At 46.4% G+C, this 57,671-nt stretch carries 36 protein-coding genes (1 of these 36 running past the window's edge); 15 read left to right on the top strand and 21 right to left on the bottom strand.

Going from position 1 to position 57,671, the window contains the following annotated elements; genetic code table 11:
- Positions 1–895, top strand: part of the annotated coding region (locus F0364_RS29030) for a DUF8202 domain-containing protein (RefSeq protein WP_207632812.1) (this coding region is incomplete at its 5' end). Its footprint begins 1,008 nt before the window's first position; 895 of its 1,903 annotated nt are in view.
- A 244-nt stretch (positions 896–1,139) separates the two neighbouring features.
- Here F0364_RS29030 and F0364_RS21060 read toward each other — a convergent pair.
- The 5 genes from F0364_RS21060 to F0364_RS21045 form a co-directional block, all read right to left on the bottom strand.
- The gene (locus F0364_RS21060; RefSeq protein ID WP_153799793.1) at positions 1,140–1,406 is read right to left on the bottom strand and encodes a hypothetical protein; all 267 of its coding nucleotides are present in this window, start codon (positions 1,404–1,406) and stop codon (positions 1,140–1,142) included.
- Between the two features lie 235 nt (positions 1,407–1,641).
- Complete coding sequence (locus tag F0364_RS29480) at positions 1,642–1,794, bottom strand: lmo0937 family membrane protein (RefSeq protein ID WP_370752423.1); 153 nt, start codon at positions 1,792–1,794, stop codon at positions 1,642–1,644.
- 128 nt (positions 1,795–1,922) lie between these two features.
- Positions 1,923–2,075, bottom strand: coding sequence for a hypothetical protein (locus F0364_RS21055; protein WP_153799792.1), 153 nt, complete (start codon positions 2,073–2,075; stop codon positions 1,923–1,925).
- Positions 2,047–2,595, bottom strand: coding sequence for a YciE/YciF ferroxidase family protein (locus tag F0364_RS21050; protein ID WP_153799791.1), 549 nt, complete (start codon positions 2,593–2,595; stop codon positions 2,047–2,049). Before F0364_RS21050 ends, F0364_RS21055 begins: the two co-directional genes overlap by 29 nt.
- Before the next feature lie 122 nt (positions 2,596–2,717).
- Positions 2,718–3,374 (bottom strand): DUF6766 family protein, encoded by a 657-nt coding sequence (locus tag F0364_RS21045; RefSeq protein WP_153799790.1) that lies wholly within the window; start codon positions 3,372–3,374, stop codon positions 2,718–2,720.
- 414 nt (positions 3,375–3,788) lie between these two features.
- Here F0364_RS21045 and F0364_RS21040 point away from each other — a divergent pair, with 414 nt between their 5' ends.
- On the top strand, positions 3,789–4,019 hold the full coding sequence (locus tag F0364_RS21040) for a hypothetical protein (RefSeq protein WP_153799789.1): 231 nt from the start codon (positions 3,789–3,791) through the stop codon (positions 4,017–4,019).
- Positions 4,020–4,335: 316 nt separating this feature from the next.
- Here the strand turns inward: F0364_RS21040 and F0364_RS21035 are convergent, their stop codons facing one another.
- The gene (locus F0364_RS21035; protein WP_153799788.1) at positions 4,336–8,013 is read right to left on the bottom strand and encodes a T9SS type A sorting domain-containing protein; all 3,678 of its coding nucleotides are present in this window, start codon (positions 8,011–8,013) and stop codon (positions 4,336–4,338) included.
- A gap of 1,679 nt (positions 8,014–9,692) precedes the next feature.
- Here F0364_RS21035 and F0364_RS29025 point away from each other — a divergent pair.
- The 4 genes from F0364_RS29025 to F0364_RS21015 all read left to right on the top strand — a co-directional run bounded on the left by F0364_RS29025 (position 9,693) and on the right by F0364_RS21015 (position 14,146).
- Positions 9,693–9,797, top strand: a complete 105-nt coding sequence (locus tag F0364_RS29025; RefSeq protein WP_207632811.1) for a KTSC domain-containing protein — start codon at positions 9,693–9,695, stop codon at positions 9,795–9,797.
- A 110-nt stretch (positions 9,798–9,907) separates the two neighbouring features.
- Positions 9,908–10,867: a TIGR03885 family FMN-dependent LLM class oxidoreductase gene (locus F0364_RS21025; protein ID WP_153799787.1), complete on the top strand. Its 960-nt coding sequence runs from the start codon at positions 9,908–9,910 to the stop codon at positions 10,865–10,867.
- A gap of 11 nt (positions 10,868–10,878) precedes the next feature.
- Positions 10,879–13,044, top strand: coding sequence for a catalase (locus tag F0364_RS21020; protein WP_153799786.1), 2,166 nt, complete (start codon positions 10,879–10,881; stop codon positions 13,042–13,044).
- Between the two features lie 238 nt (positions 13,045–13,282).
- Entirely contained in the window at positions 13,283–14,146 is an 864-nt protein-coding gene (locus tag F0364_RS21015) for an SDR family oxidoreductase (protein WP_153799785.1), read from the top strand.
- Between the two features lie 468 nt (positions 14,147–14,614).
- On the opposite strand, the gene F0364_RS21010 is transcribed toward F0364_RS21015, so the two are convergent.
- A complete protein-coding gene (locus F0364_RS21010; protein WP_153799784.1) occupies positions 14,615–20,095 on the bottom strand; it encodes a DUF7619 domain-containing protein in 5,481 nt (1,826 codons plus the stop codon).
- An 18-nt stretch (positions 20,096–20,113) separates the two neighbouring features.
- Between F0364_RS21010 and F0364_RS21005 the strand changes: the two genes are divergently transcribed.
- From F0364_RS21005 to F0364_RS20995, 3 genes are all read left to right on the top strand, one after another.
- Complete coding sequence (locus tag F0364_RS21005; RefSeq protein WP_153799783.1) at positions 20,114–20,422, top strand: hypothetical protein; 309 nt, start codon at positions 20,114–20,116, stop codon at positions 20,420–20,422.
- A gap of 239 nt (positions 20,423–20,661) precedes the next feature.
- On the top strand, positions 20,662–22,617 hold the full coding sequence (locus F0364_RS21000; RefSeq protein WP_153799782.1) for a tetratricopeptide repeat-containing sensor histidine kinase: 1,956 nt from the start codon (positions 20,662–20,664) through the stop codon (positions 22,615–22,617).
- A gap of 56 nt (positions 22,618–22,673) precedes the next feature.
- On the top strand, positions 22,674–23,342 hold the full coding sequence (locus F0364_RS20995; RefSeq protein ID WP_153799781.1) for a response regulator transcription factor: 669 nt from the start codon (positions 22,674–22,676) through the stop codon (positions 23,340–23,342).
- 153 nt (positions 23,343–23,495) lie between these two features.
- On the opposite strand, the gene F0364_RS20990 is transcribed toward F0364_RS20995, so the two are convergent.
- Positions 23,496–24,077: a TetR/AcrR family transcriptional regulator gene (locus F0364_RS20990; protein ID WP_153799780.1), complete on the bottom strand. Its 582-nt coding sequence runs from the start codon at positions 24,075–24,077 to the stop codon at positions 23,496–23,498.
- A 64-nt stretch (positions 24,078–24,141) separates the two neighbouring features.
- Entirely contained in the window at positions 24,142–24,891 is a 750-nt protein-coding gene (locus F0364_RS20985; RefSeq protein WP_153799779.1) for an SDR family NAD(P)-dependent oxidoreductase, read from the bottom strand.
- Positions 24,892–25,388: 497 nt separating this feature from the next.
- Between F0364_RS20985 and F0364_RS20980 the strand changes: the two genes are divergently transcribed.
- Together F0364_RS20980 and F0364_RS20975 are read left to right on the top strand one after the other, a co-directional pair.
- Complete coding sequence (locus F0364_RS20980; protein ID WP_153799778.1) at positions 25,389–27,848, top strand: glycoside hydrolase family 95 protein; 2,460 nt, start codon at positions 25,389–25,391, stop codon at positions 27,846–27,848.
- 517 nt (positions 27,849–28,365) lie between these two features.
- On the top strand, positions 28,366–29,913 hold the full coding sequence (locus F0364_RS20975; RefSeq protein WP_153799777.1) for a glycoside hydrolase family 43 protein: 1,548 nt from the start codon (positions 28,366–28,368) through the stop codon (positions 29,911–29,913).
- Between the two features lie 365 nt (positions 29,914–30,278).
- On the opposite strand, the gene F0364_RS20970 is transcribed toward F0364_RS20975, so the two are convergent.
- From F0364_RS20970 to F0364_RS20940, 7 genes are all read right to left on the bottom strand, one after another.
- Positions 30,279–32,639 (bottom strand): glycoside hydrolase family 127 protein, encoded by a 2,361-nt coding sequence (locus F0364_RS20970; protein WP_153799776.1) that lies wholly within the window; start codon positions 32,637–32,639, stop codon positions 30,279–30,281.
- A 369-nt stretch (positions 32,640–33,008) separates the two neighbouring features.
- Complete coding sequence (locus F0364_RS20965; protein WP_153799775.1) at positions 33,009–34,115, bottom strand: alpha/beta hydrolase; 1,107 nt, start codon at positions 34,113–34,115, stop codon at positions 33,009–33,011.
- Positions 34,116–34,146: 31 nt separating this feature from the next.
- The gene (locus tag F0364_RS20960) at positions 34,147–36,081 is read right to left on the bottom strand and encodes an alpha/beta hydrolase-fold protein (protein ID WP_153799774.1); all 1,935 of its coding nucleotides are present in this window, start codon (positions 36,079–36,081) and stop codon (positions 34,147–34,149) included.
- A 27-nt stretch (positions 36,082–36,108) separates the two neighbouring features.
- The gene (locus tag F0364_RS20955) at positions 36,109–37,239 is read right to left on the bottom strand and encodes a ThuA domain-containing protein (RefSeq protein WP_153799773.1); all 1,131 of its coding nucleotides are present in this window, start codon (positions 37,237–37,239) and stop codon (positions 36,109–36,111) included.
- 54 nt (positions 37,240–37,293) lie between these two features.
- Complete coding sequence (locus F0364_RS20950; protein WP_153799772.1) at positions 37,294–38,829, bottom strand: alpha-L-arabinofuranosidase family protein; 1,536 nt, start codon at positions 38,827–38,829, stop codon at positions 37,294–37,296.
- 93 nt (positions 38,830–38,922) lie between these two features.
- Positions 38,923–40,479 (bottom strand): SusD/RagB family nutrient-binding outer membrane lipoprotein, encoded by a 1,557-nt coding sequence (locus F0364_RS20945; RefSeq protein ID WP_153799771.1) that lies wholly within the window; start codon positions 40,477–40,479, stop codon positions 38,923–38,925.
- A 12-nt stretch (positions 40,480–40,491) separates the two neighbouring features.
- Complete coding sequence (locus F0364_RS20940) at positions 40,492–43,596, bottom strand: SusC/RagA family TonB-linked outer membrane protein (protein WP_207632810.1); 3,105 nt, start codon at positions 43,594–43,596, stop codon at positions 40,492–40,494.
- 533 nt (positions 43,597–44,129) lie between these two features.
- Between F0364_RS20940 and F0364_RS20935 the strand changes: the two genes are divergently transcribed.
- From F0364_RS20935 to F0364_RS20925, 3 genes are all read left to right on the top strand, one after another.
- Positions 44,130–45,227, top strand: coding sequence for a bile acid:sodium symporter family protein (locus F0364_RS20935; RefSeq protein WP_153799769.1), 1,098 nt, complete (start codon positions 44,130–44,132; stop codon positions 45,225–45,227).
- Positions 45,228–45,265: 38 nt separating this feature from the next.
- A complete protein-coding gene (locus tag F0364_RS20930; protein ID WP_235921186.1) occupies positions 45,266–46,210 on the top strand; it encodes an RraA family protein in 945 nt (314 codons plus the stop codon).
- A 74-nt stretch (positions 46,211–46,284) separates the two neighbouring features.
- Positions 46,285–47,559, top strand: a complete 1,275-nt coding sequence (locus F0364_RS20925; protein ID WP_153799768.1) for a mandelate racemase/muconate lactonizing enzyme family protein — start codon at positions 46,285–46,287, stop codon at positions 47,557–47,559.
- A gap of 246 nt (positions 47,560–47,805) precedes the next feature.
- On the opposite strand, the gene F0364_RS20920 is transcribed toward F0364_RS20925, so the two are convergent.
- The 4 genes from F0364_RS20920 to F0364_RS20905 all read right to left on the bottom strand — a co-directional run bounded on the left by F0364_RS20920 (position 47,806) and on the right by F0364_RS20905 (position 55,268).
- Positions 47,806–49,542, bottom strand: coding sequence for a family 43 glycosylhydrolase (locus F0364_RS20920; RefSeq protein ID WP_153799767.1), 1,737 nt, complete (start codon positions 49,540–49,542; stop codon positions 47,806–47,808).
- A 481-nt stretch (positions 49,543–50,023) separates the two neighbouring features.
- Complete coding sequence (locus F0364_RS20915) at positions 50,024–52,654, bottom strand: glycoside hydrolase family 3 C-terminal domain-containing protein (RefSeq protein ID WP_153799794.1); 2,631 nt, start codon at positions 52,652–52,654, stop codon at positions 50,024–50,026.
- A gap of 208 nt (positions 52,655–52,862) precedes the next feature.
- Positions 52,863–54,371, bottom strand: coding sequence for a gluconokinase (locus F0364_RS20910; protein WP_153799766.1), 1,509 nt, complete (start codon positions 54,369–54,371; stop codon positions 52,863–52,865).
- 9 nt (positions 54,372–54,380) lie between these two features.
- On the bottom strand, positions 54,381–55,268 hold the full coding sequence (locus F0364_RS20905; protein WP_153799765.1) for a helix-turn-helix transcriptional regulator: 888 nt from the start codon (positions 55,266–55,268) through the stop codon (positions 54,381–54,383).
- Between the two features lie 430 nt (positions 55,269–55,698).
- On the opposite strand from F0364_RS20905, the gene F0364_RS20900 reads away from it, so the two are divergent.
- Positions 55,699–57,420, top strand: coding sequence for an IlvD/Edd family dehydratase (locus F0364_RS20900; protein ID WP_153799764.1), 1,722 nt, complete (start codon positions 55,699–55,701; stop codon positions 57,418–57,420).
- 118 nt (positions 57,421–57,538) lie between these two features.
- Here F0364_RS20900 and F0364_RS29475 read toward each other — a convergent pair whose 3' ends face one another.
- Entirely contained in the window at positions 57,539–57,658 is a 120-nt protein-coding gene (locus tag F0364_RS29475) for an alpha-L-fucosidase C-terminal domain-containing protein (RefSeq protein WP_370752421.1), read from the bottom strand.
- Positions 57,659–57,671 lie beyond the last annotated feature (13 nt).

Raw genomic sequence — 57,671 nt, 5'->3', positions numbered from 1 at the left:
ACTCCCTGCTGTTCTCTTACCGCCTAATACGCCGGGTAGCCGTATTGACCGGGAATTTAAAATACAAAATACAGGGTTTACGATGGCATTTACCATTGAACTGGTCATGAACTGCAGTGTGGGGGACGATGATAACCTGCGCCTGCTGGTGGACCGCAACAGCGGAGGAAGTTATGATAATGCGGACGGCGATTTCACCAACGCTACCGTGGTTTCGCCGGGTTCAAATGGGTTTGCCGGTTATAGTTACAACAGAACCGGCAGGATACTTACCCTGCAGTTAGACCCTTTGGCCACTGCTTCTCTTTTTGCGCCCAATACAACCCGCCTTTTTACAGTGGCCGCCACTACATTTCCCGTACTGGCAACTGGGGTACCGCTGATAAAGGCAACCTGGTCCGGCAACGCAGTCATAATCACCTGGCAGGCGGCTGGCCTGCGCAGCGGCGCCCAATTTGTAGTGCAACGTTCTGCTGATGGGGCTACCTGGCGGCCTGTTGCTTCACTTCCTGCGTCACCGGTATCCAGCCTGCGTACTTACAGCGCCGCGGACAGCCATCCTTTACCAGGAATAAACCTTTACCGGCTGCGAGTGGAAGATAGCCAAGGGGGCATCAGCTATTCCAATGTGGTAAGCATGAATTCGCCACTGCTACCCTCACTCCCGTTTTTACGGCCCAACCCCTTTACCAACCAGGTTGAGGTAGCCTGGCCAGGGCCGGCGCCAGCTTTTTGCCGCATGATTGATCCCCTGGGAAGACCTGTGACTCTCACTGTAGAAAAGCGGGGTGGATACCTTTTCTTAACAGCCGGCGAAGGGATGCCTGGATTATATATTCTGGAGATAAGAGGGGCAGGTGGTATCCGTAATGCCTTTAAGCTGATCAGGCTGTGACCAAATCCTACAAATGAAAAGTACCTGGCAAACTTACATAACTGATCATATCAAGCCAGATTAGCCTGGCTACGATGATAAGTTGAAGTAAAATATGTTCTTCGGAAATCAATGTCTCCTAAGCATCCAATTAGACAGCATAGGAAACTATAACTCAAAATTTACACCAGTAGCATGCTGCTTTGTTAGAAGCACGCAGCCGCTGCGCCACAAGGGAGGGCCGTTCGTAAAGCTTGCATGAGAATTATTGCTCATTTCGCCAGTCTGATGCATCATCTTCCATGCTCTTGTTTTCCACAGGGCTTTGTTTCAACTGTTGTTTCTGCATTTCAATTGCTTTCCGGCCATTGTCAAGACTTTCCTCTGTCTCGTCTGAAGCCTTGTCGTCCTTATTCTCATTGTCTTCTGTTGTTTCTTTTGTTTGTTGGTTTTGGGGATGCTGTTGTTCAACACCTGGAAAAAAGGGATTACCATCGTCGGCCTTTCCATTCGTTTTTTTATTTGTGTTCATAAGTTGCTTATTAATTGTTTAAACCAATTGTTATTATTTGTTTTGATGCTGTCGCCCGATGTACATAAAGGAAATTTTCAGGTATTTTAATGTAAGCGATACTCCCAGAGCGGCAAGGGCTGCCAGCAGGTAAATTGTAGAAGGCGCTGTTGCAGAAAAATTTAATCAGCCCTGTAAAAGCATCTTCAGTTTTATTTTTTCACAACTGCCTTTAGTTTGTCAAGTTGGATACTTTTTAAACTTTCGCATTCTGCCTGAGGGCTATAATTAAAGCAATTACAGCTACAACGGGCATGAGATGGATTAGACCGGATGCATGATAATAATTAACTGCCGTCAACCACACCGTAATAAGTATGATCGATAATGTGAACAAAAAAGATTTCATCATATCTGGTTTAGCCTTCATTAAAATCAACACATAATTCAGGCCAATAGTTAGCGGAATAAAATGCAGGTGGGTATATCGTTGCACAATGATATCCTGATGAAGTGATTGCGACGCAAGGGACGATGCTATGAAAGATTGAAGCCGGTACCAGTAAAGCCTAAGTTAGGCCTTAAATTATCCTTTCTTTCGTCTGTATAACTAAAAAAAAATGCTGCGCCTTTCGGCGCAGCACTCATTTCATCAATCATTTTAAGCCTCTTCTTCTGTTGCTGCTTCATAGTTAATATTGTTTTCAGCAGCACCGGTCAATTTTTGGTCTGTTTGCTTTTCTTCTTCCAGTGTTTGCTGCAATATTTCAGCTATGTCATCCAGCCCCAGTGTTGTGGCCAGTTGTGCAAGACCGCCATAAGTTGCAATTTCGTAATGCTCTACTTTCTGGGCGGAGAGTATCAGCCCCACGTCACGTGTTGAAGTACCCGCTTCAGTGTCTTCAATAACGCTCTCCGCCTCCATAGTAATGCCTTCTATGGCATCGCATTTTTTTGCCTGTGGCTTTTTGCCGAGTAACTCAAACACCTGTTCCAGCCTTTCAACGTGTGTTTTTGTTTGTTCCAGGTGCTCTTCAAAACAGGCAACCAATTCTTCAGATGTAGCTGCTTTTTGCATTTTAGGCAGTGCCTTTGTAATGTGTTTCTCAGCCCAATAAATGTCTTTTAACTCTTCTGCAAAAAATTCTTTCAACAAGGAATTGTCGCCTGCCTGAGTGTTACTTTTTTGTTTGCTTGATTTTGTTTGCATATGTCAAGGTTTGTATTATGCAAACCAATCATTGTGCCATGGCCCACTACCCTATTCAAATGACCTGCACAGGAAAAACTTGAAGTAAAATATTCCTCCGTTGTGGAACAATTACGCAGCCATTATTCGCCTGTTTCGTCATCGGCAGCATCTACCGGCTTGGACTGAGGCGATCCCTGTTGCCGCAAAAAAATAGAAAGTACTACAATGGCGAAGACTGATAAAAATTCGCTTTGCCAATTCTGGAAAGACTCAAACCAGAAGCGTGAACCAGTAATGTAGTTACCGAAAGACTCTTGCGGCAAACCTTGCCGTAACAGCTTTGCATTTTCATCCTCAAGGCTGCCGTAAAAGTGCAACATAAACGAAAATGCAAATAACAAAAAAAAGGCTATGCTCAAAGAGCGCCTGTAAATCCATAATGCAAGGCCGCCTTTTCTCACAGGCCATGGAGTGTTTTTACGGAAGGGCGAGGGTTCCCGGTCAACTTCTTCGGGCTTATCCATTGCTTTGGATTCCGAAGAGCCTTTTTGCCTTAGCGAAATGGTTAGAATAACAAAAAGGCCCATCTGGAAAAATTCACTTTCCCAATTTTCAAATGTGGCCTGTAAAAAGTGTCCTGTTGATAAATATGAAATAAATGCTATAGTAGGTTGCCCATCTTCCAAAAGCTCTTGGTTATACTCGGCATGGCCTGTAAACGCCTGGGCAATCAGGCTAATTATAAATAAAGAAGCAAAGCAAATTGACAGGCTATTGTTTTTCCATGTCCTTTTCATTCGCGTTTAAAGTTTTCCTTCCTATTGCAATGAGTATTCCATTTAAGAAAGCTTTTCAAATCCGGGAATTTTTTATGGGCCCGTCAATAGAATAACTATGAAACTGCCGTTGCGTCGCACTCTTGTACTGTTGATAACACTATTCAGCACAGACCATGTGCATATAATTCTTTCTTTGAGATTTTATGATATTACACTAGCAGAGTAAATCCGGGGCAGGCAGAGTATCCAGAAACAAAACAAAACAAACCTTAGGTGCAGGCCAATATATAACACCAAACATTAGTGGCACTCACTTTGCGTTGTGATGCTTCTTAATAGATGTTACCAGAATTGCTGGAGTCTGTTTATTAGGATTATAAGACAAACCGGCCTGCACGCTTACGTGTGGGCCACTTTTAAAATTTAAAAATTATGAAACAGATACTTATTGCTTCGCTTTGCATAGCTGCTATAACCGGCTGTGGTGATGGAAAATTTCAGGATGAAAGAGCCAGGGAAGATAGCGCTGCCATGAATGCCACGCCTGATTCTGCGCTTAATGAAACAAATAACCAAAACGCTCACGCAGGAATTGGAACAGACAGTGCTGCAGCAGACTCTGGTATGGTTAACAAAGAAGACAGCAGCCTGAAAAATAAGTAGCAGGTTGTTTCCCGACCGTTGACTAAATACACATTAGTGAAACAATTTCCACGAAGGTGGTTCCATCGTTGTTAAATACGAAAGGATTTAACAGATCAAAAGAGAACAAGGCGTACAAGAGTGCGACGCAACGTAAGCTTAATGGATGCAATATTGCCCGGCTCATAAAATCCGATTAAAAAGGAGAGCCCCGGAAACCGGGGCCGTCATGGTTATCGACTGTTGTACGAAAATCAATACCCGGTTGACGCAATTGACATTGTGCCGGATGAAATTTTGTGATGGAAGAATCCGCGGATTATATCGTTACATATTTCTAATTTTTAATCAGCTTAATCGTCCTCGTCTCTTTGTTTTTCTTCGCGACCTGGATAAAATAAACTCCGGTTGCTAGCGAATTGATATCAATACTGTGTACTATGTTTGACAATCCTTCCGAATCATTAATGTTTTTGGCCAATATAATCCGGCCCGCAATATCCATAATTTTTATTATGCCTATAGATTCATTGCTCTTCAACATCACTTCTCCTCTTATAACCGGGTTGGGGTTCACTGACACTTTCCAGCTTTCTTCAAACTTTAGTAACTGTATTTTGCTGTAACTGTTGTTGCCGCTGCTGGTTTTCTGTTGTATGCGGTAGTAGTTGTTTCCATTGGAAGGACTGTTATCTGTGTAACTATAGTACTGCTTAACAGGTGTGTTACTTCTGCCGTTAATGGTGGTTAAAGTTTGCCAGTTGCTGCCATTGGCGCTTCTCTCTATTGTAAACTTATCATTCGCTGAACCGGTTGCAGTACTCCACTGCAATAAGGCCATTGCACCCTGTTTGATTACAGTAAAATTCAAAAGATTCTCTGCAAGTACAGCGCTGCCCCAACTTACATCGTAGCTAGGATCTATGGATTGTACACCTGCTGCATCTACCAGCACATAATAGAAGCTGAAGGAAGAGAAGCCACTTTGGTTGAAAGTTATCGTAAGCGAATCAGGTTTGTAGTTGGCGATGGTATAAGGAGGTGTTATCGTAACCCCGTTATACTTTAATACATTGCCATTCATATTACCAAATGATTTGATGATGACACCAAAACTATCAGGACAAACAGAGGAACAGTCTTCCGGGTCATTATAATCTAGCGGTAACATATTCCTGTAAGCACTGGTAAGTGCATGGGTACTGCCCCTTGTTGGCACAGGAGAGATAACATAACTAATATCAATACCTGAAGGTAACTGGTCTATACCAAAATTTGCATTACTTACACTGGCGTTTACTGGACCGATAGAAAGCTTGCCGTCTACTGTACCGTCATTGCCTGCCGCACTGCCAAGGTTTTCCCCCACATTGGCCCAGCCAGAAGGCATAGCTACAGCAGGTAATACTGCGCTGCCGACACTGGCAGTATTGGTTGTTATTTCAAGGCTATAGTTATGTCCGGGAAAAGCTGTGACACTGACAACTCCGCCGGAAGTTACTGCTGATACGGCCGCTACATTGCCGGTAGTATTATCGAACAATATTGCATTCAGCGTTCCTCCGGCGTTAGTCCCTATTCCATTTACAAGCCCTGCAGGTACATCTTTCAGCCCGTTTGCATCATTATACACGTTGCCACATACTGAAGCCAGGACGGTATCTTTGTGTGATGTGGCGCAACCGGTAGTGCCCGCATAAGTAACATAAGTTGTATAAATACCTGGTGTAAGGTTGCTGAACGTTGCACTACTTTGGTAAACAGTTCCGTCTTTGCTATATGTATAAGATGAACCGACAGGCGAAGTGTACTGCAGGTTACCCGTTGTAAAGCACGTTGTTGCCCCTGTATTATAGGTAACACTGGTAGTAAGAGAGGATGCGGGCACAGGAATCATCTGAAAACTGATATCGTCCAACGCAAGATCGTTGCCGTTGCCGCCAATAGCATTATTCAGTAAAACAAGGTCGAAAGTAGAAGCTGTGGCTGTAAAAGACAATGTGTATTGGCTCAAGGTGCCTGCTGTGGTTATGTTACCTGTTATTGTACTTGCAAGGGTGTCGTTATTGCCCGGGTCTATTACAAGAAAAGACACGTTAGGGTTAATTCCTGCGCTTGCTACACTTGCTATCCAGGCTGAGAAATTATAGGTGGCGCCCGGTATAACACCGGAAAGCCTGCGTCGGAAGAACTCGTTTACATCATACCCGGCATCCACTATCATCATATATCCTGTACCGGCATTTGTCGTATGGTCATTCAAAGAAACTGCACCGCTATAAAGAACGCTTGCATTGCCGGCCACCTTGTAATATCCATCCCTTGAACTTGAAGATGTGTTCATGTAATGATAAGAGGTTTGGCCGGTTAACGCTGCACCATAGCTTCCCGATGCCCCGCTGCCAAAATCTTCTTTATATGAATTTAAACAGCTATTAGTCATTGTAAAGGTATTTACCAGGCCGTTTTGAAAGATAGCATGTACCACTTCGCCTGCGGCAACCTTTAATGTGGCAGTATGTCCTGCTATATTGCCCGAAGAGTTGGAAGAAGGGTCATACACACTGATGTTCTGCAAGGCCCAACCGGAAGGCACCGTTTCTGTAACAGTGTAAGTTCCGGGCACCACAGCCATCATTTCCGCATTACCATTGGCGGGGCTTGTGCGTACACGCTCGTCATCTATCCACCATACATTACTTCCGTTCATGGAACGGGAGAATATGTTGCCAAACGGTGATACGGACTGAGACATAAGCATCCATACCTGCCCACCGATACCCGCCGTGGTAATCCCGGCATTACGGCTGGTGCTCTCTCCTGCACTCCATGTTGTACCGCTCTGCCATTTGTAAACCAAGGGTGACAAATTAGAAGCTTTGTTCCAGGAACTATATATATTGCCAGACTCATCAACAGCCACGTCTAAACCAATGCCTGATATGCCGCCGGGATAGCCAAGATTTGTGTATGCAGTCCCACTTTGAAAAGCAAACACATTTCCGCTACTGTTTACCGCAATTACGGTACCTGGAGTTGCAGGATCGCCATCAATACGAAAGATACTCGACGCCTGTGTATTAAACTGCGGCCAGGATGCACTGCCATAGCCTCCACTCCCACTACCGGTATAACGACAAATACGGCCGCTGTTTGCAACAACATACGGCTGGTTATCCCACGCCCTGCCCACGTCTGTTGCAGAATTACCGGTATATATGGTAGTGCCTGAAGCGCCATTATAATATACAACAGTGCCTGAGGTTGTTACATAGTAACAGGTATTGCCTGCCCCACCATCTACATTTCTGGCATTGGTTACTGCGGTAGCTACCCATCCTACACTGCCAAGGTCTCGATAGTACAATTTATTGTTGGTGCCAACGGCCCATAATCTACCGCTTTGAGAAGAGCCAATATCCTGTAACACTGTTTGGGTAGGGTTATCATTCAGGTTGAATGAAGGAACCGCTGTAACTCCACCTGATATAGAGAATGCAAAGTCTGTACTTGAAGATTCGTCCAGAGTTTTCTTGTGGATATAAATATACCCAGCCGGCGTTATGCCAAAGTTCTGTGCAGTTAAAGACGCTGAACCGAAGGATGTAGGCAATTCAATCTGCCCGAGGGTGTTAGACTGGGTTGCGGAATTTGAGCCAATATTTTCCCCTGTATTTATCCAGCTGACCGGCAGAGGGCCGGCAGCAATTGAAGTAGATGATGTACTTAATACTAACTTGTAATTGTCGCCACCCAGAGGAACAACAATCCCGCTATAAGCGCCATTGGAAACAACTACAACGGAGCTGACTAATGTGCTGGTAGTAGCATCCACCAGGTTTACATATAATGTGCTACCGGTATTGGTACCAGCTTCGCTTCCGTCAATAACAGCATTACCATTTATATCATTCCATACATTACCGCTAACGTTAATGTTAGCCGCCTTAGCTGCTGCAGTAAGTGAAAAGGCACCTATTACTATAACAAAAATTTTTAGCAAAGCCGTTTTCATAAGAATATTTTAAGGGATATCTAAAAAAGAAGCAGTATAGTTTATAGCCATAACATTGCAGGCTATGTTTATTTAAATCCGGATTGTGCTTTACAGGATGGCAGAAATTTTAACTCAGACGGGATAATTTTATTAAGCTACGTTGCGCTTACTAACTGTGTGAAATGCGACTGTTGTAATATTGCTTTTGATTGCCTGCCGTTGTATCTGGTTTAAAATTATTAGACACGTTTCGCCTGTTAATTTGGTTGAAAGCCGTTTGTTGCTTTCCTGGAAAAACAGGTACACCGTATTTTGTCTGGTTGAACATTTTAAATTATTCTCACAGAGAAATGGATTTTATACATAACAAATTTGATACAATAAATTTATTAGTCTCCTACCCAAACACATGGTGAACATCCCCCCTAAAAATAGCGGGGTGGTTAGATATCTTAATTCCTGTTCTTCTTTTGATAATACATGTATTCCATGTAATAAGCCTTTTTCCAGATAAGAGGCTGATGATTTACGGTCATGCAAATCCGTCTTTTTTTCTGTTTGTCAGGCCTGGATCCGATAAGAGGTGAAATCAGTTGGGCCGGCATTTCAGCAGCAGTAGCAGCACTTGAGCAGAGCTTTCCTGTATTGCCGCCCATTACGATAAATGTATTATTCGTAAATAGAGATGTGTGGCGAATAAACGCACCCTGAAGTCCCCGGCGGGATCACAGAAAAAGAAGAGGCTACTATAAATTAGTGGCCTCTTCTTTTTAGTTTATCAAACACCCTCTTACTTACTTTCCATACCCGACCTTGCTTCGATTAATATATCCGTATAAAGACAGACCAATTTACTTCGTGTAATGGTGTTAATATCTATAAAACGCAGCCCTCCCATTAATGAAGCAAGGTAAGAATGCTGCAGATCTACCCGGTAACCTGTCACTCAACTCCGGCAATAGGTTATCTTGATAACAGACTTGCATTTGACTATTAAAAGAATCTCTTATTATCTACCATATATCGCATCAAGCGCTGCATCAATTAACCTGAAACAATAACTACTCGGGGAACACTTTATCATAAGCATTCATTCTTTACTCATGTATTGGCAATACAGGCGCCATTAAATTTTAATCTTAAACAATTTATGTTTACGCGGAGAAACTAAGGTTGTATAATATTGGGGAAAAAATCAACGTTACGCGGTAAAAAATAATCAACCTTCGCTAACACGTGCCTGGTAGCTGCTAACCAGTGCGTATTCTTTTATTTCTTTCGTCGGATTTTTATAACGTAATGCCTAATCATTAGGCGCCCGGTTAAAATCTGTACCGCGCATCCCATAAAAGTACCAGGAAAAAATATTCGGGGCTTTCGGCTATAGTATTTCAGTGCAGCTATAGTCCCGGCTTTACACTGCAACTCCGCCACAGGGCCATTACACAAGGCCTTCAGCGGGGTTTTCGTTTCAATCCGGCAGCCAGTCAGGCGTTATACGGTTATTCGGCCATGGCTTTACGTTCACCCCTGGTACATAATCCTGGCAGTATAACCGGCCAGGTATGTATTTTTTATAATGGACCAATCGTTTTTTCGCTGCCGTCGTGTGCGTTTTATACAGATAACATCCCAAACTTTATAAAGATGGTGCGTTATTTGGAACTAAGGTCCTGTTTCCGGTAAAACATGTATCAATGCCATCTTCTGTTGTTGCATCTTACAAATACAACAAGGAGTTATCTATTCTCAGCATTACCTATAAGTCAGGTATGGTTTACGATTATCTCCATGTGCCTTAAGATGTATATGAGGCTTTCGTAAGATTCAGGGAGAAAGGCATTTTCCTTAACAGGCAGATAAAGGGAAAGTTTGCATTCAGAAAGGCAGGAAGGTCTAAATAATAAGAACAATGTCTGATAATAGAGAGATAGCATATCACGCATCACACGAACAGTTTGCGCCATCGGAATTGTTGGAGTTGGCAGTACTTGCTGAAAAAGCCGGGTTTGATGCCATACATTCGTCAGACCACTTTCACCCCTGGAGCGAAAGACAGGGACAGAGCGGTTTTTCTTTTGCATGGGTGGCCGCGGCAATGCAGGCAACATTTTTACCTTTTAGCCTGGTATGTGCACCGGGGCAGCGATACCACCCTGCAATTGTAGCACAGGCCATTTCTACCCTTTGCGAGATGTTTCCATCCCGCTTTACTGTGGAACTGGGAAGCGGAGAAGCCATTAATGAATACATGAGCCACGGCTACTGGCCACCGAAGCAAGTAAGAAATGCCAGGCTGGAACAAGCCGCCCAGGTTATCCGGCGCTTGCTTAATGGCGAGGAAGTTTCTCACAGCGGGCATTTTGAAGTACATGAAGCCAGGCTGTATACATTGCCTGCAAAGCCGCCAATGTTATTTGGTGCGGCTTTGTCTGAACAAACGGCTGCATGGTGCGCAAATTGGGCCGACGGCCTGCTAACCGCCGTGACCAATGCTGAGGATGCCGCAAAAAAGATAAAAGCGTTCCGCACTGTAGCAGGCAACGAAAAACCTGCCTTTGTACAATATGCGTTTTCCTATCATAAAGATTTCAATACGGCGCTTACAGAAGGCCACCAGCAGTGGCGGTCAAACATGGTAGGCATAAACGATCTTGCCGACCTGCACTCACCCAAGGAGTTTGATCAGCGCACAGAGAACATCACCATGGAAGAATTTGCAGAAAAGTTTCCGGTTTACACCTCGTTTTCGTCGTTGATGGATACAGCCAATTCTTTTCTTTCGGCCGGTGCAAACCGGGTCATCATGCATAACGTTAACCGCTGCCAAAAGCAGTTTATTTCTGGCTACCAGGAATACAAAAATTCATAAAAGCATTATTTATGGCAAAAATTAAAAAGCCCGGCCGCACGCCTGAGGCAACCGCAAAGGCCGCAGACTTAATGAAAAACACCGTGTCTGATGAAGGGACATTCCTTACCAGCAACCAGGGTGTAAAAGTTAATGATGACCAGAACTCGCTAAAGGCTGGTGAAAGAGGCGCAACGCTGATGGAGGACTTTTTATTTCGTGAAAAAATGACCCACTTTGACCACGAAAGAATACCTGAGCGTATCGTTCATGCCCGCGGAGCAGGCGCCCACGGCTTCTTCCAGGTGTACGAATCACTGGGGAATATCACAAAAGCCGGTTTTTTAACCGACCCTTCCCGCACAACGCCTGTATTTGTCCGATTTTCGACTGTTGCGGGATCCCGGGGTTCAACGGACCTAGCCCGTGACGTGAGGGGTTTTGCGGTAAAGTTTTATACAGAAGAGGGCAACTTTGACCTTGTGGGTAACAATATGCCCGTGTTTTTCATCCAGGACGCCATCAAATTTCCCGACCTGGTGCACGCCGTAAAGCCCGAACCCCATAACGAAATTCCGCAGGCAGCTTCTGCACATGATACTTTTTGGGATTTCATCTCACTAATGCCGGAATCTACCCATATGATCATGTGGCTGATGAGCGATAGGGCTATCCCCAGAAGCTACCGTATGATGGAAGGTTTTGGCGTACACACTTTCCGCCTGGTGAATGAGAAAGGACAATCCAGTTTTGTAAAATTTCACTGGAAGCCGCTTCTGGGCGTTCATTCGGTTGCGTGGGACGAAGCACAGAAGATATCAGGCAAAGACCCTGATTTTCACCGGCGGGATTTATGGCAGGCTATAGAAGCAGGGCAGTTTCCGGAGTGGGAGCTTGGCTTGCAGGTTGTACCGGAAAAAGACGAACATAAGTTTGAATTTGATCTTCTTGACCCCACTAAAATTATTCCTGAAGAATTGGTTCCGGTGCAGCGCATTGGCAAATTAACGCTAAACCGCAACCCGGATAATTTCTTCGCAGAAACCGAGCAGGTGGCATTTCACGTAGGCCATGTGGTGCCAGGCATAGACTTTACCAACGATCCGCTGATGCAGGGACGCCTATTCTCCTATACGGATACCCAGCTTATAAGGCTTGGCGGCCCGAACTTTCACGAGATACCTATTAACAGGCCAGTTGCTCCGGTGCACAATAACCAGCGGGATGGGTTTATGCGGCAAACCATCAACCCTGGCCGCGTAAGCTATCAGCCCAATTCATTGGGCGGTGGATGCCCGTTTCAGGCAAAGATGGCCGACGGTGGTTTTTCATCTTACAGCGAACGGATTGATGCAAAAAAAGTGAGAGAAAGAAGCCGCAGCTTTTTCGATCATTTCAGCCAGGCCACATTGTTTTACAACAGCCAGTCAGAACCAGAAAAGGCGCATATGGTGGATGCATTCAGTTTTGAGTTAGGCAAAGTACAAACGGTAGCTGTTCGTGAGCGTATGTTGCTGACCCTCTCCAAAGTGCAAAAAGATCTTGCTTCCAAGGTTGCTTATAAACTGGGCCTTAAAGTGCCAAAAGGAAAAGTGATTAATGAAGGCATACCAGCGGATGCAGATCCGCGAAAGTATGCTCCTATTGAAGCAAAGCCTTCGCTTGAACAGTCAGATGCATTGAGTATGGCCAATACGATAAAAGGAAATATTGCTACCCGCATGATTGCCATTCTTGCAGCAGATGGCGTAAATGAATCCAACATAACCAAAATGCAGGCTGCCCTTACCGCTGCTGGTGCTGTAACAAAGACGGTTGCGCCAAGACTGGGATTTTTGCAAGGCACCCAAGGTGGCCAGGTGGAAGTGCAGGAAAGCTTTCTTACAGCGGCATCAGTAATGTTTGATGCCGTGTATATACCCGGTGGCGACAACAGCGTAGCAACGCTTGCTGAAACACCTGATGCAGTACATTTTTTGAACGAAGCATACCGCCATTGTAAAGCTATTGCCATTGAAGGCGACTGTGAACAGGTTTTAGCAAAAACCTACTTCGGGCAAAAGCTGGAGATTAACGACGCGGCAACAGACGGCATTGTAACAGGTAAAAATTCAGCCTCGATAGTTAATGATTTTATAGCGGCTATCGGGCAGCATCGTTTTTGGGAAAGGGAAGTTGCACATAAAGTGCCCGCTTAGCGGTTAGCGCTATGGTGAGCTGTGGCTTTCCGCAACAGGCGTCACCACCGGGTGAGGGATTGCAGCGGTTACCCCGCTGAGCCCATCGCAGCCAAGCCCCGTGGCGGAGTATGAGCGGAAAGCCCGGCCCCTTGCGATAGCTTGGGGACACCCCCATAACTAAAACCAATATTGCAGTGCGTAAACAATATAACGAACTACGTATTTAGTGTGAAGTAAATGCGGCAAACAGAAAGACATGCAAAAAGCAAATAAACCTAAAAAATTAAGGCCAGAGCAGCAGGTAAAGCAGAAAAAGGGCCAGGAATCTGCGATGACACCGGAACCGAAATATCAACGTACCAAAACAAATAAAAAACTTGACGGGAAAGTGGCAGTGATAACAGGCGCGGATAGCGGCATAGGCAGGGCGGTGGCTATTTTATTTGCACAGGAAGGCGCTAAGGTTGTGATTGTGTATAAAGAAGATGACATTGAAGCAGACAAAACCAAAACGATTGTGGAAGCCGAAGGTGCTATTGCTGTATTGATAAAGAAAGATGTGAGTAAAAGAAAAAATTGCATAGCCATTATTGAGCGGGTGACAAAAATGTTTGGTCAGCTTGACATTCTGATAAACAACGCCGCCATACAAATACCCGAAAAGAAGCTATCTGAAATTACAGAGGAAAACCTGCGGGCCACGTTTGACGTTAATTTTTTCGCGCAGTTTTTTATGGTGCAGGCCGCAGAGCCTTATTTGAAACAGGGCGCTTCTATTATCAATACAACGTCTGTGACTGCTTACCGCGGCAGTAAAGGCTTATTAGACTATTCCGCTACCAAAGGGGCCATTGTTTCATTTACCCGCTCGTTAAGCGCCTACTTTGCTGACAAGGGTATAAGGGTTAATGCCGTGGCGCCGGGCCCCATCTGGACGCCACTTATACCAGAAACATTTCCGCCTGATAAAGTGTCGAAATTCGGTTCAGAAACGCCTATGGGAAGAGCCGGGGAACCAGTGGAAGTGGCCACGGCATTTCTATTTTTGGCAAGTGAGGATGGAAGCTATTACTCCGGGCAGGTGCTTCATCCTAATGGCGGTGAGATTATTAATGGTTAAAATGCCTATTGCCAGGGGATTAATTTTTAGACTTTGTAAAACTTTTTTATGAACAGGTATATTGCGGTATTTGAAAATAAGCAACTGGTTAGACTGTTGGAGTCAGCCGTGGAAAATGATTGCTATTAAGCTTTGCCCGCAGGGTGGTTTAGCCAGCAAGTGATAAGACCTGCAGGGTTTATGCGACTTTTCAGCGGCGCCAACTTAAGATGTTTCTGGCGCCAAAGGCGGCAGAAACCCTCCCCTACCCGGGCTAAAAAGCTGCGTAGCGAATCCAGCCGTTGAAGAGTGCGACGCAACGGAAGCCTCCTGGTAGTTCCTGCTGCCGGGCCCATAAAAAAATTACCAGTTACAACTTGTTCGGAGATTATCAACCTCGGAGAAGGCATTTGCCACGCTGGCTTTTTAACTAAAAAGCAAGAGGCTGCCCATATTAAGGCAACCTCTTTACTTTAGAACACCCCCGGATTAATAAACCACCAGCTTGACGGTTTGCTTTTCCGCCGGACTGGTAATTTCGAAAAAGTAGATACCACTTTTTAAAGCACTGATGTTATAGTTACCGGACATATTTACCGGGAACTGCGCTACCCACTTGCCGGTTATATCCGTTACTGTAATGCTGTTAACCCTTGCACTGTGTTGGATGTGCACAAAACCCCTGGCCGGATTAGGATAAACTTTTAGTACCGCGTTGCTGGCAGACGCCCTTGTTAAAACAACCACGTTACTGTAGGCAAAGCGGCCATCTTTATCAACCTGCTTTAGCCTGTACCAGGTACGCTCCAATGGTTTGGCATCTGCATATTCGTAAGTGATGGCCTGCTGGCTATTGCCGTTAACAGCTTTTGATGCCACAAAACCATCCTGCGTAAACTGCCTGCCATCAGTGCTTTTTTCAATGTAAAAGCCTTTGTTGTTATTCTCCATAACGGTTGACCAGTTGAGCCTGTTGACTTTGCCCTCGTTTACGCCGGCGAGTGGCAGCATGTTTACCGGCAGTGTTTTACCTGTTGTTAACGTAGCTTCTGACTGTGCTGCTTTAGCTTCAACATTGCCCACAGAATCTACCGCAACCACATAAAAATTATAGGTGGTGGAGGGTGCTGCCTTAAAGGTTACGGAATCCCGTATTTCACCTATTTCAAGATAGTCGCCACCATCTCTTGAAGCATACAGTTTATAGTGTTCTACGCCGCTTGCCGCATCGTTACCTTTTACTTTTATAACGATAGTGGTATCGTTGGCAAGCCTGGCATCATCAATGGATGAGCTGGGGTTGCGGTTGTCTAATATGTTCACCCAGGCATCTGTTGCTATTGGTTCATTGTTATCGAAGATGATGGTGGCTTTGTTGCTGATAGTTGTTCCATCGGCAAGGCCATCCTTCAGGTTAACGGAATAGTTTAGATAACCGTCACCTTCGGGCGCTGTTTTATTGGGTGGCAGGAAGCCGGTAAGCGGGTTATCCGGCACATCGCCTGTTTTCCTGTCAATGGTGGTAAATACGGCCCTCAATATGCCGGTGGCAGTATCTAACTTGATGATGGGGCGCACAGCGAGATCGTTACTGATATTAACGTCGGTTACAAACTCTTTTCTGTCAAGCGGCAGGCTGAATGATCTAAGGCCCACACCAAAGGAATTTATTTTAAAGCTGGAGAGGTCGAACAGCTTTTTGTCTAATGTGTCAATAATGGTTACTACTTGCGCGGCTGCGGTTGCTGTATCAACATTCTCGAAGAAGATATTGTAGTTGATGAGCTTTTCATTGCCATTAATGTAGCGCTTGCTGCCATAGCCGGTAGGGCCAACTTTGGCGTTGGGGTCCATTGAGCCGCCTGCGTCAGGTTTTTTACGGTCTTTATCTTTGCCATCAGGACATTTTTCGTAAGCGTATTGTTCCATCTGCACAATATCATATCCATCAAGCGGAATATCGGTCATCCATTCCACAGCCTCTAACTCAACCGCCAGCGGCGCCAATACGCCTGTTGCAGCCAATGCTTCCGGGCCGCAGTTTTTTACAAGCCCTGCAAAAGATTTTACTGTTGAACCCATAAAGGCGGCAACGTCCCAGCCATTGCTGATACCCCATATAGTTGAGGTGATGGGAAGTGACAGTGTTTTTAATACATTCCAGCCACAGTCAACAACCGGTATTTTGTTGAGCAGGATATTGCCGTATGTATAGCCTCTGCGTATTCTTGCTTTCCAGCAATCGGTAACCCAATCGAACATAGGAGAACCGCTGAAAGGCCCGTTTACCCATACATGCATCTGGCCTACCTGGTTATGCGGCAGGAAGCGGATTTTAAAATTAAGGTCCCTGTAGCCGCCATTGGGTATATTTGATACAAAGAAACCCCTTAAATAACCATCTGTAGGATAGCCGCCTTTAATGCTGGTATGGATTACCTCAGGCAGCGTATCCGGCGAAACGCCAGGCGTTGTTACCGGGTAAACAATACTGTCCAGCCTGGTTACTTCAATCCAGTCTGATGAAAGCATATACACTTCTGTAATACCGGCATTTACATTGCCATCGTTATGAACCCTTACTGTGTACAGGTAGTCAGTATTGTTTCTTACGCTTTGCCGGCCTATCAGCTCTATGCGCAGCTTGTCTCTTCTGCCTTCAAGTGTAAAGCCGCCGGGATAATGATAACTGCTGTCTTTGGTGACTATATCTACATCATAAGCGCCGGGCTCGGCATCATGCAGGTTGAAAATACTGCCATAGATATTAGCATACGGGCTTACACCGGAAGCGGAATCCGTATATACTTTGCCGCCCCTGGTCAGCGTAACCCTGAGCGATTTATCAAGCCCGCCGCCATATACATTGAACACAACATTGCCCTGGCCGCCTTTAAGCGGCGTATACTTTTCCAGGCCTTTTACAGTAAAGCCTGCTTTGGCTGTATCAGTAAAACTGCAACCGGCTACTGTGTTGTTATAGGCCACCAGTTTTACTTCGTAATAACCGGGGCCATACGTGGTAAGAGGTGCATACCTGTTGGTGTTGGTTGAGCCATTTGCCATATCCCACAGGTAGCTGTCTGCACGGGCGGAACTGTTGCTGAACCCAAATGTATTGCCCGTTCTTACATACTCAAAAGCGGCTTTGGGCTGGCGGCCAATTACCTGCTGTTGCATGGAGTAGCTGAAGGATTGGTTATCCGCATACACCAATATATACAAAGAATCTTTTGGCATGCAGTTAAACAGGAGCGTATCATTAATTGTTTCACCTGGCTTTACATCTGTCCTGTTCAATAACACTTTGTTCAGCAGTTCGCCCCTGCTGTAATTGAACACATACATGCGCAGGTAACCATTGCTTCCGCCCGTGTTTTTAGCCTGTACAAAAAACTTAACCGTACCGGATTCTGAAATGCCCATCCTGTAGTAATCATGGCTATCATAATTACCGTTAACGGTATAGCCTATATGGCCGTATAGCGTATCCTTTCTGCCAAAGGCAAAAGCTTCTTCGAAAGTATTGTTTGGCTCCCTGTCGTTAGGGCTTTGGTCGTTTAACACATAAGAAGCATTGTAGCTGAATGACTGGTTATCCGCATACATAAGCAGGTACAAAGTATCCGCGTCACGGGAGTAAATATTAAGCGTATCGTACACTGTTTGGGCCGGCGCTACATCTGTCTTGTTAGCCACAACCCTGTTAAGCAGTTCCCTGCCGGATTTATCAAATACATACACACGCAGGTAGCCATTCGAGCCACCGGTATTGGTGCCTGCCAGGCGCAAGTGGAAAGTGCCGTCAGCCGGCAACAGGGTTTTGTAATAATCACGGGAATCATATACGCCATTGGTAGTATAGCCAATATGCCCTTTCAGCACTGTTTTTTCATTAAACAAAGCGGCCTGGGCAAATGCATCATTAATGCCGTTATCATTTTCACTTCTGTCAATTAACTGGTATTGTAAACTGTAACTAAAAGACTGGTTGTCTGAATATACCTGGAAGTACATTGTATCCATACCCCGTGAAAAGATGCTGATGGTATCGTACACCGTTGCACCCGGCGCTACATCTGTTTTATTGTTCAGTACCCTGTTTAACAGTTCCCTGCCAGATTTATCAAATACATAGAGCCTTAAATAGCCATTAGAGCCGCCGGTATTGGTGCCTGCAACAGATATCTTCATCGTACCATCATCCGGCAGTAAGGATCTGTAATAATCCCGGAAATCGTAAACGCCATCAGTGGTATAGCCGCTATGCCCCAGCAATACGTCGCCTTCATTAAATAAAGTAGCCTGGGCCATGGTATTGTTCGGCTCCGCATCAACAGGGCTTTGTGTGGTAAGCTCGTACCGCAGGTGATAATTGAACGACTGGTTATCCGCATACACTAAAAAATACATGCTATCCGCACCACGGGAATAAATATGGAGGGTATCATAAACGGCAGCACCCGCGGCTACATCTGTTTTATTATTCAACACCCTGTTTAACAACTCCCTGCCAGATTTATCAAAGAAATACAAACGCAGGTAACCGTTGGCGGCGCCGGTGTTCTTTCCATCAACAATTATTTTTACAGTACCATCGGCGCTAAGGCCGGTTTTGTAATAATCACGGGAATCGTACACACCATTGGATGTATAGCCAATATTGCCGGTTAAAGTATCTGTTTCATTAAAAACACCAGCTTCGCCAAATGTGTTATTAGGCTCTTTGTCACTTTGTGTTATACCTGTTAACGAGTAGCTGAAATTGTAGCTGAAGGAACGGTTATCCGCATACACCAAAAAGTAAAATGTTTCACCAGAGCGGCTTGGAACATTGATAATTTCAGAAACTGTTGCCAGGTGCGCTACATTGGTGGTATTGCCTATAACACGGTTAACCAGTTCCCTGCCGCTTTTATCATATACATATAACCTAAGATACCCGCTGCTGCCACCCGTATTGGTGCCACTGATATTTACACGCAGGTTGCCATCCGCGGTAATGGCAGATTGATAATAGTCCCTTGCATCATATACGCCATTTGTTGTGTAACCAATATGCCCTTCGTTAACATCGCTTTCTGAAAAAGTTGTGGCTTCCGCTGTTGAATTATTAGGCTCCCTGTCATTCGTGCTTTTGTCAATAAGGCTGTACTGCAGGTTATAACTGAACGACTGGTTATCCGCATACAGCAGGAAGTACATGGTATCGGCGCCACGGGAATAAATATTCACCGTGTCGCTAACCGTTTGGCCCGGCGCCACATCTGTTTTATTGTTTACCACACGGTTTAACAACTCACGGCCGCTTTTGTCAAAAACATACAATCTTAAATAACCGTTGCTGCCGCCAGTATTAACACCGGATACGGCTATTTTAACCGTGCCATCCTCTGCCAGCGTGGTTTTATAGTAATCATGCGAGTCATACGCACCATCGGCAGTATAACCAACATGGCCCTTCTGCACCGCAGCTTCATTAAATTTTATGGCCTGGGCAAAGTTGTTGTTGGGTTCTTTGTCATTGGGGCTTTTGCTGGCAATATCATAGCGCAGCGTGTAGCCAAAGGGCTGGTTATCCGCGTACAGTAAAAAATACATACTGTCTGCCCCGCGGGAATAAATGTTAACCGTGTCATGCACGGTTGCACCGGCGCTAACATCTGTTCTGTTGGCAATAACACGGTTAAGCAATTCACGCCCGGACTTATCATAAAAATACAGGCGCAGGTAGCCATTGGCGGCCCCTGTGTTGGTAGCGCTCACAATTATTTTAACCGTACCGTCAGCGGCAAGTTTCGTTGAAAAATAGTCACGTTGGTCACTGAGGGATACATCGCCTTTTTTAACGGAGGCTTCGTTAAGCGTATCAGCCGTTTGAAAGCTGTTATTAGATTCCCGCTCCTGCACCTGGGCTTGCACAATGCCGCAAAGCAGAAGAAAAATCATAATGGGTAAGATTCTTTTCATAAGCGAAATTTTAAAGGCATGAATGATAAGGATGTTCGTTTGTTGATGTGGTTCATTTTTTTTGATAAAGGGGTTAGGGCCGAAAATATTTTTGGCCAGCAATTCAATTTCATTGGATTAAAGTGGAGTGTTGTTCCGGGATTGGACAAGATGTTTTTCCAGGATACCAACTGTGGGTTTTCATGGCATCGCCTGTTGCGTCGCAAGCACTTCATCGTTCAGTTGTTGTGGCGACTTTTAAGCGAAGGGTTTTACTACATTTACTACCCTGCCATTACGATACAAATGTGGGTAGTATTAAAAATTACAGCAATACTCAATTTGTAGTAGGCTGAAGTACACAACTGTTTTATCAGTTATTTTTATAAAGCGGTAAATAAACCAGGATAACTGATACAGCGCAAGCAGCACAATGCTATAAGGGCCTGCTACAAGGGGCTGAAAAGACGCCCAATGAACCAGGCGATGAACGGATTGCGACGCAACAGGCGATTCCACAAGGTACAACTGCCGGTATCCTGAAAATTTTCTCAGGCATTATCACCACCATTTAACCATAACCAGGTATGTGGCGTTTTATTGTTTTGTTTTATTTAGCTTTTACACTGTCATTAGCAGGCGCTGCCCAAACAAAACTGATTGACAGCCTGAGGCAGGATATTTACCGTGCCCGGACAGACAGTGAAAAACTAAAAGCCATGTTAGCCCTTTGCGAGGAACACCAAAGCATGAACAGGGATACGCTTGACCACTATGCCGTACAGGCGCAAGACCTTGCTTTGAAAAGCGGCAACAGCAGGAGCATAGGCATGGCTAAACTGGCCATGGCCTACGATTACATGCGCTGGGGCTGGATTGACAGCGCCCTTGCTGAGTTGGAACCAGAAATAAAAAAACATACTGTTGGCAATGATAACAGCCGCGACATTTACTTTAAGCTGGCGAGGCAACAGGCCATGTGTTATGGACAGCAATCCGTGTATAAGAACGCCCTGGCTATACTTTACGAAATAGTAAGCCAGGCAGAACGTTATAAAGATTCCGCAGTGCTCGGCGCCAATTACAACACCATTGGTTCTATCGCAATAGCCAGGGGCCAGGCAAACGAAGCCATGCAATGGTTTGAAAAAGCACTTGCGGTATCTCCCGACCGCCCCGTTTTCTGGCGCAACCGGGCTGCCATTTTTACCAATATGGCCAATGCTTACTATGCATCCGATAAAAAAGATTCTTCGCAGTATTGCCTAAACATTTCGTTACCGCTTGCCAGGCGGGTAGAAAACCTGAATACGCTGGCTACCGCGTTAAGAATTCAATCCAATGTATATATACACAGTAATAAACTTGCGCAGGCGGAACAAGCCCTTAAAGAAATGATTGAAGTACGCCAGAGTACCAACCTTAACACATCGCTTGTTGTGGACGACAACCTGCTGCTGGTTGATTTTTACAACAGTACCGGCCAAACAAAAAGGGCCATAGAAATGTTGAAGCAGTGGCTGCAAACGGGCGACCTGTATGCCAAGAATGGTGAGGGCAAAGTGTTTAACAACAAAACAAACATACGCCTGCTGTACTATGAAGCACTGGCTAACTGCTATAAACAAATTGGTAACAATGCACTTTACCAGCAGACCCTGGAAAACCTGGTTGCAGCCAAGGATTCATTTTATGAAGCCAATTCCGCCGAGGCGATTGCCGAACTGCAAACGAGGTATGAAGTACAAAAAAAGGAGAACACCATTATTCAGCAAAAGCTTGACCTGGTAAAGAAAAATAACCTGCTATACGGCACCCTGGGTTTTTTGTTCTTTATCTGCGTAATAGGCTGGCTGGTATTCAGCAATTATAAAAAACGCCAGCGGCTAAAGCTGGAATTATTGCAGGAAGAAGAAAAACTACGTTCGAAAGAGGCTGTAAAAGAAGCAGAAGAAAAAGAACGAAAACGCATTGCGGCAGACCTGCACGATAACCTGGGTGTTTACGCCGCTTCTGTAGTAAGCAACCTGGAATTTATACAGCAGGAGAGTATGGACAAACAGAGTGTGGTAGCCATGCAGGAGCTGCGCAACAACAGCCGGGCCATGGTGTCGCAACTGAGTGATACCATCTGGGTGCTGAAAAAAGATGAGCTATCATTAACGGGCATTAGCGACAGGGTTAAAGTATTTGTACAGCGGTTACAACCCAGCTACCCCAATGTAACAATAGAGGTATTGGAACAGTTGGATGAAGATGTATTGCTACCTTCAACCCATGCTTACCACCTGTTCCGCATTATACAGGAAGCGGCAAACAATGCGTTGAAACATAGCAAGTGCACCAGGATAAATATTATGATAGCTAACAACAGGATTGAGGTGACAGACAATGGTATTGGCATGCCGGAAACACACCACCGGACACCTGGAAATGGATTGGCAAATATGCAGGAACGTGCTGCCCTTGCAGGCTGGAACATAAGCTGGGAAAAAGCTGCAGGTGGCGGCACACAGGTAATAATAACCCAGCCGGAGCAGTAAAACATACTACAAATTGATTATTGCTTTACTCCTTTTCATTATTGAACTTTGTTATTATGCCTTTTAAAATAGCGCTGGCGGAAGATAACCCCATTAACAGGAACAGTTTTATGCAGAAAATTAAACTGCATGGCAACATGCAGTTGGTATTTTCCGCACATAACGGCAACCACTGTTTGGAAGAACTGGCAGGCCTGCCCCACAACAACCTGCCGCAGGTTTTGTTTATGGATATTGAAATGCCCGAACTGGATGGCATTGAAACGATACGTATGGCAAAATCCCTGTACCCGCAAATACATTACATAGTACTCACCGTATTTGATGATGATGAAAAAATTTTTGAAGCCATAAAAGCCGGGGCATCTGGCTACCTGCTTAAACACGATCCGGCAACGGTACTGGAAGAAGCCATTATTAATGTGCTGGAATATGGCGGCGCCCCGATGAGCCCGGCCATAGCAAGAAAAGCGCTGCAACTGCTAAGCGTATCCCCACAACCAGCGGAAAAACAGCAGGGTACAACGCTGCCATCAACACTTACCGAGCGTGAAAAAGAAGTGCTTCAGCACATGGTAAGCGGCTGGGATGCCAAACGCATCAGCAGCGAACTGAACATCAGTGTGCTCACCATCCGCAAGCATATTGCTAATGTGTATGATAAGCTTCATGTAAACTCCAAAGCGCAGGCCATTAGCCTTGCACATAAGCAAAAGTGGTTTTAGCAAAATGGCGGAAGAACTTCGGATATCCGCTAAATCAAGCCATTACGCTATTGCAGATTTTACACTCACGAGAAAAGTAGAAAGAACTGTACGCAAAATTTTGACATTGCTTCTACGTTGTTACAGTTTCACGCCGGCAGGTAAAGCGTATTGTCAATACAAAACAAGAAGTGTGGTATTAATGATATCGTTGAAATAGTTACGGTTTGCGGTTGATTTAACTGACACCTGCAAACCCTTAACAGTGTTCATCAGAAAACGCGTAAGCGCCTGTGGATCTGCAGAAGTGGTAAGCTCTCCGCTTTTCTGGCCATCTTTGATTACTTTAAGAAAAACTTTTTCGAGTTGTTGCTCATTTTGACATAGCATTCCACTGATCTCTTCGTCATGCGTAGCCAGCTCCACGCCTGCATTCACCGAAAAGCAACCTTTGCGCTGCTTATCTCCAAGCAAATCGCCTACAACCAGGTTAAGCAGTTCCCTTACGGCTTCTTTTGCTGTTGCAGACTCTTTGATGAGCGTGCAAAGCTGTCCACCATACTGCTGTTGGTACAGCTCAAGTGCTTTTATATAAAGCTGGCGCTTATCGCCAAAAGTATCATACAAGCTGGAGCGGCTGATGCCAAGGCCATCAATCAGATCCTGCATGGAAGTACCGTTATACCCTTTGTCCCAAAATAAATTCATGGCTTTTTTAAGTACTTCCTCCTCGTTGAATTCTTTGCTTCTTGCCATATTTAAAACAGCTTTGCCCTTTTTTGGGCAAAGCTACTCTTTTTACACCAAGACCCTTCACCGCTCAGCGGACGCCGCCGCTGGCAATAATTGTCTCCCCTGTAAGCCACCTGGAATCATCAGATGCCAGGAACACGGCAATGGGGGCAATATCATCCGGCTGCCCTATACGGCCCAGCGGAGTAGTCTTAACCAAATCGGTCTGAAAATCACTTCCGATAAAGCCCGCTGCATGGGTACCTTCTGTTTCTACCATGCCCGGGTTGATGGAGTTTACCCGGATATTTTTAGGGCCCAATTCTTTGGATAATACCTGTGTAATGGAATCAACAGCCCCTTTGGTGCCCGTATACACAGAACTTCCGGGAGGAGTTATCCTTGTAGCCGTTGACCCAATATTAATTACGCTGCCGCCATTATCCCCAAACCTTTTTACAGCACCCTGCGTGGCAAGCAGTAAACCAAGTACATTGATATTAAACTGGCGGTGAAATTCATCTTCTGTAATCTGCTCTAAAGTACCGAACTGGTAAACACCCGCATTGTTTACCAACACATTTACGTTGCCAAATGCAGCCTCTGTTTCGGCAAATAAACGTTCAACATCCACTGCCTTTGATACATCACCCTGCACGGCAAGGGCTTTGCCACCCGCAGACACTATTTCCTCTACCACTTTTTCAGCCCCTTCTTTCGCTGATGCATAATTAACCACTACGGCCGCGCCTTCCGCTGCCAGGCTTTTTGCGATACCTGCGCCTATTCCTTTGGAAGCGCCTGTTACAACCGCCACTTTGTTTTGCAATTTTTTCATGTTATAAACGTTCATTCTGTTTTAGGAATGAACAGTCCAAAATTATAACATTTTTTGGAACACTCGTTCCTATATTGAAAAAAAATTTTTCTCCCCCTTCCCACACCTAAACGGAATGGTATTTAAGAGACCTTAATTGGTTACAGTGCTGATCCGGCAATAATCTCCGCAAACAAGATAAAAATGGCATATAGAAAATTGCTTAAACCACATCAGTCCCAAAAAAATATCGCTACTTTCGAATTGTACAATTGACAAATATCCGGGTTGCCAGATGTTAAACTCAGCAACTTTAGGACAAGCTTGATTTATCTTCGGATAAATTCCTAAAAACACCCAATACATCAATGCAGCATACATGCTTGGCCATCATAACCTTAAAGGGCTCATATTATTATCCAGTAACCAGGACGCGGCCAGGCACAATGGACCTTATCAAAAAGTGCCTCTGTCGTTTAAAGAAAAATAACCGATAACTACGCATCAATATCAGCTACATGAAAAAAACAACGTTTGCCTTTTTATTGCTTGTTACAACAGTTTGCTTTTCACAATCAAAACCTGCCCTGAAATTGTGGTACAATCGTCCCTCTGGCCAAACTTGGGAAAATGCCTTGCCTATAGGAAATGGCAGGCTTGGGGCAATGGTTTATGGTAATGTCCAGAAAGAAGTCATCCAGTTAAATGAGCATACCCTATGGAGCGGCAGCCCCAACCGTAATGATAACCCGCTGGCGCTGGATTCTTTGGCTGTTTTAAGGCAACTTATATTTGATGGTAAACAAAAACAGGCGGAAGACATAGCTAACCGTGTAATTATCTCAAAAAAATCACATGGCCAGATGTTTCAACCGGCAGGTAGCCTGCTGCTGAAGTTTGAGGGCCATGAAACTTATGAAAACTACTACCGGGAACTGGATATTGAAAAAGCGGTAGCCAAAACCTCTTACTCCGTTGGGGGTGTTACCTATACCCGGGAGGTATTGGCTTCTTTTCCAGACCGGGTTATTGCTATGCGGCTAACTGCCGGCAAACCTGCCAGCATTTCATTTACAGCTTCTTTTGCAACCCCGCAGCCAAATGCCAAAGTACTAACCACTGAGGCAAAAGATTTAACCATTAGCGGCACCACTATGGATCATGAAGGGGTAAAAGGGATGATAAGGTTTAAAGGTATTGTACGCATTAAATTGGAAGGCGGCAGCCTTTATGCCAATGACACCTCCTTGCGGGTTGACAAAGCCAATGCCGCGACTGTCTATATTTCTATTGCCACCAACTTTAACAACTACCATGATATATCGGGCGATGAAAACACCCGTGCTGCATATTACCTGAACAAGGCTTACCCTAAAACTTTCGCATCCATCGCAGGGCCGCATGTAACGGCATATCAAAAATATTTCAACAGGGTTAAACTTAACCTGGGCAGCACAAATGCGGCAAACCTGCCAACGGATGAACGCTTGAAGAACTTTAACACGGTAAACGATCCCCAGCTTGTCACACTTTATTACCAATATGGCCGCTACCTGCTTATCTCTTCTTCGCAACCGGGTGGCCAGCCGGCCAACCTTCAGGGCATCTGGAATGGATTCATCCGCCCGCCGTGGGATAGCAAATACACCATTAACATCAATGCCGAAATGAATTACTGGCCCGCGGAAAAAACAAACCTTGCGGAACTGCACCAGCCCTTTTTGGATATGGTAAAAGACATGTCGGTTACAGGGCAGCAAACAGCCAGGGATATGTATGGCGCAAGGGGCTGGATGGCTCACCACAATACGGACATCTGGCGGGCTACAGGCGCTGTTGACGGGGCTTTGTGGGGCGTTTGGAGCGCTGCCGGGGGCTGGACAAGCCAACACCTTTGGGAGCACTATCTCTACAGCGGCGACAAAGATTTCCTTGCATCCATTTATCCTGTGCTTAAAGGCGCTGCCACCTTTTATGTTGATTTCCTGGTGCAGCACCCCAGTCATCCATGGCTTGTGATAAACCCCGATATGTCGCCCGAAAATGCACCAGGGGCTCACCAGGGTTCATCCCTTGACGCAGGCACAACCATGACGAACCAGATCATATTCGATATATTCTCTTCAACTATACGCACTGCTGAAATACTTAAAAAAGATTTAGCCTTTGCCGACACGCTTAGGCAAATGCGCAAAAAGCTGCCCCCCATGCACATAGGGCAGCATGGCCAATTGCAGGAATGGTTAGACGATATTGATGACCCTAAAGACAACCACAGGCATATCTCCCATCTTTATGGCCTCTTTCCTTCCAACCAAATTTCGCCCTACCGCACGCCGGAATTGTTCAGCGCTTCAAAAACAACGCTTACACACAGGGGTGACATTTCAACCGGCTGGAGCATGGGCTGGAAAGTAAACTGGTGGGCAAGAATGCTGGATGGCAACCACGCATATAAGCTTATCCAAAACCAGCTTACACCCGTTGGCACAAATGAAGCTGGCGGGGGCACTTACAACAACCTGTTCGACGCTCATCCCCCATTTCAGATAGACGGCAACTTTGGCTGTACATCCGGCATTACAGAAATGCTTATGCAAAGTGCCGGCGGCGATATACACCTGCTGCCTGCCCTGCCAGATGCATGGCCTTCGGGCAGCATCAGCGGGCTGCGTGCCATCGGGGGATTTGAAATAGTTAACATGGAATGGAAAGATGCACAACTGGTAAAAGTTACCATCAGGTCAACCCTTGGGGGCAACCTCCGCCTGCGTGTACCAAACGGTATAAAGTCAGCGGCAGGGGGCACATTAAAGCTTGCCGGTGGCATCAACAGCAATCCGTTTTTTGCGTTGGAAGATATTCCGGCGCCAATTATATCGGCAAGCGCTAACGTGTCAACGCTTCCCGTTAACCGTACAAAACTTTATGATATAGCAACCCGTAAGGGGCAGCTTTACACGTTTGTTAAAGATTAAAAGCACCTGGTGGGCGCATAAGCGGCTGTTGTAACCTGCAATAAGAAATTTTTCAGGGGGTGTCCCTCGTACCTCGGGTCGGGCTTTCCGCTGCTACTCCGGCACAAAAGCCCTGGCTGCGATGGCTTCACCGGGGTATCCGCTGCAATCCCTCACCCGGGTGCAGCACGCTGCTTTTTTTGCTGCCAGGTTTTGTGCAAAGTACAGCTATCGTGTGTACACAAATATTAAATAGAACACGTATTGAAAGGATAAGAAGGATTTTAATGCTGCAATGCAGCATTATCCGTGCTAATCCATACTTTTCTTAGCTTGTAAGCCTGACTTCTTAATGGAGGTCTTCGCATTTTGCGAAAAAAAACCTGAAAATCCATTGAACCCGTGTCATCCGTGTTCCTTTTCTTTCGGCGAAAAGGTGTGTATACACGATAGCAAAGTACAGGGCAACGCAACAACCTGCTTTGCATGCTTTATCGTAGTTGCAAATTATAACACCGCATACAAAACATAATTCCTTATGCCCACACAACGCGACAAAATATGCTGGCTTTGCCTGGCACTGATGTTAATGCTTGCTCAGGTCAAAGCCCAAAAAGTTCACAGCGATAATGGCGATGGCACCTACACCAATCCTGTTATACCTGCCGATTTTCCTGACCCGGATGTAATCAGGGTGGGCGACACATATTATATGGTTACCACTACCATGTTCGTATTTCCCGGCGTTACCATTTTAAAATCCCAGGACCTGGTAAACTGGGAATACTGCAGCAATGCCGTACCGCGGTTTGACTTTAGCAAGTGCTACAATCTTGACAGTTGCAACAGGTATGGCCATGGGCAGTGGGCCACCAGCATTAAGTTCCATAACGGAAAGTTTTACCTGCTTTTTATTACGCTTGACGAAGGGGGCTTTATGTGCACCGCCGATAAGGCGGAAGGCCCATGGCAAATAACCCATTTGCCCAAAGGCTTTTACGATCCGGGGTTATTCTTTGATGACGACGGAAAGATTTATGTGGCGCAGGGATACAACAAAATTTCCATAACCGAAGTTGATAAAAACCTGCACCCGGTCGGCCCGGATTCCCTGGTCTTTACGGGAGATATACGCAAGGGCCTCGAAGGGGCCCACGTGTACAAGCTGAATGGTTTTTATTATTTGTACTGCACATACGGAGGGCTGGATGGCATGCAGGTTGCGTTGCGCTCAAAAAATATTTACGGGCCTTATGAACAAAAGCTCCTGATTTATGATACTACCAGGGGCATAAATTTCGGGATACACCAGGGGGCATTGATACAAACACAAACCGGCGAATGGTGGACGATGTTGTTTGTGGACAGTGGCCCTTTTGGCCGTTTCCCTTCGTTGCAGCCAGTTACCTGGGTAGATGACTGGCCTATGATTGGAGTTAACGGCAAAGCGGTTGTTACCCACAAAAAACCGGATGTGGGCAAAACATATCCCATCAAAGATTTCCCAACATCGGATGAATTTGACAACAGAACGCTGGGCATGCAGTGGGCATGGAACCACAACCCGGATTCCACAAAATGGTCCCTTACCCAAAAACCGGGCTTTTTACGGTTAGCAACTGCGGGCATTACCAACAACTTTAAGATGGCACGTAACACGCTTACACAAAGGCCTTTTGCCAAACGTGACCAAACCATACCCACCGTTGCTGTTGCTAAAATAAATGTGGGCAACATGAAGGATGGAGATATAGCCGGACTGGCCCTGTTACAGGAGCCGTATGCTTTTGTTGGTGTAAAACAGGTGGATGGCAGCAAGTATATCGTTATGGTTAATGATGGAAAAACGGTTGACTCTGTTGCCGTAAAATCAAAAACACTTTATTTTAAAACCCTTGCATCCAACGCTTCAGCAAAAGCAGTTTTTGAATACAGTACTGATAATAAAACATTTAAACCCCTGGGCAATGAACTGGCTATGCGCTTTAGTTTAAAAATATTTACGGGCAACAAGTTTTGCCTGTTCAATTATGCAACACAGCAAACCGGCGGTTATGTAGATGTGGACTGGATAAGGATTGAATAAAAGGCAACCGGCCTTAAAACAAAAAACTTTGCTGCAGGGGCATTACAGTATAGCGGGTGCATTGCAAATTTTCGCTTAGATAAAAGCTTAATAGTATTGTTGCAGATCAACGTAGTTACCAATTTGCTGCTTTGCCACGCAAATTGCGCAACCAGCGATGCCACAGGGCTATGTCGCCGGCCACCAAAAAATACCTGGTAGCTTAATATTAAAATTTGAAATACTCTCCGGTTTGGCTGTTTATAAAATCCCTTGCAGCAGGTTTCCCCTTACCGGTTTGTAGGATCAACATCCCCGTTAAGCAGTAAGCCAAAGCGGCCAATTACCACAACTCCCTGTTCCCAAAAACTCAGCTACCATTTCCTTTAGTCCTTCACCAACCTCACATAATATACGCCCCCGGCAGTGTTTCCCTGCTGCGATTGAAATTTTACCCGTATGGTGTTCTTATCCTTTACCATCGCACCAGGTATCGCATACTTTATATCAAAAAATTTTGACTGGTTCCACCGGCCGGTATTATCTTCTGTTACCAGTTTTTCATCATCAATATAAATGTCAAATTTCCTGCTGCCCCATTCGGCGCCCCAATAACGGATTATCAAAGTCAAACTGCTTTCCTTATTGGTTGAAAGGTTATAACTGAAATAACCATCCTCAAATGCTTCACGAAAGAACTGGTCATGCGCATTTCCCTTTCTTGATTTATCGCTCTGCAAGGCATGGTCAACTTCTGGTTGTTGCTCACCGGGGGCAACAAAATCAACCGTCCTGTTTTGCAGGGCCACCATTTCTTTTTCTTCCGCCGCAATGGAATCAAGATAAGAGCGATAACCGGCATTGGATAAGGCCATCCAGTAAAGCATATACCGCGCATCATGTACCTCGTAAAACGGTTGCAGTTCCATATCCATACCGTTCATTACTTTCAAACCGGTAACGGTAAAATGCAGTGGCTTATCCTTTACAGGTTTTAATGCGCCGGTAATAGAAGGTTTATCATCCGCGATTATAACCGGCGCTTTATCCACGGGCAATTTTTTACCGCCGGCAATATGCGCCCAGCGGCCATCATCCGCAACCAGGCCTTTTAAATCTTCAGTGCCTGTTTTGGCTGCCAGCACTATAGGGCCATGCAGCATCGCTGCATAATCAGGCACATTGGGCAACTGTTCTATGGTATTGTGCATAGGCAGTTTCACTTCCACTACATCACCTTTCTTCCACAACCTGTTGATAGCAATGTAAGAAGAGGGATGCCTGACAAATGATATGGCTTTACCATTAACCTTAATTTCCAATTCTCCATCTTTCACCCATGACGGGTAACGCACCATTAGTGTAAAATGCGAGCTGCCTTTTGCGATCAGCAATTTTGTTTGTTCTTTATAAGGAAAACCGGTTTGCTGTTCTATGGTTATCCCTTTCTGTTTCCAGTTAAGCCGGGATGCTATAAAAAGGTTGACAAACAATGAGTCATGCTGGTGTGTATAGATAAATTCATTGTATTTGCTATGGTTTTCCATACCGCTGCCTACACAACACCACATGGCTTCGTTGGGGGCGGAATATACCCTATAGCTTCTTGGCCGCACCGGCGTAAAATACACATAGCCCCCATTAACCGGGTGCTGTGTGGACAGGATATGGTTATACAAAGCTCTTTCGTAATAATCTGCATACTTTGCCAGGCCGTTTAACCTGAATAAATCTTCCGACAGTTTCAGCATGTTATAGGAGTTGCAGGACTCCGGCCCTTCCACATCATGAATAAAATCTGTACACGCTGCAACAGCGGGAAAAAACTCCCTCCTGCTGTTGCCGCCGAATGCTAATGTGCGGTTAGCGGTTACTGTTTGCCAAAAGAATTCCCCAGCCTTTAAAAAGTTATCGTCACGGGTCAATTCGCCAATCCTGGCAAAGCCAACGGCTTTAGGCACCTGCGTGTTGGCATGCCTGTTATCAAGGTTGTCATTACCTTGTGCCATCGCGTCCAGCAGCATGCGGTGAGAGAAGCGTTTGGCCGCCGTTAAGTATTTTTCACTGCCTGTTATTTGATAAGCATCCGCGAAAGTTTCATTCATCCCGCCATGCTCCATATCCAGCATGGATTGCATTTGTTCATCCGTAAACCCAGACGTAATATTGATTGCCCAGTCGCAGAACTTTACAAACATAATTTTCGCGTCTGCATTACCGGTATACAACCATGCATCACGCAGGCCCGCATACGTTTTATGCACATTATACCAGGGCACCCAGGCGCCGTTAAATGCTTTCAAATCGCCATTTTTAAACGTTCCCCAAATTATATTGCTGTTAGGCACCGCACCCACATATCCTGTTGCCCAATCCGGGTGGTTCTTTGCATTTGCATCCTGGCAGGTTTTAAGTTCCGCAATCACGTACTCCATTCTTCGTTTGCATTCCGCACTGCCGGTAGCGGCGTTCATTGCAAGCGCTGACAGGTAATGGCCGCCAACATGGCCATCCAGCCCTTCCCAGTTGCGGTAGCTGGAATCTTTGGGGGTTAACCCTGCCTCCTTACGATAACCGGCAAGCAGGCGGTCAACATTATACTTCAACAATGTTTGTATGTTTACATCGCGGGCATGCTTAAACGGGCCGTCCAGCAAGGCAACATCGCTTAATGGAAATTCGTTGGGATACAATTTATCCTGGGCATGGGCATTTAAAAAAAATACACCCATGCTAAAAAATGCCATGACAAACAGTTTCACTTTACCACAGCCCTTCGCCAGGGAAAATGTACTGTAACGCTTACTAACAATATCCCTCATAATCCATTTTATTTTTGTACGAGCCGCATTTATATTTTGTACTTAGCTGCGTTGCTGCTATCATCGTCCCTTGTGTCACTCACTTGTACTGCAGAATATATTGCGGCATTGTGCAACCTGCTTATACTTTTTCTGCCGCTTTGCAACAAAACAAAAATAAGGTGAACGTTGCAGGGCTAAGAACAGAAGTATAAAGTGCGGCCCTGAGTCGCCACTCCTGCACATGTTCAATTAACACCGCATAACAGTAATGTAGCTGATCTTAGAGACTTGCCCTTGCCACACATTTTTCTTTCATCTAAACAACATAGGAGCCAGTTGGTACAGGCTGCGGCGCCATGTTAAAAACTCATGCGCTGTGTTAGGCGAAACATAAGAAGCCACATTATACCCTGCCTGTTTTAATTTATCGGCGGCTTCTTTTACGCGGTCAGGGTTTTCCTTGCTGCCGCAACTTAAAAAGATGAGTTTTACTTTAGACTTGTCTTTGATATCTTCCGGCGCATACACGCCACCGCTCAACAAAGCATAATGAGAAAACACTTCCGGTTTATTGAGTGTAATCATGCGGGTTTCCATACCGCCCATTGATAAACCCGCCATGGCGCGGTTGGGCTGATTGGCAAGGGTGCGGAAATGGGTATCAATATAGGGAATCAGTTCATCTGTAAGCACCGTTTGAAATGTATCAATTTTAAAATCCCTGATGCGGCCCCATTTTACTTCGTTGGTCATGCCATAAGTCATTACAATAATAAAAGGGTTTATTTTCCCTTCTGCAATAAGGTTGTCCATAATCAGGTTGGCATGCCCCTGGTTGGCCCATGCTGTTTCATCTTCCCCCCAGCCATGCTGCAGGTAAAGCACGGGATACGCCTTACTATCTTTTTCATAACCCGGGGGTGTATATACAAATGCCCGGCGTGAGGTATTGGTGGCTTTTGAAGGGAACAGCACCTGCGCAACATTACCATGGGGTACATCTTTCACTGCATAAAAGTCCCGGTCATGCGCCGGTATTTCAATACCGCTTTCCCAGCGTGTGGAACCAAAAAAATTCATTGCGCCGGGGTCGTTGAATTTACCGCCGTCAATGGTAAGGTTATAATAGTGAAACCCTTCGTCCATCGGCCCTTCCGTAGTGCCTGTCCAGGTGCTGTCGGGCATTTGCGTAAGCACTGTACCCCCGCGGCCCCCTAATCCTAAACTCACTTTTACACTTTTAGCAAAGGGTGCCACCACGCGAAACCGGGCGTACCCCTGGGAGTTCACCTGCGGGTATTGCTGCCCTGGCTGGTTGAGTTCAGAAGGTTTAAAGTCTTCAACAATTTTATCCTGCGCAAAACCTGCCCCCGCAACCAGTATTGCCGCGGCCAGCATGATGATGTTTTTCATTTTCATTGTACTTTTTATTTTTTGAGGCATTCAAAAATCAATCTTTAAATAACAAGGGTGCAAAATTGTACAGGTTGTTTCTCCATACCGGCCAGGTATGGCCACCGGGATATTCGCTGTACGTGTATTTTATATTCAGTTCCTTCAACCTGCCCAGCATTACCTGGCAATTCCTGTAGGCAATATCTTCCGTGCCACCCATCGCGATCCACAACTGCTTTATGTTGGCATTTATCTTGTCTGCGTTGGCCTTTATAAACGAATATTGTGTTTCAGCGAACGATCCCATCATCGGTATTATCCACCCTGAGCTGAATACGCCCAGGTAAGAGAACACATCGTTGTTGTTAATGCCTGTATATAGCGTATGAAGGCCACCGAGAGATAAGCCAGCCAAAGCCCTGCTCTTTGCACCGGGCAGTGCACGGTAATTTTTTTCAACAAAAGGAATGATGGTTTCTTTCATTTCCCTTTCAAAAGTTTTTAGCGAGTTTTCAATACCGCCCGGGCTGAAGCCGCCCATGCCTACGTTGGCGTCGGGCATTACGATAATCATAGGCGTTGCCTTCTTTGCAGCAATGAGGTTATCCAGTATCAAATCTGTTTTGCCCTGTGTAGCCCAGCCGCGTTGGTCCTCACCACCGCCATGCAGTATGTAGAGCGTGGGGTACTTATCGTTCGACGCAGAATCATAACCCGGCGGCGTATAAACGTACAATTGCCGCCATGAGTTGGTTACCCTTGAAAAGTAGTTTTTAATGCGGATGTCGCCATGCGGTACATCCCGAAGGGCATAATACGCCCCACCGGTAAATGGTATTTCTATGCCGCTTGCCATCCTGCCCATTCCATAAAAAGATTCGCTGGATGGGTCAGCAACAGCCAGGCCATCTATCAACAGTGAATAATAATGAAACCCTTCGTCCAGGGAGTCTGTTGTAACCGTCCATACACCTGCCGTGTCTTTTACCATGTCGTATTTCTTCCCCAAATCAAGCTGCACCGTTTGTGCACCCGGGGCTTTGATGCCAAAGATGGCACGGCTATCGGGCAATATCTGCGGGTATTTAGCATTGCGGACATTGGTAGCTGCAGGCGCCCCCACTACAGGGTATTTGGAGAACGTAGATGTATCAACCGGTTTGAAGATGAGTTGGGAGTACATATACAAACCATTCTTCCAAACCTTAAAGTCGTGAACGCCGGGTTCTATGTAATAGATATGCGGCACACTGTTTTTCTGCAGATAATCATGTGTGCGTTTACTGAAGGTGATTAAACCATCGCTTGCACCGCAGGATATAAAAAGCAGTTTAATTTTTTCTTTAACAGCTTCTACATCCGGCACTAATTCCTGCGGCGGTTTTGTATTGGGTGCGGATGAAAAACCACCAACCCATGCAAATACATCCAGGTTGCCTAAACCAAAATTAAGTGACTGGCCGCCACCCATGGAAAGGCCTGCGATAGCGCGGTGCTCACGGTCAGTATACACAGGGTATTTCTTTTGTATAAAGGGTATCAAATCATTGAGCAAATCTTTTTCAAAAGTGGCAAAGGCCTCCACTTTATCCCTGTCAAAAACATTTCCAACAGCACGGTCATCTTTCATAGCACGGCCATTGGGCATTACAACAATCATGGGCTCAATCCTGCCTTCTGGATATAAGTTGTCAAGTATAATTTGCGGGGTGCCGCCAATCAGCCATTCCTTTTCATCGCCGCCGATGCCATGCAACAGGTACAGCACGGGATATTTATTCTTTTTGGAGAAACCCGGTGGCGTATAGATGGTTGCCCTGCGTTTAACGCCTACAGTTTTGGAATAGTAGGTGATGGTATCAATACTTCCACGCGGAATACTGGCGTGCACTGTATCGAAGCCGGCTGGCGCCGGCCGGATAATATCCTGGGCTATGCCGGCTGGACTAAATAACCATACAAATGCGGACAGAAAGATCAGATGTTTCATAAAAAATTGTTTGTAATATTTGCCATTTTACTTCAAGCCTGTTTTAAGCGGCGAAGCACTCTTGCCAGCCTGCCCGGCGCCACCTGTAAAACCGTCTTCACCTGCAAGGCTTACCATATCTTCTCCCGGAAAATCCTGCGGCAGCGGGTAGGTTACCTTACCTGTAGCCAGCCATTCCACCACCCTGACCAGGGTGGTTTGAAATCCCCGGCAACGATAGGCAGGCGGGTATGTTTCGCCCTTCCACAAATGCCCCATGCTTGAGCTATACACGCGGCCTCTTCCATAGCTAACCACCCATTCGACCGGCCAGTTTTTACGGGTGCCTGTACTGTCATACGCATAAGACAGAACCGTAACATTTTCTGCAGGGCCCCGCGGATAGTAATACACTTCCGTGTTGGCTGTTTTCCATTTTAAAGGATAACCCTGGTTAACAGGGTGGCGGTTGAGTAGTTGTATAACCGCATCAAACCTCTCCGCATGGCCGGTATTTTCTCCCTGCCCCGGCGGATAACGCACAATATTTTTATTTGAATCAATTTCCAGGGCATAGCCGGTGTTTTTGGGACGCCAGCCAAGCCCGATTATGGTATCATAAGCCGCCCAATGCGCAAAAGCATTATTGGCCGAATGGAGTACATATAAGCCACCGCCATTTTTAACGTAGGCCTCCAATGCTTTTTCCATACGCCTCGGCCATTGCAGGCTGGTGTTATGAATGTTATTGGTGTTTTGAACTACCACCGCATAATCATTAAAATTTATCTGCCACAGTGCCCTTTTTGCGCTATCGGTTGGGATGGTGGTAACAGAAACTTTAAACAGCCTGCTGTTTTCCAGTATCTTTTTGGTTACGGCGGTGGTTTGTTTCCAGTCGTGGTTACTGAAACCGTCAACAATTAAAACGGGAATTGTTTTTTGATGGGAAGAAACATTATGGTGAATACTGCTTTGCGCATGTGTAAAGAGCACTGTTATGCTGAAAAGAAAAACGGCGGTTGCAAAGTGCCGCCGGATGGTTGCTTTTTTATGAAGCCTGCCTGTGTATTGCCTGCGATTTGCAAAGGAAACTGAAGATGCCATATATTCTACAGATGAACGGATTGCGACGCAACCGGGATGCCATGAAAAATTATTGCCGGTACCTGCATTCATGATATACCCGTTTGATAAGGCATGCTATGTATTAAGCTGCTGTATGACGAAGAATTATTTTGCAACAACGCTTATTTTTAGTTGGGTAAAAGAATGTGCCGGCAGTGATAAAGATAACTTTCCGTTGGCGATTGTTACGGTTTTTACAACAGGTTTATATTGCTCCTGCTTATCAAATTCAAAAGGCGCTTCCAGGTTGCCGGTATTAATCACAGAAACTTCTGCCTTACCGGAAAGCATGCCGGCGATATCAAATAAGTCCGCGGTAATGGCCTGTGTTTCGTGCCTGTTTACCACATTGATAAAAACAGCGTTATTTTCTTTTGAGTGAACGGCCGTTGCATCCAGGTAAGGTATGCCGGTATATTTAACTGTGCTGAATGTATCGCAATTAACATACACATCTACTGATTTGCCGCGGCAGTTGTTGGAAAACAATTTGAACGTATAAAACAAAGGAGATTTGAATGTGCCTTTTTGGGGATCGCTGGACAACAGGGACGTAAGCAGTGTAAAGTTGGCCATCTTCACAACATCCGCATGACGGATAAATGAATTTAAACATTGCGCTATGGGCAACACGTTCATAAAGTTTCTGCCAAAGGCTCCCCATTCGTCAACGGCAATGTAAATGGGGTTCTTAAAATTCTTCATTGCCCTTACAGATGCAATCTGCCCGGCAGTAAGGTTTATTTTTTCTTCAAAATCCATGGCGCCGCCGCCCATGTTGCTGTAGTAAGAAGGGCCATCCCCCTCCCAATACCGGTGAATGGAGAGGTAATCAATTTTATCGCCTATGCCTGCCAGCACTTTGTAGTTCCAGTCCACCCACTTGCCGGTAGGCTCGTAGTACGAAGAACCCGACCCGACAAAACGGATGCTGCTGTCAACAGATTTCATTGCTTTGGCTGCCTCCCTTGCTGTTTCCACATAATCTTCCGCTACCTTGTGGCCAAGCTCCCAGGGTAAGCCGTCCACCTCGTTACCGAGGCCCCAGAGCTTTACATTATAGGGTTGTGCGTGGCCATTATTTTTGCGGTAGTCAGAATAATACGTACCGTTTTTGTAGTTGCAGTATTCCACCCAGTACGCTGCATCCAGAATGTTTGCCAGGCCCAGGTTTACGCAAATTATATTTTCGCTGCCAATGGCTTTATTCAGTTCAATCCATTCGTCTGTACCCACCTGGTTGGTTTCCAAACCGCCCCAGGCCAGGTTGATACGTGTGGGCCTTTTGTCTTTGGGGCCAATGCCATCTTTCCAGTCGTAAGCCATTAAAAAATTACCGCCCGGCCAGCGCATATTGGTAATCTTCAGTTCCTTCATTGCTTCTATGTAGTCTTTGCGGAAACCGTTCTCATCAGCCAGCGGAGAAGAGGGTTGGTAAAGCGTACCATACAAGGTGTTAAAGTCAACAGAATCGGGCAACCCCACCCTTTTGCCGTTAAGGTGTATAGGCTCCATAAACACGCCATAAATACGCGGGTCAATCTCGGCGAGGGTTCGGCTTACATCAATTTTAATGGTGGCATTTTGCGCCGCTAAACATACGGGGGCTGCCAGCAACAGGTAAAAGAATATTTTTTTCATCAGCGCATTTTGTAAAGGGTAAGTATGTAGTTAATCATCGGGCCAACTACAGGAATTTTTTATATGAGACCGGCTGAATTGCTCGGTATTGCTTTATTGCACATCCCAAAAAACACGGGTGGTAAGATCATCCGACCCCCCTATGCTTGTAACAGCCTCCTGGTAGTTAGCATTATTCCTTGCAGATTCTTCGTTGGGATAAGCGAAACGCCTTGCAAAACCATTCTGCAGGTTATTGTTGTACCTGTTAGGTTGCAGTGCGGGGAAGCTGCTTCTCCTGAAATTGGCGAAAGACTCTACCCCGTTGCCCAAAGAAGTAATCCAGTATTGTGTATTGATCAGTTCAAGCGCTTTAGCATCGTTATAAGCAATGGCGGGCTGCGCCAGGTAGGCATCTTTTACATCATCCGGTATCGCGGGGTTGGGCGTATTGGGGTACATGGAAAATTCATCCATAGCTGCCCTTACCCCTGCCTCGTAATATTGCCTTGCCGTGAGCGCCCCTGAAAGACCGGAAAGCCACCCCCTGTGGGCTGCTTCTGCAAGAAGTAATTTTGTTTGGGCATTGGTTACATAAAACAGCGGCGCGGTGGCGCTGCCAAACACCACAAAATTCAACTGGGAGTAATTTTGGCCCGTACCGTTAGTGCCACGGTATCCAGGATAGCTGAGAACGCTGGTTTGATCGTAGCCAACCGGAAAACCATATTGGTTTGCCGTAGTTGTATCAGGCGTTAATGCAAGCACCTGGTTAGGATCGGCATACTTGCCTGCTATGTACTTCAGCCTTGGGTCGCCGGTTGATTTAAGTTGGTTGACAAATGGCTCAGCCAGGTAATAAAAATAAGTGTTACCACCGCGGGGCCCGTTATTTACCGGGTTAACATACACGGAGGTAAAACGTATCATGGCATTATCGCTGTTTGCCGACATAAGCCCGCCGTTGTAGGCCTCCTGCACAATACTCTTAGCTTTATCCGGGTTAAGTTTGGAATACCGCATACCCAGCCTTAGAAGCAGGGAATAGCCCAGTTTTTTCCACTGCGCCACCTGGTCTGCGGCAGAAGACAGGCTGCCAAAAAACAAATCTTCTTTTACTATGTCTTTTGAACCATCCAGTGCCGCGGTGGCAGTTTTAAGTTCGTTATAAATGTCGTCGTAAATGGCTTCATCCTTATCATATTTCGGGTAAAAAACAATGTCCAGGTAAGCTTTGCCAGCCTCGCTGTAAGGCACATCCCCATAGGTATCCACCAATGTCATAAATACATAAGCCTTCCATATCCTAACCTGGTTGTACAGATTAGAGCGTGCAGCGTCATCTTTTGTAAGGCTGATAATTTGTTCCATCAATTTAACCGGGCCGGGGTAATTATCATTCCAGCGGGGGATATTAAAATTGTTGTTGTCTTCATTAAAGTTAAACCCAGCGGTAGCCCCTGTATTATAGGCGTTTACAAACTGTTGCACGATAGTGGGCTCCCCTTCCCAGTTGCTGATATTGGTTAAACGCTGCGCATTGGTAAACAAAAGAGCAGGGTTAATATCAGTGAGCGCATAGGGGTTAGTATTAATGGATTCGAAATTCTTTGAGCAACCTGCGATAAGCAGGGATATCAGTAAGGCAATAAAGGCCGTCAGCTTTTTCATCGTCGTTCAGTTTTAAAATTTCACATTTAGGTTAACGCCATAATTCCTGGTGGTAGGCAATGTGGTTTGTTCATAGCCAACCCTGTTATCTCCCGAGGAAGCGAAGGCTTCGGGGTCAAGGTCCGGGAGATACTTTTTGATAATTAAAACATTGCGGCATGAAGCTGACAGTGTAACGCCTTTGATGAATTTCACTTTAGACGAAAGCATCCTTGAAAAATCATAAGTCAACGTAATATTCCTCAACTTGATAAAATCTGATTTGAAAACAAAAGGGTCTGCTATTTGCAGGTTACGGTAATCGGTGTAGAATAACTGCGGGTCAACAGCAGTGGTATTCGGGGATCCATCCGCACGAACACCGGGGAAAATAACACCCCCTTCCCTGCCTACCAATGAAGCTTTTGTATGACCCTGCCTCAGGCCATTAAGCGCCGTGGAAGAAAGGATTTTTCCTCCTGCCTTATAATCTATATGCACCAGTAAACTGAGATTTTTGTAGCGGAAAGTGTTGTTCCACCCCCCTGTAAATTTTGGCAAAGCGCTGCCAAAAAGTACATTATTGCCTGTGCTGGCCTGCAGGCGGCCATTATCGCCCACAATTATTTCACCCTTTTCATTACGCAGGTAAGTTTTTGCGGCGAGCTGGTTTAGGGGTTGGCCCACCTCGTAAACCAATGATCCTATAAATTCATTTCCACCAAAAGTTGCCACAATTTGCCTTTGTTGACCAGGGGCCAGGGACAACACTGCTGTGCTGTTGGTTGCAGTATTGAAAGAACTGCTCCATACAAAGCTGGAAGTCCTAACCGGGATAACCTCTACCATAAATTCTATGCCGCGGTTGCGCAGGGAGCCCAGGTTAAGCGGTGTGCCTACATACCCGGAAGCATTTGAAATTTCTACCGTCAGTATCTGGTCACGGGTAACCTTTTCGTAAGCTGCCACATCCAGGTTTACCCTGCTGCCAAACATTTTAAGTTCAATACCTATTTCTTTTTCCCTTACGCTAAATGGCCGCAACAGGGCGTTGGGGCTATTGGTATTGGCAATGGTGCCAAGGCTCAAACCACCGAATGGATTTGGCAGGATGCCATAATTTAAAACACCGGTAAAGGCGCCAATGCCATTGGCACTTCCCACATCGGCGTAAGAGGCCCTTAACTTGCCATAGTTAAGCCAGGAGAAACTTTTAAGCAGTTCGGAAAATATGAAGCTTCCGCTAACCGACGGGTAGAAAGAACTGTTGTTGCGGGGGTTTAATACCGTAAACCAGTCGTTGCGCCCTGTAACATTTAAAAATACCAATCCTTTATATCCAAACTCGGCAAATGCATACAGCGAATTAACCCGTTCCTTGTAAATACCAAAGTTGGTTGGGTTATTGGGGTCTGATTTAATGATACCATTCTCGAAAGAATAGAGATCCCTCACCGTGAAGTCAACAACACTCAGGTTGGACGTGCGGTTGTTGGTGGTGAAAATGTTACCGCCTACGCTAAGGTCTGCTGAGAAGTCGCCAAAGGAATGATGCGCCCCGGCCAAAAAGTCCATATTCATTTGCCTGCCGGTACCTGTATTAACGCTATACGTTCCATTAAAGCCGGTGCCTGCCTGGTTGAGCGGTGTTGAACTGCCTGTACCGGTGGGATAGTTTTGCTCAAGTAAGGTGGAGACATAATCCATGTTTACCCGGCCCTGTATATAAAACCATTTAAAGGGGTCATAGCGCAGCGTTGCAGTTCCGAGGAGGCGGTCTCTTTTATTGATGATAAACTGGCGCGGCATGAGGTAGTAGGGGTTAATCAGGGTTGTCTGAAAACCGGACGTCTGGCGTTCAGTACCGTTGTCAGAGACAGCTTTTTCCCTTAATACGTCAAGCCCTATTGAGTTACTTAACCTGTACAGGAAATTTGGCGACCCGGCACCCTGTACGCCCACTTGCGGAGGGTTGTTATTGTTTTCGTACGCATAGTTAACATTTACCTGCAGGGATAATTTTTCGTGTAACTTGTAATTAACGCCAAGGTTAAATATTTTCTTTTCGTAATCATTATTGGGTGCAATCCCTTTGGCATCCTGGTTGGAAAAAGAGGCGCGGAAGCTGCCCCTTGAATTACCGCCTGACAGGGCGATGGTATTGGTGAACGACGTTCCGGTCCTGAAAAATTGCTTGATCCTGTTTCTTTGTGGCAGGTAGGGCCTTTGTTCGCCATCGAACTGATAGGTTAGTGCCCCATCGTACTTCTCACCCCAACCAAACTGGCCGGTGGTGACAGCCTGGCCGGGCGATTGCGGACGTACGCCGGCCTGGCCCTGGCCATACTCGTATTGAAAGTCGGTAAGGTCAATTACCTGGTCTGCCGAAAAATTTGAATTCAGTTCAACACCTATACCCGTATTTTTTGCCCCATTCTTGGTGGTGATGATAATAGCCCCGTTGGCTGCTCTGGAGCCGTATAAAGCGGCGGCAGTAGCACCTTTCAAAACAGTCATGCTTTCTATATCATCCGGGTTTATCTGCTGCATATTATCACCGAGGTCGAGTGAATTATTTCCATCTGCACCACGGGCCCCCTGGTCCATTGGAAGGCCGTTGATAACAATCAGTGGCGAGTTGACGGCCCCGGCAAATGCGGACTGGCCCCGCAGGCGTATCTTGGTGCTGGAACCGGCGCCGGAAGAGGGCGGGGAGATATCCAGCCCGGCTACTTTGCCTTCCAGGGCATTCATTACATTTACGGTACGGTTTTGCTGAAGCTCATTCACTTTAACGGTTTCGGCGGAATAGCCAAGCTTCTTTGACTCCCTTTTCATGCCAAGCGCTACTACGATGACCGTATCCAGGTCGGTTGCTTCGGAAGAGGCAAGGCTGACAGCTATATTGGTTTTGTTGCCTACAGTTATCTCCTGTGTTACAAACCCAATAAATGAAATTACCAGCACGTCTGCTTCCGCGGCATTGATAGTGAATTTTCCGACATTATCGGTAATGGCAGACCTGGCGGTACCCTTTACAGTTACTGTGGCCCCCGAAATGGGCCGTTGTTCCCTGTCAGTTACTGTTCCCGAAATGCTTTGCGCTAAAAGAGAGCCAGACAAAATAAACTGTAACAAAAAAAATAAGTAAAAGCGGCAGGCGACCGGCGATGTCACCGGAGTGTTTCTTTCTTTCATATAAGCAGGCTGTTTGATTAATTAATGGCGCTGAATGTGCAGTTTAGGATACAATAATATCACACCCGGCCCTATCAAACTTCCAAAAAAGAACAGTGTTGTATTTTGTACAAATAATATTTTTATTTAGCTGATATTTGATGAGCGATGATTGCTTTATGATTGTGCGGTTGTACAAACGCCCCTTCCAGACGCCCCTTATTTAAAGCCAGTGAAATAAATTTAATTTATATTGATAATCAATTATTTAAAAAAACATACCTGTTGGCCTAAGCTGTATGCATAATATAAATCATGGTTATGTATGCATGCTGATAAAATAAACCTTCTTTATGGAACAGGGCTTTTTAAAATTGTTATAATGACAATTTACACAGCGTTAAAACAAAAAAATAAACACATTTTTTAAGTTCAGTACCCGCATTTGAGATTTAAAACCACCCCATGCGGAATGACAGGAAATTTATAAAAGCATGACACCACTTAGCAAATTCTTATACGCCGCAGCCAGTGTGCTGGCAACAGCCTACCTTATTCTGACAGTTCAGGGCAATCATGTGATAGCCGGATGGTTGCTTACAGCTTTTTTTCTCCTGCTGGCGTATGCTTTCAGGGGAAATGTGCACCTGTCAGGTTTTTCTTACACTTTAACCATTGTGGGGGTTGTCTGCATGGCCCTGTATCACCCACAGTACTTTATCAGTTGGGGGTCTTTTAAATTATCCGCACTCATAACGCCCCTTATACAGCTTATTATGTTCGGCATGGGAACTTCCATGGGCCTGGGTGATTTTGCCGGTGTGATTAAAAACCCGGTCGGCGTATTCATAGGCGTTGTAAGCCATTTTATCATCATGCCCCTGTTAGGTTTTACGATAGCAAACTTCAGTGGCCTGCCCCCTGAAATTGCGGCGGGCATCATCCTCATTGGATGTTCCCCTAATGGGATGGCATCTAACGTTATTTCCTACCTGGCCAAAGCCAACCTTGCATTGTCCATAACAATTACCGCAGTATCAACCATGCTGGCCCCTTTTGTAACCCCATTCCTGATGAAATGGCTGGCCGGAGCTTTTGTAGAAATAGACGCGGCAAAGATGATGTGGGATATTATCCAGATGGTTATACTCCCTATTGGCGCAGGCATTATAGCCAATAAGCTGCTGCGGGGTAACAAAAAATGGCTGGAAACCATTATGCCGATGGTTTCTATGTTTGGTATAGCGTTTATTCTTGTCATTATTACCGCCGCCGGCCGTAACAGCCTCCTGAGTATCGGCCCTGTACTGGTAATACTGGTATTGATACACAACCTGTCTGGTTATACCCTGGGGTATTGGACCGGCAGGCTCTTCAGGATGAGCGAACGCGACTGCCGCACTATAGCGATAGAAGTGGGTATGCAAAATGCGGGGCTGGCCAGCGGGTTGGCCAAAGAAATGGGCAAACTGGCCACAGTAGGATTAGCGCCGGCCATTTTTGGGCCTCTGATGAATACAACCGGCAGCCTGCTGGCATCTTACTGGCACCGCAGGCCGCCAAAAGAATCAAAACATACAACTATTGATTGATAACGGCTGTAAATACGGCCGCCAAAAAACATGAACCTATGCCAAAATCTAAATTTTTGATGCTGCTGTGTGCAACATTATTTTACCTGCATACCAGTTATAGCCAGCAGGTACAGATTACAAAGGAAGAATTAATTGGCCTTACCCGTTTATGGAAAGGGGAACGCTTTGCGGACGGCAGGCCGAAAGTGCCTGACGACATCCTGCGCAGGATGAAGTCTGTTAGCGTGGAAGAAGCCTGGGCAGTGATGAAAAATGCCGGGTATGCTTACCAGGTTGCCGAAGGCTGGCAGGTTATTAACCCAGACAGTGTGCTGGTGGGCAGGGCCGTAACCACCAGCTTTATGCCCGCCCGGCCCGATGTGTGGGGCGCCATAGATTCCGTTGGCAAAAAGAGTGGAAAAAGAGGGCAGAATACCTGGGCTGTTGACCTGCTGGTACAGGGCGATGTGTATGTAGCTGACCAGTTTGGCGCCCACCGCAACGGCCCCACCATTGGCGATAATGTGGGCAATGCCATCTACGCGAAGACAGGCAACGGCATTGTTTACGACGGGGCACTCCGCGATATTGAAGGACTGAAAGAAATAGGCGGCTTTACATCCTATTATACCAGCTACGACCCCTCCTATCACAACCCTCCCGGCGATCTGAATACAATGATTGTGGGCATCAATCATCCAACCCGCATCCGTACGGTAACAGTTATGCCGGGAGACATAGTACTTGGCAAACTGGGCGTTGTTGTTTTTATACCGCCGCACCTGGCAGAAAAAGTGGTAACCACTTCGGAAATTGTAAGGCTCCGCGACCTGTTTGGCCATCAAAGGTTAAAAGAAGGCACTTATACTGCCGGGCAGATTGATGCCCGGTGGAGCGACGAAATTGAAAAGGACTTTTCCCGGTGGCTTAACGACCATATTAACGAATTGCCGGTAGGTAAACAGCAAATACAGGAATACCTTAAAGACAGAACGTGGTAGCATATACGCACCGCCCACGCACACCGCATTACACAGGCACAACAAATAAGTACAGCGATTATAAAACAACACCTATGCATAATTCAAGAAGAAACTTTTTAACCAAGGCAGCCATTGCCGCCGCACTGAGCCCCCTTGCTACCCTGCCCGCTTTTGGGCAGCAATATGAAGCATCAGTGGAAAAATTTGAAAAACGCTCCGCCCCTTCTGACCTTAAAATAACCGACATAAAGTGTGGTTATGTTAAGGGCAGCCTTTTTGTAAAAATTTATACCAACCAGGATATATGGGGTTGTGGGGAAGGTGTTGACGCGGTGCCCGGCACCTACCACCTGGTGAAAAATTTTGGCGCCAGGATAAAAGGGCAAAGCCCGCTAAATGTGCACAGGCTGTTTGAGTTCATCAGGAAATCCGGCTTTTTCCAGGGCGCCCAGTCTGGCATGTATGTGGCAGTACTGTCGGCTATAGAATCTGCCCTGTGGGATTTAGCGGGTAAAGCACTGAATGTGCCGGTGTACCAACTGCTGGGCGGCAAATTCCGCGATAAAATAAGGGTATATTGCGACACAGCCTTATACCAGCGAACCCTGCCCCAGCCAAAAGATTTTGCCGAAGCAGCCCTGAAATCAAAAAACATGGGGTTTAATGCCATAAAGTTTGACCTTGACCAGGCCAACGACCCCAAAAAGTACGACAGGTTTAACTGGACTGCCAGCCCGGGCGAACTGCAAAGGATGCATGACCAGATTGCAGCCGCCAGGGAGGCCGTTGGACCGGAAACAGACATTCTTGTTGACATGCATGGCAGGTACGATGCCGTTACCGGCAAAGCAGTGGCCAAGCTGTTAGAGCCCCTTAACCTGATGTGGCTGGAAGAGCCTATACCGGCGGAGAATGCTGAAGCTTACAAGCTGATTACAGATTTTACTTCTACCCCCATAGCTGCCGGCGAAAACCATTACCTGGCCTATGGCTTTAGGCCCCTGCTGGAAATAGGGGCAGTTGACATAGTGATGCCCGACCTGCAAAAAGCCGGCGGGCTTGGCGAAGGCCAGCGGATAGCTAATTTGGCCAACCTGTATTACACACCTTTTGCACCGCACATGGTGGCTTCTTTCCTGGGGGCTATGGCATCCTGCCATGTCTGCGCTTCTGTTCCCAACTTTTTGATATTGGAATGGCAATCTTATTTCCATACAGACCCGATGTTTAAAGAGATTGTAAAATACGATGGGGAGTGGGTGAACAACAGCTTCATTACTGTTTCTGAAAAACCAGGGGTTGGGGTGGAAATTAACGAGGAGGCAATGAAAAAATATGCCGTTCCAGGCATTCCTTTTTTTGAATAGGCACAACGACCGCCGGCAAAAAAAGCAGCCTGTTACACTGTCGGGTGAGGGATTGCAGCGGATACCCCGGTGAAGCCATCGCAGCGCTGCTTTGTGCCGGAGTATGAGCGGAAAGCCCGGCCCGAGGTACGAGGGACACCCCCAAAAAATATCCATGCCTGCGGCTTGCAAAAAAATTGGCCCTGCGTAAATACACAGGGCCTGCTATGCTTGTTCAAAAATCTGTGCGTTAATTGCCTGCGGAACTTATTGTACCGGATGGGCCACTATAACCTTTTTACTTGTGGTTACACCGGCATCGTTAAAAGCGTCTATCGAAAAATAATAGGTTTCGCTTTGGTTAAGGCTCCTGATGGTTAAGGCTGCGGTGTCAAGAACCTGGTAAACATGGTACATTTTACCAGGCGCTGTTCCATAACGGATATTGTAACCGGTAGCGCCGGGCGCCTTTTGCCACTGCAGGTTAACAATTGCAGCGTCGTTACTTAAGCGGTTAACAGCAAGCCCTGTTACTTCGGCGGGCACTTTTCCACCGCCTTTGCCGAATACCCTAAAACCCGCAAGGGCAAAGTTGCCGCTGGGCGTATGATGGTTAACCAGGCGCAAATACCTTGCTTTAACAGCTTTTTCCAGTTCAATGTAATCATGGGATAAATCATCGCGGCTATTGGTTTTATCCGCAAGTGTGTGCCAGTTTTTATCATCGGTGGAATATTCCAGCAGGTAGGCAAAATATAAACTGTCGTTGCGGCCCCGGGCCTGGGCAAGGTGTTCAGCAAAGTTTAGCTGCACCGCGTTTATACTGCAGTCAGCGCCTAAATCAAGCCTGGCCCATTCGCCTTTATTGCCCGTTTGGGCGCTCCAAAATGTTCTTACATCTTCATCATTCAAAAGGCTTTTTTCATGGCCCGGGCTTTCGGAAGAAACCTGCACCTGCTTTTTGTAAGACAGCAGCATCCAGCCGGGGAATAAGTCACCAGGGCTTTTTATCTTTTGCCGTGGCATACGCATGGGAAAATCGCCAAAACCGGTATAGGTATAAAGCGCCCCATCGCCGTCAAAAAAAGTGGGGAACAGGCCCAGGCGCCTTTCAAACATGTGCTTTTGCGAGATGGTCATGGTACCAATATGCCAGTAGTTGCCGTATATATCTTTAAAAGTGCTTCCATGCCCCGCACCCGCTATAAAACCTTCGGGTTTTGACGAGAAGGGGTTGTTGGGCGCCAACTGGTACGGGCCCAGTGGGCTGTAGCTTACATATACCGCGTCTGCATAACTTTTATATTCTGTACCCGGGCCAGCGTATTGCAGGTAATATTTACCGTTTTGTTTGTTAACCCATGCGCCTTCAATCCAGGGGTTGTCCGTACCATCGTTGTAATCGCCCTTACGCTCCCACCCGTACTGTTTTTTATTGCTGTTCATCAATGCAACAGGCTTACCTAAAGGGGCAAAAGTTACCGTATCCAGCTCTACGCCATAAATAGGGTTGATATTAGAACAGCCGTAATAAAAGTACAGACGGCCATCATCATCCACCAGGAAAGCGGGGTCAATCATGCCGATAGCAAAAGCGGGGCATGCAACCTGCCATTTGCCTGATTGAGGATCGGCTGTTTTATAAATAACAGGCTTGCCTGCGGACGCCATAAAAAAAAGGGTATCACGCATAACAAAGGCCGCCGGTGCATAATCTTCTAGCGGAAGGTCTGCAGTGCTGATAAGCTGCCAGTTGGCCAGGTCTGTTGAATGCCAGTAACCGCCCGATTTTGACGCGAACAGGTAGTATTCGTTTTTAAAATTAACGATGGTTGGGTCGGCGGCTTCCCTTCTTGACGGAGAATCCAGGCAAAAACGGTAACTAAGGTTAAGCGGGTTGCAAATAGTGGTTTGCGAATGCTTGCCAGCTATGGTAACCTGCGCAAATACCGGGGCCACACATGCCGCCAGGACGAAAGCTATCATTACTTTATATATCTGCATAACTAAGGTTTCTTAATAAATGAACTGCTCTTACAGCAAAGAATTTGGGGCTTTCTACTGCTGGTGCTTAAGGCAACTGCAGTTCCGGCTTTCCGTTGCAACTCCGCCACAATGCCGCGCCGCAATAGCCTCAGCGGGGTTTCCACTTCAATCCGGCAGCCCGGGGGCAGTACCAATTCTTCCCGGCAGGGCATCCTGTACTTCCCTTCAGCTTACCGCTGCCGCACAATGTCATTAAGTGAAGAAGAAAGACATTGTTCTTTGCGCCGTAGGTGCTACATGTTTGTAGAAATAGCATACAACAAGGGAATTATGCCGCATAGCGGCTACCCTTAAGCGACGATTGGGTAGCCACTACGTGGCATCCGTTCATCTAAAATGATCTTGTTTCTACAAACAGGAAGCCCCGATGGGGCTTAACTTAATGACATTGCGCTGCCGCATATAAATAGCCAGTACCTAACCCCTGGTTACTCATTATTCACTTTATTGTATACCTGGCCGTAACAACATTTCCGGCAGTTTTAATTTTCAACCCTGGCTGGCCGCCGCCCACGCTTATGGCAACCTCTTTACCCACGGGTAAAAAAGCTTTTCCCGCATCATCCAACAGGCTAAGATCGTCTGCCGTGAGCGTAAAAGACACCTCACCTGCCTGGCCGGCTTTCAGGTTTACCCTTGCAAAGCCCTTCAGGGCCTTTAGGGGCGCCAACGGAAAACCGGGGGAATGCTGCAGGTAAAGCTGCACAACCTCTTCGCCATCTTTATTTCCTGTGTTCTTAACCGTACAACTTACCCGGATGCTTTTCGCCTGTGCCGGCACGGGGGAGATATTGAGACCTGAATATTGAAAAGTGGTGTAAGAAAGCCCATACCCGAAGGGGTATAAAGCCTCGCCTTTAAAGTACCTGTAAGTCCTCCCTTTCATGGAATAATCACTAAAACCGGGCAGGTCGTTATCAGAGGCATAAAACGTAACAGGAAGCCTGCCGGAGGGGTTGTAATCGCCAAAGATCACATCGGCAATCGCAGTACCGGCACTTTGGCCGGCATACCATGCGTTAACAATGGCTGGAATATTTTCCTGCTCAAAAGGTATGGCTATGGCGCTGCCTGTCATCATAACAAACACTACAGGTTTACCTGTTTTAACCAATGCCTTCATCAGCCTTGTCTGCACTTCAGGCAGCATGATAGTAGTGCGGTCGCCACCGTTAAACCCGGGTACCTGCACCGGCATTTCTTCCCCTTCCAACTGAGGCGAGATGCCGCCGGCGAAAATAATAGCGTCTGCATCTTTTAACCTGGCGGCAAGCGCTTCAAAGTCAGTCCGCACGGGTTCTCCTGCCTGTAGCCTTATACCGGCATTGCCTTCTGTTTGGTAAAACTCTACCACTATTTTGTAAGTGCTGTCCGGCCGGCTATCCAGCCTGAACTGCCTGGCCCCCCACCTGTTGCGCAGCCATGCGTCAATAATAAGGGAATCGTTAACGTACACCCTGTAACCGTCATCGCCTTCCACTTCAAAATTGAAGCTGCCGGCTGCCGGAACGGGTTTAAAAAAAGTGGTGTAGCGGGCTGAAAAATGGCCGGTTCCCACACCGGGGGCGGGGGCCTGGCCTTCCGGCCAGTAATGGTTGATGTCTTTTTCCGTTAAGGTTACCACGGCACTGCCCTGAAGCTTAGCGTTGTTATAGTATTCCGCCTGTACCCCTGGCAGCCCGTTGAAAGAAAAGCTACTGCTGATATCCTGGTAAGCTAGCAGGGTATCGTTGGTAAAATTGATGGCTTTTTCATAAAAGAGTCCGGTATTGTTCCCCAGCTTTTGCCTGAGGCCATCCAGCAGGCTTACAACCTTTGAAGGGGAGCCGTTGTAATTGCCCAGCACCGCTATTTTATTGTCCGCATTCGGGCCAATAACAGCCAGCTTACGGATATTCCTGGGAAGCGGTAAAGTGTTATTTTCATTTTTCAGCAGAACAATTGACTTTCTGGCCATTTGTAAAGCATGTTCCGCATGTGGTGGCGATTCGAGGGCGGAGTCAGGCGTTTGTGCATATGGTACCCGGGATGGAGAATCGAACAATCCCAACCGGTAACGTACCATAAAGAGCCGCTTAACCGAAACATCCAGTTGCTGTGCGGTAATAAGCCCTTTTTTAACCGCATCCACCAGCGTGTAATACACCGAAGTACCACATTCTATATCTGTTCCGTGCATCACTGCATCAACGGCGGAGGCAGTTGCATCCTTGTGCGTTTTATGGTACTTAAAAAAATCATCAATTGCCCAGCAATCGCTTGTTACATATCCTTTAAACTGAAACTGCCTGCGCAGTATATCGTTCATAAGCTGGTCATTGGCACAGCAAGGTTGCCCGTTAACGGCATTGTAGGCACACATCACGCCTGCCACACCAGCGTTTACAATCAATTTCTTAAAGGCGGGCAGGTAAGTATCCCACAGGTCATACGATGATGGGTTAAAGTTGTCGGCATGCCTGGAAGGTTCCGGCCCGCTGTGTACGGCAAAGTGCTTGGCGCAGGCCGCGGCTTTTAGATATTTTGGGTGGTTGCCCTGCAGGCCGCGGACAAAAGCTGCCGCCAACTGGGAAGTAAGAAAGGGGTCTTCGCCATAGGTCTCCTGTCCCCTGCCCCAACGGGGGTCCCTGAAAATGTTGATATTAGGTGTCCAGTAAGTAAGCCCCATGTAACGCTCATTGTTGCGGCCGGCAGCCATTGCTTTGTTGTACACCGCCCTGCCTTCGGTTGCAGAATAATCCGCCATGGTGAACAAGGCAGCGGTATCCCAGGTTGCGGCCATTGCAATAGCCTGGGGGTAAGAAGTTACATGATACGGCGTTCTTGCTACGCCATGGAGCGTCTCGTTCCACCAGTCATAAGCCGGTATTCCTAAGCGTGCAACGGCCGGGGCTGAATTAAGCATTTGCGCTACCTTTTCCTCCAGGGTAAGCCTGGCTACAAGGTCATTAACTCGCTCATCAAAAAAAAGCTTCTCATCCCACATTGGCAAAGCCTTGTAATCCTGCGCCCCGGCAATAAATGTTGCTGACAAGAGCAGCAGGGCGGCAAGACATGTTTTAGCAGGCATATTTAATGTCAATCTGACAATTATTTTGAAGTGCATGAATCCCGGCAGATAAGGCATAGCAAAGGATTTTATTTGTTGTGCTGTTTGTAACGGGCCATGTGAGCGTTTTTTGCAAACTACCATTTAATGGCAAGCCGGTAACTGCTGTAAAGAAATAGCATTTCAGCCGCTGAAAAGTATAAAATTCAACGCCGTTGATTTTTGCAAGCTACAGTTGGGCAAGCAGCTCAAATTCATCGCCAAGTTTAACGGTAAGCCTTTCAAACAAAGGATAATGGCGGCTGTATGTATCATGACTGGCTTTGTCCGGTATAACAGGTGCCGGCAGCGTTACGGATTTGGCAGCGTTTTCCAGGCTGCTGAATTTGCCGAAACTGGTGGCGCTTAACAGGTACGCCCCCATACTAACGCTGCTGACATTTGGGGAAGCGCTTACAGGCTTGTTAAACATGTCTGCCAGCATTTGTGTTACCAGGGGGATGGTGCCAAAACTGCCATTTACCGAGATGTTTTTTATGTTCCTGTGTTTTAGCAGCATTTTACCGATGCTGTACATCTCATACAAAATGCCCTCCAGTACCGCCCTTACCAGGTGTTTTCTTTCGTGGTTGATATTTAGGCCAAAAAAAACGCCCCTGGCATTGGCATTCCATATAGGCGCCCGCTCTCCCAAAAGGTAGGGCAGAAACACCAGGCCATCAGCGCCTGCCAATACCTGGGATGCCTGCATCAATAAATCCGCAGTTGCAGCTTCCGGGTCAAAGCCGGCCCTGTGTTCGCCAAACTGTGAAGCAAACCAGTCAAAAATAACGCCGCCATTATTGGTAGGCCCGCCGGAAACATAGTAATCCTGGTCAAGGATATAGTTAAACAGCTTTCCCCCTTTGTCCTTCAATATCTCTTTTCCAATCACCCGCATGGCCCCGCTGTCCTCAATGGTTACCGTTGCCGCGTTGCCATTCATTATCCCGGCGCCCAATGTTGCAAAACAACCGTCGCTTGAACCGGCTATGATTTTTGTATCGGGCCCAAGCCCCAGGGAAACCTGGTATTGCTTGCGCAGCTTACAATCAGCATTTGCAATAGGTACAAGCGCCGGCAACTGTTTGCCGGATATACCCGCAAAATCAAGCGCCGCGGCATCCCATTCCCTGGAATGTATGTTGAGCAGGCCTGTAGCGGATGCAAGGCTGTAATCAATAATGTAAGCGCCGCTAAGCTGCTGTATGATATAACTTTTGATGGATAAAAACTTGGTTGTTTGCTTAAACACCTCCTGTTCATTGTTTCGGAACCAGGCTATTTTAACGAGCGGTGACATGGGATGGATAGGCGTTCCCGTGGCTTCATACATTTCTTTGCCAACGGGTGTTTCTTTGAGTGTACGGGCTTCTTTTTTGCCCCTGTTATCCCCCCAGGTAACGGCATTGTACAGGGGCGCCCCCTTTTTATCCGTTAACACCAGACTGTGCATGGATGCACTGAAACAGATAGAAAGTACATGGTAACCGGAAGGGTATATTTTTTCTGATAAAAAATTCTTCAGCACGTACAGCATGGTAATAAAAATCTGTTCCGGGTCCTGCTCGCTAAAGTCCGGCACAGGATGAAAAGTGGGGTAAGACCCTTTGCTGCTGCCGATTAACCCACCCTCCATATTGAATGCATACACCCTGACTGCATTGGTACCTAATTCAATACTGATAATACATTCCATAACGTGTATTTAAATGTCTTCCGAATTTTTTTTCCTGAATTGGCTCGGGGTATAACCGGTCAATTTTTTGAAGGTAGTAGAAAAATGCTGTGATGAATAAAAGCCTGTATCCAGCGCAATATCCGTAACATTTATCCCGGGCTTTTTAAGCAGCCTGATGGCTTCTGTTATCCTGATATTGATAAGGTAGTTAAGCGGGGAAAAGCCGGAGAAATTTTTCACCCTTTCGTTGAACAGCGTTGTTCCCATACCAACGCTGGCAGCCATCTCTTCCACCGTCCACTGGTGAGAAAGGTTCTGGCGCAGCTTCTGTTCCAACTGCAGGAAAATTTTAGGAAAGTCCCTGCCGGCAACGTTTTGCCGGGTTACCTGGCGGGTAGCGGTAATGAGCAACTCATCGGTAAGCTGGTTTACCCTTGCCCGGTACCCTATTTCCTGGGTAACAAGTTCGGTATGCAGTTGGGTAAATATCCTGCCGGTATCGGCAACGCGGCACAAATGGCCAAAGGGGTTCATCATTAAAATATTGCCGATGGTTTGTTTTTCTATCTCTGAAAGCGAACTCCAGTTGCCCGGTTTCCAGCGGCGGGCATCGCCATTGGCATCTTCGATAAATATCCAGGCCAGGGAGCCGATATCCAGGTAACCGTTTGCCCCGCCAAAAGTTTGCCCGGGCAACACGTACAGCAGGTCTGACGGGTAGGCCGTACAGGGCCTGCCTGCTACCTCCCACTCAAACCTGCCATCAATAATAAAGTAAAGCCGGATACACTGGCTAACGGATACCGGCAGCGAGCCGAATTGGATAGAGGCATTCTTTTTTAAACCAATTTCCACGATGTGAGGAAACTGCAGCAGTTCGTGGGAGCGGCCCCGGACAAGCAAAAATTGGTTCATACGTTTGTAATATGCTGTAAAGAAATGGATTTCATGGATTTAAAAAGTATAAAAAACAACACTGTTGTTTATTGGAAGATTTTAAAGCCGGTACACCATACTTTGCCCCACCAATACATGAGAAAAAGCTTTAAGGCACGTTAACTCTGGTTAAATATGTACCGGGATGCGCAATGATGTGCAGGATGCCTGCCGGGAAGAATTGGTACCGGTGACGGGCTGCCGGATTGGAGCGGAAAGCCCGCAGCCACGAGGTACGAGTGGCGAGGACTTGCAGCGGAAAGCCGGGACCACAGCTAAACCGGCGAACAACTGTACAAAGCCCCAAAAAATATCAGAAAGAGAGAGTGACGATAAAAAAGGAGCGGATTTTTTGTATGGCGATACCTGCTGTGCCGTTAAGTGAATTACCCTTTAAATGATCAATATTATGCCCGCAGCTAAAAAATTAAGAAGTTACGATTGGTTTGGCAAGAATGACAAGATGGGATTTGTGCACCGCTCCTGGCTGCGCAACCAGGGATACCCGGATGATTACTTTCAGGGGCGGCCGGTGATAGGCATTTGTAATACCTGGAGTGAACTGACGCCCTGCAATGGCCATTTACGCGAATTTGCAGAAGTAGTAAAACGCGGGGTGGCCGAAGCCGGTGGGTTTCCGCTGGAGTTTCCGGTTACCTCTTTGGGGGAAACCATTATGCGGCCCACTACCATGCTGTTCCGCAACCTTGCCAGCATGGATACGGAAGAAAGCATAAGGGCCAACCCGATAGACGGCGTTATACTGCTTACCGGGTGCGATAAAACCACGCCATCCACACTGATGGGCGCCTGCAGTGTTAACCTGCCAACCTTAATTGTACCTGGGGGGCCCATGCTAAACGGCCGCTTTAAAGGGAGCTGCCTGGGCAGTGGGTCTTTTAACTGGATGGTGAAGGAGAAGCTGCTGGTTGACAACTATACGGAAGCCGATATACTGGAGGCCGAAATTGGCGCCGCCCGAAGCCAGGGGCATTGCATGACGATGGGAACAGCATCTACCATGGCATGCATGGTGGAAGCGCTGGGGCTTACGCTGCCGGGAGCGGCAGCTATACCTGCCGTTGACTCCCGCAAAAAAGTGCTGGCCCAGCTTTCAGGCAGAAGAATAGTTGAGATGGTAAAAGAAGACCTGACGCTTTCAAAAATATTAACCAGGCAGGCTTTTGAAAATGCCATTGTTGTTAACTCGGCAATAGGCGGTTCTACCAATTTTATTATACACCTGCTGGCCATTGCCGGCCGCATTGGCGTAAACCTGACCCTGGAAGATTTTGACAGGATTGGCAGCAATATACCGCTGCTGGTAAACCTGAAACCTTCCGGTGAGTATTTGATGGAAGACTTTTATTATGCCGGCGGCCTGCCCGTTGTTATAAAAGCTTTGCAAAACCTGCTGCACAATGATGCCATTACCGTAAACGGAAAAACGATTGGTGAAAACAACAGCTCGCCGGTATGCTATAACAATGACGTGATACGCGATATAGCCACCCCTTTGCAGGAGAACGCCGGCATAGCGGTGCTGAAGGGTAACCTTTGCCAAAATGGAGCTATAATAAAGCCTTCTGCCGCAACAGATAAACTGATGCAGCACAAAGGTCCGGCGGTTGTTTTTGAAACAATGGAAGATTACCATGCCCGCATTGATGATGAAGATTTAGAAATTGATGAAAACAGCATTATTGTTTTAAAAGGCGTAGGCCCGGTAGGCTACCCCGGCATGCCGGAGGTGGGCAATGTTGACCTGCCGGAAAAGCTGCTGAAAAAAGGTGTAAAAGACCTGATAAGGATATCTGACGGAAGGATGAGCGGAACTGCCGGTGGCACCGTAGTGCTGCACGTATCTCCCGAATCTTCCGTTGGGGGTGTGCTGGCCTTAGTTAAGAACGGGGATATAATTGAACTGGATGTTGCCGCCCGGCGGCTGCACCTTAACGTAAGCGAGGATGAGCTGGAGAGAAGAAAGCTTGCCTGGGTTGCACCAGAGCCTGTTGCCGACCGCGGGTATGTGAAGTTTTATATAGATCATGTACAGCAGGCACACCTTGGGGCAGACATTGACATTTTAAGGGGAGGCTCCGGCAGTAAAGTAACGAGAGATTTGCATTGATAAAAAATACACGCTAACCCGTTTGTTAAACGCAGGCTTTACCCAGGCCTGCGTTTAACCATACCGGAACGGGCATGGAACAACTGTATATCAGGAGCAACGGGCCGTTAGATTTTTATTAACCAACTATTTTAAGCACATAAGCATTATCACAAGGCGGTTTTTCGGGCAGGGTAACCGCAAGCCCATCAGTTGTTTGGTTCCATTGCAGGGTGCCGTTGTGCCCCAGCAGGTTCACCGCCGAAACCTTT

The sequence above is a fragment of the Foetidibacter luteolus genome (genome assembly GCF_009650435.1).
Taxonomy (GTDB): Bacteria; Bacteroidota; Bacteroidia; order Chitinophagales; family Chitinophagaceae; genus Foetidibacter; species Foetidibacter luteolus.
The sequence above is the reverse complement of the archived record's forward strand: the minus strand, read 5'-3'. Positions and strand labels throughout refer to the sequence as shown.

Bases quoted from the DNA above. Each gene is read 5' to 3' on its own strand.
- F0364_RS21060 (WP_153799793.1), bottom strand. From the start codon at position 1,406: ATGAACACAAATAAAAAAACGAATGGAAAGGCCGACGATGGTAATCCC.
- F0364_RS29480 (WP_370752423.1), bottom strand. From the start codon at position 1,794: ATGAAATCTTTTTTGTTCACATTATCGATCATACTTATTACGGTGTGG.
- F0364_RS21055 (WP_153799792.1), bottom strand. From the start codon at position 2,075: ATGAAGCAGCAACAGAAGAAGAGGCTTAAAATGATTGATGAAATGAGT.
- F0364_RS21050 (WP_153799791.1), bottom strand. From the start codon at position 2,595: ATGCAAACAAAATCAAGCAAACAAAAAAGTAACACTCAGGCAGGCGAC.
- F0364_RS21045 (WP_153799790.1), bottom strand. From the start codon at position 3,374: ATGAAAAGGACATGGAAAAACAATAGCCTGTCAATTTGCTTTGCTTCT.
- F0364_RS21040 (WP_153799789.1), top strand. From the start codon at position 3,789: ATGAAACAGATACTTATTGCTTCGCTTTGCATAGCTGCTATAACCGGC.
- F0364_RS21035 (WP_153799788.1), bottom strand. From the start codon at position 8,013: ATGAAAACGGCTTTGCTAAAAATTTTTGTTATAGTAATAGGTGCCTTT.
- F0364_RS29025 (WP_207632811.1), top strand. From the start codon at position 9,693: ATGCCATCTTCTGTTGTTGCATCTTACAAATACAACAAGGAGTTATCT.
- F0364_RS21025 (WP_153799787.1), top strand. From the start codon at position 9,908: ATGTCTGATAATAGAGAGATAGCATATCACGCATCACACGAACAGTTT.
- F0364_RS21020 (WP_153799786.1), top strand. From the start codon at position 10,879: ATGGCAAAAATTAAAAAGCCCGGCCGCACGCCTGAGGCAACCGCAAAG.
- F0364_RS21015 (WP_153799785.1), top strand. From the start codon at position 13,283: ATGCAAAAAGCAAATAAACCTAAAAAATTAAGGCCAGAGCAGCAGGTA.
- F0364_RS21010 (WP_153799784.1), bottom strand. From the start codon at position 20,095: ATGAAAAGAATCTTACCCATTATGATTTTTCTTCTGCTTTGCGGCATT.
- F0364_RS21005 (WP_153799783.1), top strand. From the start codon at position 20,114: ATGAATGATAAGGATGTTCGTTTGTTGATGTGGTTCATTTTTTTTGAT.
- F0364_RS21000 (WP_153799782.1), top strand. From the start codon at position 20,662: ATGTGGCGTTTTATTGTTTTGTTTTATTTAGCTTTTACACTGTCATTA.
- F0364_RS20995 (WP_153799781.1), top strand. From the start codon at position 22,674: ATGCCTTTTAAAATAGCGCTGGCGGAAGATAACCCCATTAACAGGAAC.
- F0364_RS20990 (WP_153799780.1), bottom strand. From the start codon at position 24,077: ATGGCAAGAAGCAAAGAATTCAACGAGGAGGAAGTACTTAAAAAAGCC.
- F0364_RS20985 (WP_153799779.1), bottom strand. From the start codon at position 24,891: ATGAAAAAATTGCAAAACAAAGTGGCGGTTGTAACAGGCGCTTCCAAA.
- F0364_RS20980 (WP_153799778.1), top strand. From the start codon at position 25,389: ATGAAAAAAACAACGTTTGCCTTTTTATTGCTTGTTACAACAGTTTGC.
- F0364_RS20975 (WP_153799777.1), top strand. From the start codon at position 28,366: ATGCCCACACAACGCGACAAAATATGCTGGCTTTGCCTGGCACTGATG.
- F0364_RS20970 (WP_153799776.1), bottom strand. From the start codon at position 32,639: ATGGCATTTTTTAGCATGGGTGTATTTTTTTTAAATGCCCATGCCCAG.
- F0364_RS20965 (WP_153799775.1), bottom strand. From the start codon at position 34,115: ATGAAAATGAAAAACATCATCATGCTGGCCGCGGCAATACTGGTTGCG.
- F0364_RS20960 (WP_153799774.1), bottom strand. From the start codon at position 36,081: ATGAAACATCTGATCTTTCTGTCCGCATTTGTATGGTTATTTAGTCCA.
- F0364_RS20955 (WP_153799773.1), bottom strand. From the start codon at position 37,239: ATGAATGCAGGTACCGGCAATAATTTTTCATGGCATCCCGGTTGCGTC.
- F0364_RS20950 (WP_153799772.1), bottom strand. From the start codon at position 38,829: ATGAAAAAAATATTCTTTTACCTGTTGCTGGCAGCCCCCGTATGTTTA.
- F0364_RS20945 (WP_153799771.1), bottom strand. From the start codon at position 40,479: ATGAAAAAGCTGACGGCCTTTATTGCCTTACTGATATCCCTGCTTATC.
- F0364_RS20935 (WP_153799769.1), top strand. From the start codon at position 44,130: ATGACACCACTTAGCAAATTCTTATACGCCGCAGCCAGTGTGCTGGCA.
- F0364_RS20930 (WP_235921186.1), top strand. From the start codon at position 45,266: ATGCCAAAATCTAAATTTTTGATGCTGCTGTGTGCAACATTATTTTAC.
- F0364_RS20925 (WP_153799768.1), top strand. From the start codon at position 46,285: ATGCATAATTCAAGAAGAAACTTTTTAACCAAGGCAGCCATTGCCGCC.
- F0364_RS20920 (WP_153799767.1), bottom strand. From the start codon at position 49,542: ATGCAGATATATAAAGTAATGATAGCTTTCGTCCTGGCGGCATGTGTG.
- F0364_RS20915 (WP_153799794.1), bottom strand. From the start codon at position 52,654: ATGCCTGCTAAAACATGTCTTGCCGCCCTGCTGCTCTTGTCAGCAACA.
- F0364_RS20910 (WP_153799766.1), bottom strand. From the start codon at position 54,371: ATGGAATGTATTATCAGTATTGAATTAGGTACCAATGCAGTCAGGGTG.
- F0364_RS20905 (WP_153799765.1), bottom strand. From the start codon at position 55,268: ATGAACCAATTTTTGCTTGTCCGGGGCCGCTCCCACGAACTGCTGCAG.
- F0364_RS20900 (WP_153799764.1), top strand. From the start codon at position 55,699: ATGCCCGCAGCTAAAAAATTAAGAAGTTACGATTGGTTTGGCAAGAAT.